The sequence below is a fragment of the Mesorhizobium sp. M0751 genome (genome assembly GCF_040320265.1).
Classification (GTDB): Bacteria; Pseudomonadota; Alphaproteobacteria; order Rhizobiales; family Rhizobiaceae; genus Mesorhizobium.
The window spans coordinates 115,344-172,532 of the sequence record NZ_JAMYPH010000009.1; the positions used below are offsets into that span (position 1 = coordinate 115,344).

Annotated in this window: 53 protein-coding genes and 1 pseudogene (2 of these 54 running past the window's edge); 37 read left to right on the forward strand and 17 right to left on the reverse strand. The window is 62.9% G+C overall.

The window, feature by feature from the left end; all coding sequences use genetic code 11:
• The 3 genes from NKI19_RS16095 to NKI19_RS16105 form a co-directional block, all read left to right on the forward strand.
• Positions 1 to 135, forward strand: partial view of a heparinase II/III family protein gene (locus NKI19_RS16095; RefSeq protein ID WP_352489848.1) — the 3' end only. The gene continues 1,794 nt to the left of window position 1, outside the view; only the last 135 of its 1,929 coding nucleotides appear in the window; its start codon lies beyond the left edge, outside the window; the stop codon is at positions 133 to 135.
• Between the two features lie 237 nt (positions 136 to 372).
• Entirely contained in the window at positions 373 to 1,368 is a 996-nt protein-coding gene (locus NKI19_RS16100) for a sterol desaturase family protein (protein WP_352489849.1), read from the forward strand.
• Positions 1,365 to 2,531 carry a GNAT family N-acetyltransferase gene (locus NKI19_RS16105; RefSeq protein ID WP_352489850.1) on the forward strand — a complete coding sequence of 389 codons (1,167 nt, stop codon included), beginning with the start codon at positions 1,365 to 1,367 and terminating at the stop codon, positions 2,529 to 2,531. Before NKI19_RS16100 ends, NKI19_RS16105 begins: the two co-directional genes overlap by 4 nt.
• A gap of 62 nt (positions 2,532 to 2,593) precedes the next feature.
• On the opposite strand, the gene NKI19_RS16110 is transcribed toward NKI19_RS16105, so the two are convergent.
• From NKI19_RS16110 to NKI19_RS16135, 6 genes are all read right to left on the reverse strand, one after another.
• Positions 2,594 to 2,905 (reverse strand): UBP-type zinc finger domain-containing protein, encoded by a 312-nt coding sequence (locus NKI19_RS16110; protein ID WP_352489851.1) that lies wholly within the window; start codon positions 2,903 to 2,905, stop codon positions 2,594 to 2,596.
• Entirely contained in the window at positions 2,902 to 4,521 is a 1,620-nt protein-coding gene (locus NKI19_RS16115; RefSeq protein ID WP_352489852.1) for an FAD-dependent oxidoreductase, read from the reverse strand. The genes NKI19_RS16110 and NKI19_RS16115 overlap by 4 nt, the downstream gene beginning before the upstream one ends.
• A 318-nt stretch (positions 4,522 to 4,839) precedes the next feature.
• Positions 4,840 to 5,766: an NADP-dependent oxidoreductase gene (locus NKI19_RS16120; protein ID WP_352565388.1), complete on the reverse strand. Its 927-nt coding sequence runs from the start codon at positions 5,764 to 5,766 to the stop codon at positions 4,840 to 4,842.
• A 115-nt stretch (positions 5,767 to 5,881) separates the two neighbouring features.
• Positions 5,882 to 6,319 carry a CBS domain-containing protein gene (locus tag NKI19_RS16125; RefSeq protein WP_352565386.1) on the reverse strand — a complete coding sequence of 146 codons (438 nt, stop codon included), beginning with the start codon at positions 6,317 to 6,319 and terminating at the stop codon, positions 5,882 to 5,884.
• Positions 6,316 to 6,447, reverse strand: coding sequence for a hypothetical protein (locus NKI19_RS16130; protein WP_352489853.1), 132 nt, complete (start codon positions 6,445 to 6,447; stop codon positions 6,316 to 6,318). The genes NKI19_RS16125 and NKI19_RS16130 overlap by 4 nt, the downstream gene beginning before the upstream one ends.
• A gap of 377 nt (positions 6,448 to 6,824) precedes the next feature.
• Positions 6,825 to 7,622: an AraC family transcriptional regulator gene (locus NKI19_RS16135; protein WP_352490102.1), complete on the reverse strand. Its 798-nt coding sequence runs from the start codon at positions 7,620 to 7,622 to the stop codon at positions 6,825 to 6,827.
• A 278-nt stretch (positions 7,623 to 7,900) separates the two neighbouring features.
• Between NKI19_RS16135 and NKI19_RS16140 the strand changes: the two genes are divergently transcribed.
• The 6 genes from NKI19_RS16140 to NKI19_RS16165 all read left to right on the forward strand — a co-directional run bounded on the left by NKI19_RS16140 (position 7,901) and on the right by NKI19_RS16165 (position 16,886).
• Entirely contained in the window at positions 7,901 to 9,367 is a 1,467-nt protein-coding gene (locus tag NKI19_RS16140; RefSeq protein ID WP_352489854.1) for an alpha-glucosidase/alpha-galactosidase, read from the forward strand.
• 118 nt (positions 9,368 to 9,485) lie between these two features.
• Positions 9,486 to 11,570, forward strand: coding sequence for an ABC transporter substrate-binding protein (locus tag NKI19_RS16145; protein WP_352489855.1), 2,085 nt, complete (start codon positions 9,486 to 9,488; stop codon positions 11,568 to 11,570).
• Positions 11,571 to 11,674: 104 nt separating this feature from the next.
• Positions 11,675 to 12,682, forward strand: a complete 1,008-nt coding sequence (locus tag NKI19_RS16150) for an ABC transporter permease (RefSeq protein ID WP_292653800.1) — start codon at positions 11,675 to 11,677, stop codon at positions 12,680 to 12,682.
• Between the two features lies 1 nt (position 12,683).
• On the forward strand, positions 12,684 to 13,817 hold the full coding sequence (locus NKI19_RS16155; protein WP_352489856.1) for an ABC transporter permease: 1,134 nt from the start codon (positions 12,684 to 12,686) through the stop codon (positions 13,815 to 13,817).
• Positions 13,818 to 13,826: 9 nt separating this feature from the next.
• Positions 13,827 to 15,494, forward strand: coding sequence for an ABC transporter ATP-binding protein (locus NKI19_RS16160; RefSeq protein WP_352490103.1), 1,668 nt, complete (start codon positions 13,827 to 13,829; stop codon positions 15,492 to 15,494).
• A gap of 21 nt (positions 15,495 to 15,515) precedes the next feature.
• On the forward strand, positions 15,516 to 16,886 hold the full coding sequence (locus NKI19_RS16165; protein WP_352489857.1) for an alpha-glucosidase/alpha-galactosidase: 1,371 nt from the start codon (positions 15,516 to 15,518) through the stop codon (positions 16,884 to 16,886).
• Between the two features lie 26 nt (positions 16,887 to 16,912).
• Here NKI19_RS16165 and NKI19_RS16170 read toward each other — a convergent pair whose 3' ends face one another.
• On the reverse strand, positions 16,913 to 18,115 hold the full coding sequence (locus NKI19_RS16170) for an ROK family transcriptional regulator (RefSeq protein WP_352489858.1): 1,203 nt from the start codon (positions 18,113 to 18,115) through the stop codon (positions 16,913 to 16,915).
• Between the two features lie 243 nt (positions 18,116 to 18,358).
• Between NKI19_RS16170 and NKI19_RS16175 the strand changes: the two genes are divergently transcribed.
• From NKI19_RS16175 to NKI19_RS16205, 7 genes are all read left to right on the forward strand, one after another.
• Complete coding sequence (locus NKI19_RS16175) at positions 18,359 to 19,630, forward strand: ABC transporter substrate-binding protein (protein WP_352489860.1); 1,272 nt, start codon at positions 18,359 to 18,361, stop codon at positions 19,628 to 19,630.
• Positions 19,631 to 19,701: 71 nt separating this feature from the next.
• Positions 19,702 to 20,586: a carbohydrate ABC transporter permease gene (locus tag NKI19_RS16180; RefSeq protein WP_352489862.1), complete on the forward strand. Its 885-nt coding sequence runs from the start codon at positions 19,702 to 19,704 to the stop codon at positions 20,584 to 20,586.
• Entirely contained in the window at positions 20,586 to 21,437 is an 852-nt protein-coding gene (locus NKI19_RS16185) for a carbohydrate ABC transporter permease (protein WP_352489863.1), read from the forward strand. The genes NKI19_RS16180 and NKI19_RS16185 overlap by 1 nt, the downstream gene beginning before the upstream one ends.
• Before the next feature lie 61 nt (positions 21,438 to 21,498).
• Positions 21,499 to 22,638, forward strand: coding sequence for an ABC transporter ATP-binding protein (locus NKI19_RS16190; protein WP_352489865.1), 1,140 nt, complete (start codon positions 21,499 to 21,501; stop codon positions 22,636 to 22,638).
• Between the two features lie 18 nt (positions 22,639 to 22,656).
• The gene (locus tag NKI19_RS16195) at positions 22,657 to 24,798 is read left to right on the forward strand and encodes a beta-galactosidase (RefSeq protein ID WP_352489866.1); all 2,142 of its coding nucleotides are present in this window, start codon (positions 22,657 to 22,659) and stop codon (positions 24,796 to 24,798) included.
• 223 nt (positions 24,799 to 25,021) lie between these two features.
• Positions 25,022 to 26,263: an acyl-CoA dehydrogenase family protein gene (locus NKI19_RS16200; protein ID WP_352490104.1), complete on the forward strand. Its 1,242-nt coding sequence runs from the start codon at positions 25,022 to 25,024 to the stop codon at positions 26,261 to 26,263.
• Between the two features lie 7 nt (positions 26,264 to 26,270).
• A complete protein-coding gene (locus NKI19_RS16205) occupies positions 26,271 to 27,287 on the forward strand; it encodes a phosphotransferase family protein (protein WP_352490105.1) in 1,017 nt (338 codons plus the stop codon).
• 44 nt (positions 27,288 to 27,331) lie between these two features.
• Here the strand turns inward: NKI19_RS16205 and ftsZ are convergent, their stop codons facing one another.
• Both ftsZ and NKI19_RS16215 read right to left on the reverse strand, forming a co-directional pair.
• A complete protein-coding gene (gene ftsZ / locus NKI19_RS16210; RefSeq protein ID WP_352489868.1) occupies positions 27,332 to 28,339 on the reverse strand; it encodes a cell division protein FtsZ in 1,008 nt (335 codons plus the stop codon).
• Positions 28,340 to 28,560: 221 nt separating this feature from the next.
• Positions 28,561 to 29,671 (reverse strand): annotated as a pseudogene (locus NKI19_RS16215) (NAD(P)/FAD-dependent oxidoreductase).
• A 168-nt stretch (positions 29,672 to 29,839) separates the two neighbouring features.
• Here NKI19_RS16215 and NKI19_RS16220 point away from each other — a divergent pair.
• Positions 29,840 to 31,216 (forward strand): aspartate aminotransferase family protein, encoded by a 1,377-nt coding sequence (locus tag NKI19_RS16220; RefSeq protein WP_352489870.1) that lies wholly within the window; start codon positions 29,840 to 29,842, stop codon positions 31,214 to 31,216.
• Positions 31,217 to 31,221: 5 nt separating this feature from the next.
• Here NKI19_RS16220 and NKI19_RS16225 read toward each other — a convergent pair whose 3' ends face one another.
• From NKI19_RS16225 to NKI19_RS16240, 4 genes are all read right to left on the reverse strand, one after another.
• A complete protein-coding gene (locus NKI19_RS16225; protein ID WP_352489871.1) occupies positions 31,222 to 32,322 on the reverse strand; it encodes an alcohol dehydrogenase family protein in 1,101 nt (366 codons plus the stop codon).
• Positions 32,323 to 32,331: 9 nt separating this feature from the next.
• Entirely contained in the window at positions 32,332 to 33,711 is a 1,380-nt protein-coding gene (locus NKI19_RS16230; protein WP_352489872.1) for an aspartate aminotransferase family protein, read from the reverse strand.
• 35 nt (positions 33,712 to 33,746) lie between these two features.
• Complete coding sequence (locus tag NKI19_RS16235; RefSeq protein WP_352565384.1) at positions 33,747 to 35,240, reverse strand: NAD-dependent succinate-semialdehyde dehydrogenase; 1,494 nt, start codon at positions 35,238 to 35,240, stop codon at positions 33,747 to 33,749.
• Between the two features lie 404 nt (positions 35,241 to 35,644).
• On the reverse strand, positions 35,645 to 36,136 hold the full coding sequence (locus tag NKI19_RS16240) for an Lrp/AsnC family transcriptional regulator (protein ID WP_352489874.1): 492 nt from the start codon (positions 36,134 to 36,136) through the stop codon (positions 35,645 to 35,647).
• An 82-nt stretch (positions 36,137 to 36,218) separates the two neighbouring features.
• On the opposite strand from NKI19_RS16240, the gene ehuR reads away from it, so the two are divergent.
• From ehuR to doeB, 10 genes are all read left to right on the forward strand, one after another.
• The gene (gene ehuR / locus NKI19_RS16245; protein WP_352489875.1) at positions 36,219 to 37,604 is read left to right on the forward strand and encodes a MocR-like ectoine utilization transcription factor EhuR; all 1,386 of its coding nucleotides are present in this window, start codon (positions 36,219 to 36,221) and stop codon (positions 37,602 to 37,604) included.
• Positions 37,605 to 37,726: 122 nt separating this feature from the next.
• Positions 37,727 to 38,512 (forward strand): ectoine/hydroxyectoine ABC transporter ATP-binding protein EhuA, encoded by a 786-nt coding sequence (gene ehuA, locus NKI19_RS16250; protein ID WP_023677199.1) that lies wholly within the window; start codon positions 37,727 to 37,729, stop codon positions 38,510 to 38,512.
• Positions 38,513 to 38,577: 65 nt separating this feature from the next.
• Complete coding sequence (gene ehuB / locus NKI19_RS16255; protein ID WP_352467666.1) at positions 38,578 to 39,429, forward strand: ectoine/hydroxyectoine ABC transporter substrate-binding protein EhuB; 852 nt, start codon at positions 38,578 to 38,580, stop codon at positions 39,427 to 39,429.
• A 172-nt stretch (positions 39,430 to 39,601) separates the two neighbouring features.
• The gene (gene ehuC / locus NKI19_RS16260) at positions 39,602 to 40,261 is read left to right on the forward strand and encodes an ectoine/hydroxyectoine ABC transporter permease subunit EhuC (protein ID WP_352489876.1); all 660 of its coding nucleotides are present in this window, start codon (positions 39,602 to 39,604) and stop codon (positions 40,259 to 40,261) included.
• Between the two features lie 16 nt (positions 40,262 to 40,277).
• A complete protein-coding gene (gene ehuD / locus NKI19_RS16265) occupies positions 40,278 to 40,937 on the forward strand; it encodes an ectoine/hydroxyectoine ABC transporter permease subunit EhuD (RefSeq protein ID WP_352467665.1) in 660 nt (219 codons plus the stop codon).
• Complete coding sequence (eutA, locus tag NKI19_RS16270) at positions 40,934 to 41,707, forward strand: ectoine utilization protein EutA (RefSeq protein WP_352489877.1); 774 nt, start codon at positions 40,934 to 40,936, stop codon at positions 41,705 to 41,707. The genes ehuD and eutA overlap by 4 nt, the downstream gene beginning before the upstream one ends.
• Positions 41,708 to 41,717: 10 nt before the next feature.
• Positions 41,718 to 42,710, forward strand: a complete 993-nt coding sequence (eutB, locus tag NKI19_RS16275) for a hydroxyectoine utilization dehydratase EutB (RefSeq protein ID WP_352565382.1) — start codon at positions 41,718 to 41,720, stop codon at positions 42,708 to 42,710.
• A complete protein-coding gene (locus NKI19_RS16280; RefSeq protein ID WP_352489880.1) occupies positions 42,707 to 43,699 on the forward strand; it encodes a cyclodeaminase in 993 nt (330 codons plus the stop codon). Before eutB ends, NKI19_RS16280 begins: the two co-directional genes overlap by 4 nt.
• Positions 43,700 to 43,737: 38 nt before the next feature.
• Positions 43,738 to 44,916, forward strand: coding sequence for an ectoine hydrolase DoeA (gene doeA, locus NKI19_RS16285; protein ID WP_352489881.1), 1,179 nt, complete (start codon positions 43,738 to 43,740; stop codon positions 44,914 to 44,916).
• Between the two features lie 5 nt (positions 44,917 to 44,921).
• On the forward strand, positions 44,922 to 45,923 hold the full coding sequence (gene doeB / locus NKI19_RS16290) for a N(2)-acetyl-L-2,4-diaminobutanoate deacetylase DoeB (protein WP_352489882.1): 1,002 nt from the start codon (positions 44,922 to 44,924) through the stop codon (positions 45,921 to 45,923).
• Positions 45,924 to 45,926: 3 nt separating this feature from the next.
• Here the strand turns inward: doeB and NKI19_RS16295 are convergent, their stop codons facing one another.
• Positions 45,927 to 46,586: a GntR family transcriptional regulator gene (locus tag NKI19_RS16295; RefSeq protein ID WP_352490107.1), complete on the reverse strand. Its 660-nt coding sequence runs from the start codon at positions 46,584 to 46,586 to the stop codon at positions 45,927 to 45,929.
• Positions 46,587 to 46,908: 322 nt separating this feature from the next.
• Between NKI19_RS16295 and NKI19_RS16300 the strand changes: the two genes are divergently transcribed.
• The 10 genes from NKI19_RS16300 to NKI19_RS16345 all read left to right on the forward strand — a co-directional run bounded on the left by NKI19_RS16300 (position 46,909) and on the right by NKI19_RS16345 (position 55,996).
• Positions 46,909 to 48,036, forward strand: a complete 1,128-nt coding sequence (locus NKI19_RS16300) for a BMP family ABC transporter substrate-binding protein (RefSeq protein ID WP_352489883.1) — start codon at positions 46,909 to 46,911, stop codon at positions 48,034 to 48,036.
• A gap of 20 nt (positions 48,037 to 48,056) precedes the next feature.
• Positions 48,057 to 49,181, forward strand: coding sequence for an ABC transporter permease (locus tag NKI19_RS16305; RefSeq protein WP_352489884.1), 1,125 nt, complete (start codon positions 48,057 to 48,059; stop codon positions 49,179 to 49,181).
• On the forward strand, positions 49,181 to 50,107 hold the full coding sequence (locus NKI19_RS16310) for an ABC transporter permease (protein WP_352489886.1): 927 nt from the start codon (positions 49,181 to 49,183) through the stop codon (positions 50,105 to 50,107). Before NKI19_RS16305 ends, NKI19_RS16310 begins: the two co-directional genes overlap by 1 nt.
• A gap of 14 nt (positions 50,108 to 50,121) precedes the next feature.
• Positions 50,122 to 50,823 (forward strand): biuret amidohydrolase, encoded by a 702-nt coding sequence (gene biuH, locus NKI19_RS16315; RefSeq protein WP_292658819.1) that lies wholly within the window; start codon positions 50,122 to 50,124, stop codon positions 50,821 to 50,823.
• 10 nt (positions 50,824 to 50,833) lie between these two features.
• Positions 50,834 to 52,366: an ABC transporter ATP-binding protein gene (locus tag NKI19_RS16320; protein WP_352489887.1), complete on the forward strand. Its 1,533-nt coding sequence runs from the start codon at positions 50,834 to 50,836 to the stop codon at positions 52,364 to 52,366.
• Positions 52,366 to 53,034 carry a cysteine hydrolase family protein gene (locus tag NKI19_RS16325; RefSeq protein ID WP_352489888.1) on the forward strand — a complete coding sequence of 223 codons (669 nt, stop codon included), beginning with the start codon at positions 52,366 to 52,368 and terminating at the stop codon, positions 53,032 to 53,034. The genes NKI19_RS16320 and NKI19_RS16325 overlap by 1 nt, the downstream gene beginning before the upstream one ends.
• Complete coding sequence (locus tag NKI19_RS16330; protein WP_352489889.1) at positions 53,027 to 53,377, forward strand: cupin domain-containing protein; 351 nt, start codon at positions 53,027 to 53,029, stop codon at positions 53,375 to 53,377. Before NKI19_RS16325 ends, NKI19_RS16330 begins: the two co-directional genes overlap by 8 nt.
• The gene (atzF, locus tag NKI19_RS16335; RefSeq protein ID WP_352489891.1) at positions 53,374 to 55,179 is read left to right on the forward strand and encodes an allophanate hydrolase; all 1,806 of its coding nucleotides are present in this window, start codon (positions 53,374 to 53,376) and stop codon (positions 55,177 to 55,179) included. Before NKI19_RS16330 ends, atzF begins: the two co-directional genes overlap by 4 nt.
• Before the next feature lie 154 nt (positions 55,180 to 55,333).
• Entirely contained in the window at positions 55,334 to 55,495 is a 162-nt protein-coding gene (locus NKI19_RS16340; RefSeq protein ID WP_352489893.1) for a helix-turn-helix domain-containing protein, read from the forward strand.
• 99 nt (positions 55,496 to 55,594) lie between these two features.
• On the forward strand, positions 55,595 to 55,996 hold the full coding sequence (locus NKI19_RS16345; protein ID WP_352489894.1) for a hypothetical protein: 402 nt from the start codon (positions 55,595 to 55,597) through the stop codon (positions 55,994 to 55,996).
• A 22-nt stretch (positions 55,997 to 56,018) separates the two neighbouring features.
• On the opposite strand, the gene NKI19_RS32845 is transcribed toward NKI19_RS16345, so the two are convergent.
• The 3 genes in view from NKI19_RS32845 to cueR are tightly spaced (at most 24 nt apart) and all read right to left on the reverse strand, a layout consistent with a single transcriptional unit that may run on beyond the window.
• Positions 56,019 to 56,261, reverse strand: coding sequence for a hypothetical protein (locus NKI19_RS32845; protein WP_502899295.1), 243 nt, complete (start codon positions 56,259 to 56,261; stop codon positions 56,019 to 56,021).
• Positions 56,262 to 56,285: 24 nt separating this feature from the next.
• Positions 56,286 to 56,843 (reverse strand): cytochrome c, encoded by a 558-nt coding sequence (locus tag NKI19_RS16355; protein WP_352489895.1) that lies wholly within the window; start codon positions 56,841 to 56,843, stop codon positions 56,286 to 56,288.
• A protein-coding gene (gene cueR, locus NKI19_RS16360) for a Cu(I)-responsive transcriptional regulator (protein ID WP_254819466.1) crosses the window boundary here: on the reverse strand, positions 56,840 to 57,189 show its 3' portion. The gene runs 49 nt beyond the window's last position; 350 of the gene's 399 nt are visible here — the last part of the coding sequence; the start codon falls outside the window, past its right edge; it ends in the stop codon at positions 56,840 to 56,842. The genes NKI19_RS16355 and cueR overlap by 4 nt, the downstream gene beginning before the upstream one ends.

Genomic DNA, 57,189 nt, shown 5'->3' on the forward strand with positions numbered 1-57,189 from the left:
TGGGTTTCGCTGCGTTTTGGCACCAGGCAGCAAGCCGAACGCCTCGCCTGGCACGGTGAAGTGGGCGAAGCCGGGATCGATATCCATCTTGCCCCAATTCAACCGCCGCAACGGCAAAAACCGTCGCCAACGTAGAGTTGCCGGGCGAGTTCCAGCCGTATTCGACATTAATTACGTTTGGACATTTAGCGGTTTCGTTACCGTTGATCTGCTAGTCTCGCACCATCCAGCCTGCTTTGCCCGCTGCGTTCGCAACAGCCACTGGTTGCAGGCGGCGTTGCGAGTTTGGCGGGAATTTTGTGCTTTGCTATTCGCCAGATCGCCTTCTTACGACCACAGACTGCCTTCTTACGACCAGGAGCCGCTGCAACGATGTTTTCCGAATTTGTCCGAGCGATTGTGGAAAAGCTTTCGAACGTCAATCTGACCACGCTCGGCCTGCTTCTCCTCACCGCTCTGGGCAGCGCGGTGATCGCCTACTGGCGAACTGCCGAACATAAGTCCCTCAGGGACTTTTTCGACTTCGCCTTCCCACAGGAAGTCATCCTGCACCCGTCGGCGCGAGCCGACGCCCTGTTCTGGATCACGAAACGAGCGATGATGCCTTTCCTGCTCATTCCTGCCGGCGTCACCTTCGTCGTCGCGGTGGGCTATGGCACACGCGAGGCAATTGGCTGGCTCCTTAACATCCACGCGCCGCTTCTCGGCGGCCCGGCGGGACCGGTGACGATCGTCATCTTCACCGCAACCATGCTGGTCGCCTATGATATTTCATACTACCTCTACCACGTCGCCCAGCACCGCTTCCCGTTCCTGTGGGAATTGCACAAGGTACATCATTCGGCCGAAGTGATGGTGGGGATCACCAAGGACCGGGTTCATCCGCTAGACGATCTGATGAACCGTATGTGGGATGGCGTCATCCCGGGCATCTGCTTCGGCATCTGGAGCCTGATTGCACTCGATCCGGTAGAGGTCGCTATCTTCGGCATCAACGTCTATGTCATCCGCAACATCCTGATGATGGATTTTGTTCGCCATACGCATCTCAAGATCTCGTTCGGCCCGTTGAACAACATCATCCTGTGTCCGCACTGGCACCAGGTGCATCACAGCATCGACCCACGTCACTACGATAAGAATTTCGGCCTGCTTTTTTCGTTCTGGGATCGCCTGTTCGGAACGCAGTTTGTCCCGGAGCCGGATGAAGACCTGAAATTTGGCCTGGTCGATCGCGACGTGCGCGATTACCAGTCGCTCTTTGGGCTCTACATCCTGCCCCTCAAGAAGATGGCAAGGCATGTCATGCGACTGTTTCACAGACGGCCCAATGTGGTCGCGCAGCCACAGGACAGTTCTCCTTTATGAACACCGCTGTTTCCATCGACGTCCTAGGCGCGGAGCGCCTGGAAATCGTCCGTTCGGCGGATCGCCTGGCTGCGGTCGAAACCGCTTGGATGGAGCTTTGGCATCGTACCGACGGGCTGATCTTTCAAAGCCATGCCTGGATTTCGGCATGGTGGAGTACCGTACAACGCCGTGACCAGCGCGCGTTGCGGATCGGCCTGGTCTGGAAGGGCGAGAGACTCGTTGCTGTCGTTCCGCTGGCGATCGGCAGGCGCAGGGGGCTGCGGTTTCTCGAATGGGCGGCCGGCAGCTATACCGACTATGGGGATATTCTCGTTGCTCCGGAATGCTCGTTGTCGGCGCTACAGGAGCTATGGACCCAACTCTGCGATGCAGGTGGCTTCGACCTTGCCTTGATCAGCCGTCTCTCGCCGGATGCGGCGGCCCGCAAAATTTTCACGCCGGGAGCTTCCGGCGGCATCAGGCTTCGTCACTTTCACCGAACGGAAGTCAGCTATCGCGTTGCCGGACAATGGGAAAGCGGAGCGGCATGGTTGGCGGACCAGTCGAAAAAGACGCGCCAGAACTATCGGCGCGGCATCAAAGCGCTGGAAGAAGCCGGAGAGGTGAGATTTCGCCTGCTTGCGCCCGACGAGCCGCTGCAACCGGTACTGGAGCGCCTCGCGGCCTTGAAGCGGAAATGGCTGACCGAGCGCATGCGTGAGTCTGACCTCTTCGAAGAGGGCGTGCCAGTACTCGCCGCGCTCGTCGATGCGCTGGCGCGCGCCGGCGTGCTGCATATCTTCGTTCTCGAATGCAATGGCGTGATGGTCGCGGTGTCGATCAACTTCGTTCAGCACGACGTCATGATGGCTTTCGTGACGACGTTCGATCCGGATTTCGGCCGGGCGTCGCCGGGCGTGATCCTGTTGATGGACTATGTAAAGTGGTCGATCGATCACGGCTTGAGCATGGTCGATTTCCTCTGTGGCGCAGAGTCGTTCAAACACAAATTCTCAACGCAGGCGGTTACGCTGGAATCCGTCATCGGGACGCGCACGGCGCAGGGTGCGCTTGCATCTCTTGCCGATCGTGTCCTTCAGACCGTCAGGCATATGCGCGAGCGTTCGTTGGCACCTCAGGGGCGCGATACGCCCGCTCAAGCGGAAGCAGCCCTGGACTAGCCGGACGGAAAACCGTTCAACTTTTCCTGGAATTGCTCTAGCGGCTCGCTGGCAAAAAAAGCTCAAATGAAGCGCGGGATCGGACCGTTTTGCGGCGTAGTGCGGTCGCCGAGGTCGAGGAAGATCTCGTCGATGTAGCACCACCCCCAGCCTTCCGGCGGATCGTAGCCTTCGATGATAGGATGGCCGGTTGCCCGAAAATGCTTGGTGGCATGGCGGTTGGGCGAGTCGTCGCAGCAGCCGACATGGCCGCATGTGCGGCAGAGCCGCAGATGCACCCACTGCGAACCGCTCTTCAGGCATTCCTCGCAACCGAGCGCGCTCGGCGTCACGTCGCGAATATCCCCGACGTGCCTGCATTCGTCTGCCATCATACGCTCCTGACCAGTTGTGGCGCCACGGCGAGGCTGCCGTTGCGCGCGAGATATTGATGCAGCGCCGCAACCACCTGAGCGCCTTCGCCGACAGCAGCGGCGACGCGCTTGATCGAGCCGGAGCGCACGTCGCCGATGGCGAACACCCCGCCGCGGTTCGTCTCCAGCGCACCACGTTCCTGGCCAATATCCGGCCCGGTGCGAACGAAGCCCTTCCCGTCCAACGCCACGCCGCATTGCGCCAGCCAATCGGTGTTGGGGTCGGCGCCGATGAACAGGAAGAGGTGGCGGATCGGACGCGAAGTCTCGATGTCGCGGTTGCGCCAGCGCACTTTGCCAAGATTGCCGCCGTCGCCTTGCAGCGCCGTGATCTGCGTCTCAGCCAGCACTTCGATGTTCGGCTGTGCCATGACGCGCTCCACCAGATAACGCGACATGCTCGCATCGAGGCTGCTGCCGCGCGCCAGCAGCCATACCTTCTTCACATGCGCCGCCAGGTAGACGGCAGCCTGGCCAGCCGAATTGCCGGCGCCGACCAGGGCCACATCTTGTCCGGCGCAAAGCCGCGCTTCGATCGGCGAAGCCCAGTAATGCACGGAAGTTCCCTCGAATTGCGCCAGGTTTGCCATGTCAAGCCGGCGATAGCGCGCTCCGCTGGCTATCACCACCGACCGTGCCCGCACGGTCTCCCCGCTGCCGACAGCGAGCGTGTAATGGGCACCGGACGTGTCGCTTGCACTGCCCAGCAGCTTCGCCTCGTCCGGTATCACCATCTCGACGCCGAATTTCTGCGCCTGATTGTAAGCGCGCGCCATCAGCGCCATCCCCGAAATGCCGGTCGGGAAACCGAGATAGTTCTCGATGCGCGAGGAGGCGCCCGCCTGTCCGCCAAAGGCACGGCAATCGAGCACGATCGTCGACAACCCTTCGGAAGCCGCATAGACGGCCGCCGCAAGGCCGGCCGGTCCGGCGCCGACAATGGCTACGTCGTACAGCTTGCTGGAGTCGATCGGCCTCACCAGGCCGATGCAGCCGGCTAGCTCGTTCTCTTCGATCAGCGTCCTGGCGCAGGGATCGGCAGCCGAATCGAGAACCCGGTGCGGCTGACCGCTGCGGGCCAGAAAACCTTGCAGCCGCAACACGTCGCCGCTGTCGACCGGTCCGACAATGATCGGTCCGGCTGTGCCGCTCACGAGCAGGCCGACACGGCGCAGGATCAGCGCCCGCATGATGCGCTCGCCGAGGTTTGCTTCCTGTACCATCAGGTCCCGCAGCCTTTGTGAGGGGATGACGAGCGCCCCGACCGGCTCGATCGCCTCCACATCCACCAGTGAGGGCCGGGCTGAAAGCTGCGCCAACTCGCCGACGAAATTGCCCGCACCATGCGTGACGATTGTTTCGCGCCGGCCGAAGCTGCCGCCTTGGATGATATCCACCTTGCCGGACAGGACCACGATCAGACCGGGTGCCAGCTCGCCGGCTTTGACGATCCGTTCGCCTGTGGCATAGGACACGGCTTCGCCGAAACGGCCCATGCGGTCCAGGTCCGCCTCAGCCAGCGCTGGAAACATCTGATCGTGACGGGCAATGGAGGTCGGATTGGCGGACTGAGGCATGGTTCGAACCTATCGCCGGTGTCCGACGGTTTGAAGCGGTTTTTTTGCGGCTTGCGGCCGGTACAAACCTAGCCCCCCTGTCGGTAAACGCTGTGCCCTTCGCTTCGCCGTAACTGACAGCGGCCCGCGCGACGATGTCGTCGCGACGTGCCTCACACTCCGTTGCATCTCCTTGATTTGTTTGATTTGCGCATCCCGGCAAACCCGGCGCATGCTGCTTCAGTCGGCACCAGTCTAAGCCGGCCAGGCCCGGCGCGCCGTCCTGTGTCAAACTCTCGGCCGCCGGGCTTCTGGACAGCAGAAAACGGCCTGCGTCCGCTAGGCGGCTACCTGAAGCACGATCTTGCCGCGCGTGTGCTGCTTTTCGAGCCGTTCCTCGGCCTTGGCGACGTCCTCGAGAGGATAGATTGCCTGCACGAACGGCCTGACCTTCCCGGCGTCGATGAGGCGGCTGATCTCGGCAAGCTGCGCCGCGTTCGGCTTGGTCAAATAGGAAACGCCGCGAGCCCGATGCAGGCGGGCCTTCTCCGCCGATGGTTCGGAAAGCGTTGAGACGAGCGTCCCGCCAGGCTTGAGCACGTCCCACGAGCGGTCCTGTGTTTCACCCCCTACCAGGTCGAAGACGAGGTCGACGTCCTCGACAACTTCCTCGAAGCGCTGGTTCTTGTAATCGACCGCCTGGTCGGCGCCAAGCGCGCGGACGAAATTGAAATCCTGCGCGGAAACGGTCGTCGCGACGAAGGCGCCCGCGGCCTTTGCAAACTGCACCGCCAGATGACCGACGCCGCCGGCGCCACCATGGATGAGGACCCGCTGCCCGGATTTGAGGCCGCCGTGATCGAACAGGCCTTGCCACGCGGTAAGGCCCGCAAGCGGCACGGCGGCCGCTTCGGCGTGGCTTAAGCGTTGCGGCTTCGCCGCCGCCTCCGTTGCCTTGACGACGACATATTCGGCGTTGCCGCCGCGATCGTTGCCGAGCATGGCATATAGCGGATCGCCCTTCTTCAGCGTATGGGCCCGCGTGCCGCACAGTTCCACCACGCCGGATACGTCGCGGCCGAGCGTGACGGGCAGATCCGCGCCCGAAGAGCCCTCGCGAACCTTGTAGTCGACGGGATTGACGCTTGCCGCGTAGACCTTGAGAGTGACCTCGTCGTCATGCGGCTGGGGCAACGGAACCGCGTCCAGCGAAAGAACCTCCGGTCCACCAAAATCGTGGATACGGACGGCCTTCATAGTAATCATGGCTTGCTCCTCATCGGGTTGCAGTCCAGTTCGCCTCTGAACAGTTTCGCCAGCAGGCCGGCACCTATGCAGCCGGCGGTTCGGTCGTGGGCAAAGGCCGGCCGGTGGTGCGCGGTCAGTGTATCGTTTGCGAATGCTCGCCGCCGGGTTGCGAGATGCCGCTTAGCGCTTCACCGGCTGTCGCCGTCTCGCTGTTGGTGGCGAGGTCGCCCAGCGAAACGATGCCGACCAGGCGCTTGTCGCGGTTTAGCACCGGCAACCGGCGCACTTTCAGGTCAGCCATGTTGCGCAGAACGTCCTCTGCGTCTTCGTCTTCGAAGCAATACCTGACCTCGGTGCTCATCACTTCCCGTACCTTGGCGTCAGGTGTCTTGCCTTGGGCGACGCCGCGGATTGCGATGTCGCGATCGGTTACCATGCCGACAAGCCGATCGTTCTCGCCCACCGGCATTGCGCCGGCGTCGCGGCGACCCATCATTTCTGCCGCATCGCGCAGGGTTTGCTGCGGACTGGCGATCTCGACGTCCTTTGTCATGCAGTTGCCGACTTTCATTTTAACCTCCTTTGGTTGCAGGGCCCGCCGGTTTCCATGATGGAAGAGTGAATGAGCGCCAGCGCAAAACGTTCCATGGCAAGACCCGTTTCGAGCGCTTCGCCGAAATCACCCTTGCCATCCTCCACTCCGACCGCCCTTCAGGCGGTCGGCCCAGGAAAAGTTGGTTCCGAAGGAATTTCGGAAGGCGTGCCAGGAGGAACTCCGATCGGCTCCTGGTCCGGCGTCGGAATTGGATCCGGCGAGGGCGGGGGTATGCCTGGTGGTTCTCCCGGCGGAGTCTCCGGCGGGGCAGGCGGCCGGGCCGGCTCCGGATTGGGATTGTCCGGCAGTGGATTCGGGTTGTTCGGATCGGGATTGTTCATCGATCACTCCCCTGACATCTGTGGCCCGATCTCCGCGAAGAGCGGGTTGCGGTAGCGGCGAGCAGGCTCTCTTGTCCTAAACCGAGGGGAAGCAAAAGCGTTCCCCCGCCCGATGCCAGGCGCGGTACCAATCTATCGGGCTATCGGGCGGTTCCCAGGCTGGCATACATTCCGTTGGTGCGGAATTGCGTCGGGTTGATGCCGTAGAGGCGGCGGAAGACCTTCGAAAAATAATTGGCATCCTCGAAGCCGCACATGATGGCGACTTCCTTGACCGGCAGGAAATCGGCCTTCGTCAGCAACTTCGCCGCGCGCTGCAGTCGCTGCTGCAGCACGAATTCGGCGGGCGGAAGTCCCTCGCTCTCGGCGAAGCAGCGCGAGAAATGCGCGCGGCTCAGGCCGCTGATCTCGGCGAGATCTGCAACGCGGAGCGGCCTGTCGAGATTGGCCTTGATGTGATCGATGACCGGCTGCATGGCGCTCTTGTCGTCGGTCACGGCATGCGAGCCGAAGACATCATCGTAGAGCGCCATGGCTGCTTCATAGGCGACGGCCGAGGCGGCTCCCGGCGAGACCGCGCCCGTGATCAGGCGCACACTGCAATCAGCCAGATGATCGATCGTCGAGGGCTGCAGCCGCAGCACCGGACCGACGGCGGCAAGGATCGACTTGTGGATGCGCAGTGCCTCCTCGCCGTTCATCGATATCCAGAAGAACTCCCAGCGCTCGCCCTTGGCCAGCCAGTAACGGTGGTTGTGCGGCACGAGAACCAGCAAGGTGTCGCCCTTTTGCAGGCGGTAGTTCCGGTTCTCGTAGCGCAATCGGCCGGCGCCGCTGATCGTATGCTGGAGCACGGTAAACGGCGTCTGGCCGCGCTTGCGCCCATCCCAGTCGTAGACCTCGTTCTCGCGCACTTCATAGCCGGTGCTTGTCGGCATGGTGTGTAAGCGCTGGCGCCCGCGCGGCAGCGATACCGTCCTGCCCGCCGGCCCGATGTCGATCAAGTTCCGCAGCACAAAATTACCCCTAAAAGCATAATCCTTCTCTGGTCGCGTGCCGAATAAGGCGCATAATCCCTAGAGAAAAGCAAAAGAAACCGCGGTCAAAGAGCGGATGGGAGGAAGTGCCGGATTCCAGCCTGCATAGCGTGGCAGGCGGGCCAGGCTTCTTTTCGCCGCCTTTGCCCTAGCGTTCGATCAGGTCGAGGTGAGGACTGATGAGTTTCAAGATCGCTATCGTCGGTGCGGGAAGCGTCGGGTTCACCAAGAAGCTCTTCACCGACATTTTGTGCGTTCCTGAATTCAGGGATGTCGAATTCGCATTGACCGATCTCAGCAAGCGCAACCTCCAGATGATCAAGTCGATCCTCGACAGGGTCGTCGAATTCAATAGGCTGCCGACCAAGGTTACGGCAACGACCGACCGCCGTGCTGCCCTCGAGGGTGCCCGCTACATCATCAGCTGCGTTCGCGTCGGCGGTCTCGAAGCCTATGCGGACGACATCCGCATTCCGTTGAAGTATGGCATCGACCAGTGCGTCGGCGACACGATCTGCGCCGGCGGCATCCTCTATGGCCAGCGCAACATTCCGGTGATCCTCGATTTCTGCAAGGATATCCTCGAAGTCGCCGAGCCTGGGGCGAAATTCCTGAACTACGCCAATCCGATGGCCATGAACACCTGGGCGGCGATCGAATATGGCAGGGTCGATACCGTCGGCCTCTGCCACGGCGTCCAGCATGGCGCCGACCAGATCGCCGAAGTGCTCGGCGCCAAGTCGCGCACCGAGCTCGACTACGTCTGCTCCGGCATCAATCACCAGACCTGGTTCATCGACCTGCGTCTCAACGGCCGCAAGATCGGCAAGGACGAGCTGGTTGCCGCCTTCGAGGCGCATCCGGTCTATTCGCAGCAGGAAAAGCTGCGCATCGACGTCCTGAAGCGCTTCGGCGTCTATTCGACTGAAAGCAACGGCCACCTTTCCGAATACCTGCCCTGGTATCGCAAGCGGCCGGACGAAATCACCCGCTGGATCGACATGTCCGACTGGATCCACGGCGAGACCGGCGGCTACCTTCGTTATTCGACCGAAACACGCAACTGGTTCGAAACCGAGTTCCCGCAATTTCTGGAGTCCGCCGCCAGGCCGATAGACCCCGCCAAGCGCTCCAACGAGCATGCCAGCCACATTCTCGAAGCGCTTGAGACGAACCGCGTTTATCGCGGCCATTTCAACGTCAAGAACAACGGCATCATCACCAACCTGCCGCAGGACGCGATCATCGAGTCGCCCGGCTTCGTCGATCGCTTCGGTATCAACATGGCGGCCGGCATTACGCTGCCGGAGGCCTGCGCTGCCACTTGCATTTCCTCGATCAACGTCCAGCGCATGTCGGTTCATGCGGCAATCTCCGGCGATATCGACCTGCTTAAGCTCGCGGTCCTGCACGATCCGCTGGTCGGCGCGGTTTCGACGCCGGAAGAGGTTTGGCAAATGGTGGACGAGATGGTCGTCGCCCAGGCTCGCTGGCTGCCGCAATATGCCGATGCGGTGCCGGCCGCGAAGGAACGGCTTTCGAAATCCAGGGTCAAGACCCGCGAATGGGCCGGCGCGGCGCGGCGCGACGTCCGTTCGATCGAGGAACTACGTGCGGAAAAAACGGCTCTCAAGCAGGCCGTCTGAATTTCGCCAGGACGGATCGCGGCGAGCTTTCGGGAAGATTTTCCGCACCCGTCTGTACATTGTTCGAGGAGAGATGGAGCAGCGTCAACGCGCTCCTGAACAACAGGGAGGAGAGACAATGAGGAATTTTCGAAACATTGGCATTCTCGCCGGGCTGGCGCTTAGCGTCTCGGCCTCGGCGCTGAACGCGTATGCAACCGAGCCGACCGTGCCGCCGGTGCCCGCGCAATTTCCCGCCGAGGGAAAGATCAAATACGTCGCGCGCGACTCGATCCTGGAGTTCAAGGCACTTCCGGAATACCACGAACCCGATTGGGTCACCGACAAATACGTCAAGGCAGACAAGCTGCCGCCGGTCAAGGACCGGCTGCCGAAGGAGCCGCTGGTCTTCAAGACCGGCAACATGCCGGACGGCGTCGGCGTCTACGGCGATACGATGCGCCATGTCATCGGCGGCCGGCCGGAGGGCTGGAACTACGGCGCGGGCCAGACGCAAGGCTGGGGCGGCATCGACATCGGCCTTTCCGAATGCCTGACGCGCACCGCACCGCTTTTCCAGGTCGAGGCCAAGGACACGGAGCCGCTGCCTAACCTCGCCAAGAGCTGGGACTGGTCGAAGGACGGCCACACGCTGACGATGCATCTGGTCGAGGGTGCGAAATGGTCGGACGGCGTTCCGTTCAACGCCGACGATGTGATGTTCTATTGGGACGACGAGGTGATCGACCCTAATGTGTCGCCGCTGAACGGCGCGACGCAGGAGACCTTCGGCGTCGGCACGACGCTGAAGAAGATCGACGACTACACCGTCGAGTGGACCTTCAAGGACGCCTTTCCGAAGCAACACCTCTACGCCATGGCTTACGGCAAGTTCTGCCCCGGCCCGTCGCATATCCTTAAGCCGCAGCATCCGAAATATTCGAAGAACACCTACGAGCAGTTCAAGAACGCCTTCCCGCCGGAATATATGAACATGCCCGTGATGGGTGCCTGGGTGCCGGTGGCATACCGCCCCGATGACATCATCGTTATGCGCCGTAATCCTTACTATTGGAAGGTCGACGAGAAGGGCAACCAGCTGCCGTATCTCAATGAACTGCACTACAAATTGTCGACCTGGGCCGACCGCGACGTTCAGGCGGTGTCGGGGGCGGCCGACATCTCCAATCTGGAGCAGCCGGAGAACTTCGTCGCCTCGCTGAAGCGGGCGGCGCAAAAGGACGCGCCGGCACGACTTGCCTTCGGTCCACGGCTGATCGGCTATAATCTGCGGATGAATTTCTCCGCCAATGGCTGGGGCAACCCCGACGAGCGCGGGCAGGCTGTTCGCGAACTGAACCGCAACGAGGATTTCCGCAAAGGCGTTACCATGGCGCTCGACCGCAAGGCGCTCGGCGACTCGCTGGTCAAGGGTCCGTTCACCGCCATCTATCCGGGCGGCTTCTCCTCGGGTACGAGCTTCTACGACCGGAAGTCGACTGTCTACTATCCTTTCGATCTCGAAGGCGCCAAGGCGGAACTCGCCAAGGCAGGCCTGAAGGACACGGACGGCGACGGCTTCGTCAATTTTCCTGCCGGCACCGCCGGCGGCAAGAATGTCGAGATCGTGATGCTCGTCAACAACGACTACACCACCGACAAGAGCCTCGCGGAGGGCGTCGTCGGCCAGATGGAGAGGCTAGGTCTTCGCGTTGTCCTGAACGGGTTGAACGGCGTCCAGCGCGACGCGTCCATGTATTCCGGCCGTTTCGATTGGATGGTCAGGCGCAATGATGAGGAGCTCACCTCGGTCGTACAGAACACCGAGCAACTGGCGCCGGTCGGTCCGCGCACAAGCTGGAACCATCGCGCTCCGGAAAACGGCCAGGTCGATCTGATGCCGTTCGAGAAGGACCTCGTCGACATCGTCAACAAGTTCGTCTCGGCGCAGGACAACGACGAGCGCGCCAGCCTGATGAAGCAGTTCCAGAAGATCTCGACGCAACACGTCTATACCGTCGGGCTGACCGAATATCCCGGCGCGCTGATCATCAACAACCGCTTCTCCAATATCCCGCAGGGAACGCCGATCTTCATGTTCAACTGGGCCGAAGATTCGATCATTCGCGAAAGGGTCTGGGTCGCTGTCGACAAGCAGCAGAAATATGAACTGTTCCCCGAACAGCTTCCCGGAAAGCCCGGCGACAAGGGTCCGACGAACTGAGTTTTCCTCCCCTGACTTGAAAATTCCCGGCCGCGCTGCTGGCGCGGCCGGGACAAAGCCAGCGGCGAGGGATAACTGAAACCGAGCGAGGAGAGAAACGGCCGATGCTGCGATTTCTGCTTATGCGCATAGCATCCGCATTACCGGTTCTCGCCATTTTGAGCGTGGTTACCTTCGCGATCATCCAGGCACCGCCGGGCAACTATGCCGACTACATCCGCTTGCAGCTCATCAACCAGGGTGGAGCCTCCTTTGCCGAGGCCGATGCCCAGGCGAAGGCTTATAGCGTGGAGCATGGCCTCGATAAGCCGGTTCCGCTCCAATACCTGAACTGGATCGCCGGCATCATCACCCGCGGCGACTTCGGCTACAGCCTGTATTACAACAAGCCCGTCGCCGACGTGGTGGGCGAGCGGCTGCCGCGCACGCTGCTGCTTGCGCTTGTCTGCCATCTCTTGGCTTCGGTGCTGGGCATCGGCTTTGGCATCTGGGCGGCGACCAGACAGTACAGCTGGATCGACAGTACGCTGTCGGCGATATCGTTCCTCGGCATGACGGTGCCGCGCTTCCTGATGGCGCTGATCATCGTCTATCTGCTGGTCTTCCAGTTCAATGTTTCCGAGATCGGCAGCTTCTTTTCGCCGCAATTTGGCGGCGCGCCGTGGTCGTGGGCGAAGTTCGTCGATCTCGTCCGGCATGTCTGGCCGGTCGTCGCTATCGCCACGTTTGGCGGGCTCGCCTACAACATGCGGGTGATGCGCGGCAATCTGCTCGACACGCTGAACGCGCAATATGTCGAAACCGCTCGCGCCAAGGGTCTCAGCGGCGGTGCGGTCGTGATGCGCCATGCGGTGCCCAATGCGCTGCATCCGCTAGTCATGTATCAAGGCGTGGTGCTGCCCTATATGCTGACCGGCGAGATCGAGACTGCGATCATTTTTGCACTGCCGACCGTTGGCCCGGCGATCGTTGGCTCGATGGCGGTCGGCGACGTCTATGTCACGGCGACCTTCATGATGGTGCTGTCGGCGACGCTGATCGTCGGCAATATCATCGCCGACATGCTGCTCGTCATGCTCGACCCGCGTGTGCGCCAATATGCAGGGTCCTGAGATGCTTGCTTTCGAGCCATCGCTGCCGCCACTTGCCGAGCAACCGGCCAAGATCAAGCCGCCCGGCAATGAGAGCTACATCGCACTCGTCTGGCGCCGCCTGAAACGGTCCTGGACCGGCATGGCCGGGCTCATCCTGGTCGCGTTTCTGGTGCTGCTGGCGGTGTTTGCCGACTTCTTCGCACCGATGGATCCCAAGGTGACCGATGTCGGCTTTGCCCCGCCGCAGATGATGAGCTTCCATGACAGAGACGGCAACTTCGTCTTCCAGCCACGCGTCTATGCCCTGGCGGATTCGGAAGACCTCGACCCGGTTACCTTCCAACCCGTCGTCGGGCCGGACTACGACCATCCGCGGCTGCTCGGCTTCTTCGTCAAGGGCGCGGCGTACAGGCTGCTCGGCCTGCTTCCCGCGAACCGGCACTTCTTCGGCTCTACCGACGGCCAGCCGGTGCATTTCCTCGGCACCGACAAATTCGGCCGCGATGTGCTGGCTCGTGCGATCTATGGTTCGCGCATCTCGCTGATGATCGCGTTGACCGTGGTCTTCATCGTCACGGTGATCGGCACGACGGTCGGCATGGTGTCGGGCTATTTCGGCGGAACATTCGATGTCTGGGTCCAGCGCTTCGTCGAACTGGTGCTGGCATTTCCGCAATTGCCGCTTTATCTGGCGCTGACGTCGCTCGTTCCGGTGACGGCCCCGACGAATGTCTTCCTGGCATTCGTGATTGTCGTCATGTCGGCGCTCGGCTGGGCGCAGATGTCGCGCGAGGTGCGCGGCAAGACCCTGGCACTGGCGCGGATCGACTATGTCCGTGCCGCGATGGCGGTCGGCGCCACCGACGGCCGCATCATCATGCAGCATATTTTTCCGAACGTGATGAGCCACGTCATCGTTGCCGTCACATTGGCGATCCCCAGTGTCGTCCTGCTGGAATCCTTTCTCGGGTTTCTCGGTTTCGCGGTGAAGCCGCCGCTGATCTCCTGGGGCCTGATGCTGCAGGACACGGCGACCTATTCGGTCATCGGCACCTATCCCTGGATCCTCTCGCCGGTCGGCTTCGTGCTTGTCACCGTCTTCGCGTTCAACGCGCTTGGCGATGGACTGCGCGATGCGGTCGATCCGTATTGACGTGACATGATGCAACACGCGCTCGTCAAATCCTTCGCACCGCCTGTCCGGCTCGACCATGACGGCCGTTCGGAAGACCCGGTCATCGATGCCCGCAACATCGCCGTCGATTTCAAGGTCGAGCACGGCATGGTGGAAGCGGTCAAGGACATCTCCTTCCAGCTCTATCGCGGCGAGACGATCGCCATTGTCGGCGAGTCGGGATCTGGCAAGTCGGTGACGGCGCGCACCGTCATGGGATTGTTGTCGAAGCGCGCAGTCGTGTCGCCGAAATCGACGGTCGAATACAACGGCGCGAACATCCTGAAATTTTCCGAGCGTGCGCGGCGCAAACTGCGCGGCGACCGCATCTCGATGATCTTCCAGGAGCCGATGAGTTCGCTCAACCCGATCTACACGATCGGCAGCCAGATCGTCGAGGCGATACGGGTGCATCGCAAGATGAGCCGCAGGCAGGCCGAAGCAAGGGCGCTCGAGCTGCTGCAGCAGGTGCAGATTCCTGAACCCCAGGCGCGTCTGAAACAGTATCCGCACCAGCTTTCCGGCGGCCAACGCCAGCGTGTGATGATCGCCATGGCGCTGGCCAACGATCCCGATGTGCTGATCGCCGACGAGCCGACGACGGCGCTCGACGTCACGGTTCAGGCGCAGATCCTCAATCTCATCCGCAACCTGCAGAAGAAACTGCGCATGGCGGTGATCCTGATCACGCACGACCTGACCGTGGTGCGGCAGTTCTCCGACTATGTCTACGTCATGCAGCATGGGGAGATGCGCGAGCACAATGTGACGGAGAGGCTGTTCGCCAATCCGCAGCATCCCTACACCTGCCACCTGCTTGCCTCCGAGCCGCGCGGCCAGGCAAATCCGTTGCCGGAAGGCGCCGACGTCATTCTTGAAGCCAAGGATGTGCGCGTCTCCTTCATGCTGCGGCATGGCACGTTCATGAGGCCGGACCTGCGCGAACTCGTCGCCGTCGACAGTCTCAGCCTGACCCTTCGGCGGCACGAGACGCTCGGTCTCGTCGGCGAATCCGGATCGGGCAAGACCACCTTCGGCGAGGCGTTGCTCAGGCTCAACACCACGGACAGCGGCGAGATCTATTTCGATGGCCAGCCGATCCATGGCTGTTCGCGGGCCCAGATGCGGCCGTTGCGGTCGCGCATGCAGGTCGTCTTCCAGGATCCGTTCTCGTCGCTCAACCCGCGCATGACGATCGGCCAGATCATCGAGGAAGGGCTGGTCGTCAACCGCATCGGCGCCACCAGGAACGATCGGATCGAGCGCGTGCGCGAGGCACTGATCAGCGCCGGCATGCCCGGCGATATCCTGTCGCGCTTCCCGCACGAGTTTTCCGGCGGCCAGCGCCAGCGTATTGCGATTGCCCGCGCCGTCGCGCTCGAACCGGAATTCATCGTGCTCGACGAGCCGACATCGGCGCTGGATCTCTCGGTCCAGGCGCAGATCATCGAATTGCTGCGCAAGCTGCAGCGCGAACGGGGCCTGAGCTACATCTTCATCTCGCACGACCTCAAGGTCGTGCGGGCGCTGTGCCACCGCGTCATCGTCATGCAGCACGGCAAGATCGTCGAAGAGGGGCCGGTCGACGAAGTCCTGTCCCATCCCAAAACCGCTTACACCGAACGGCTGGTCAAAGCCGCTTTCGAGGTAGCCTGATTGCTTATGCCGGAGGTTGTTGTGGCAAGAAATCCCAAGGTCGCTTTCATCGGAGCTGGCTCGACGGTGTTCATGAGGAACATCGTCGGCGACATATTGCAGCGTCCGGCTTTATCCGGCGCGATGATCGCGCTGATGGACATCAATCCGCAACGGCTCGAGGAAAGCGCAATCGTCGTCGGCAAGCTGATCTCGACGCTTGGCGTCAAGGCCAAAGCCGAAACCTATTCGGACCAGCGCAAGGCGCTGGCGGGCGCCGATTTCGTCGTCGTCGCCTTCCAGATCGGCGGCTACGAGCCCTGCACGGTGACCGATTTCGAAGTTCCGAAGAAATACGGGCTGCGCCAGACCATCGCCGATACGCTCGGTGTCGGCGGCATCATGCGAGGCTTGAGAACCGTGCCGCATCTCTGGAAGATCTGCGAGGACATGCTCGCCGTCTGCCCGCAGGCGATCATGCTGCAATATGTCAACCCGATGGCGATCAACACCTGGGCCATCGCGGAGAAATATCCCGATATCAAGCAGGTCGGCCTCTGCCATTCGGTGCAAGGCACGGCGATGGAACTGGCGCATGATCTCGACATTCCCTACGAGGAGATTCGCTACCGCTCGGCCGGCATCAACCACATGGCCTTCTACCTGAAGTTCGAGCATCGCCAGCCGGACCGCTCCTACCGCAACCTCTATCCGGATCTGCTGCGCGCCTACAGCGAAGGGCGGGCGCCGAAGCCGGGGTGGAATCCGCGCTGCCCGAACAGAGTGCGCTACGAGATGCTGAAGCGCCTCGGTTACTTCGTCACCGAGAGCTCCGAACATTTCGCGGAATACACACCCTATTTCATCAAGGACGGGCGCGAAGATCTGATCGAGAAATTTGGTATCCCGCTCGACGAATACCCGAAGCGCTGCATCGAGCAGATCGAACGCTGGAAGGGGCAAGCGGAAGCCTATCGCTCGGCTGACAAGATCGAAGTGGAGCAGTCGAAGGAATATGCGTCCTCGATCATGAACTCGGTCTGGACCGGCGAGCCGTCGGTGATCTACGGCAACGTCCGCAACAATGGCTGCATCACGTCATTGCCATATAATTGCGCGGCCGAAGTGCCATGCCTCGTCGACGCCTCCGGCATTCAACCCACCTTCATCGGCGACCTGCCGGTGCAGCTCACCGCGCTGATCCGCACCAATATCAACGTCCAGGAGCTGACGGTCCAGGCGCTGATGACCGAGAACCGCGAGCACATCTATCACGCGGCGATGATGGACCCGCACACGGCGGCCGAGCTCGACCTCGACCAGATATGGTCTCTGGTCGATGATTTGCTGGTTGCGCATGGCGATTGGCTGCCGGCCTGGGCGCGTGGAGCGCGCAGCGTTCGGGCGGCCTGAGGCGCAGGGCTGTCTATTTCACTCGCCTATGCCGACCATAGGGCCGGCTTTGAAAGCGGAGCGGCGTTGCCGGCAGATGTTTCGAAATCAAAGAGCTTCTGCGTTACGAGAGCAGCCGCTCCCCTTGCCCAGGAATTGTCCTCCCAGTCCAGCAGCATTGGTGGTCCCGCGCGAAAGGTATTTTTTCCAAGCGTCAGCCGCATTGGGCCAAACAGCGCATCGCCAAACGACACGGCTTCACCGCCGACGACAATGACCTCCGGGTCGGTGATGTTGACAAGATTGGCGAGATGCCGGCCGATGCCATGTCCGGCTTCTTCGAGAATGGCGACGGCTCGCGGTTCGCGGTCTGCCAAGGCTGCCATAAGGCTCACTTTGCTGTCCGCTTCGTCGTGCCCGGTGGCTTCGCGCCAGGTGCGCAGGATCGCCGGCTCGGCGTAATAGGCCATCAGGCAGCCGCGTTTTCCGCACTCGCAAAGGCGGCCGTTCTCCTCATAAGAGCTGTGGCCGAACTTGCCGGCGGCACCGTTCGCGCCGCGATAGAGTTTGCCTTCGAAGACGAGCGCACAGCCGATTCCGACGCCGATCGCCAGCACAGCCATATTGCGGTGCTGGCGTCCCAGGCCGAAGAGTTGCTGGGCAATGGCATAGGCATTGGTGTCGTCCTCAAGCCACACGGGGACGTCTACCAGTTCGGCCAGCATCGGGCCAAGGGGAACGTTGTCCCAGTTGTAGCGATTGCTGCGGATACACACGGCCTTCTGGTTGTCGATGACGCCAGGCATTGAAACGCCGATCCCGGCAAGCTTGGCAGCGGGCCGATCGACAATGGAAATCAGCTCCGGTACCGCCTTGGCCAAGGTCGCTATGATATGGTCGGGATCGCTGTCCGAGAGCTTGACGCGCAAAGAGCCCAACGGATTGGTCGCAAGGTCGGTGACCACGCACTCGACCGATCCGACCATCAGCTTGAAACCTATGGCAAGGCCGTTGGCATAGTTGATATCCACCGGGATAGGGCGGCGCCCAGCCGAGCCCACGACTGTCTTGCCTTCGATCAGCAGGCCCTCCTCGATGAGGTCGGCCACAACGAAGGTGACCGCTGCCGGACTAAGGCCGGTAACGGACGCTATGTCGGCCCGGCTGCGCGGACCCTCCTGCCGCAAGAGATTGAGGATCAGTCTGCGGTTCATCGCCCGAGTCGTGCTCGGGTCACCCTTGAGCTTCACGGATCCGCTTTCTTAATTTTGTAAATTAATTATTGCCTCTCGAGAAAACATATGCATAAGTTTGCCCGACTGTTCAACACCCGAACCGGGGGTCAGCGAAATTAATCCGGTTAGCAATGTCACCGCGCTCTGAAGGGGCGGGCAAGCATATTCTCTTGCCCGAGAGGTGAGCCGCGCCGTTGAAGAAGAACAACCGCGCCGGCTGGAGTGCCAGTAGAGAATTGACAACAGGGAGGAGTAACAATGACGTTCAAGTGGATTGAAAAGCCGTCGACGCGGCGCAATTTCCTGAAGGGAGCGGGCGGCATTTCCGCCGCAGCGCTCGCGGGCTTCCCGATGCCGGCACTCAGCCAGTCGAGCGAAGTCACCATCATTTCAGACGAAAACAATGCCGATGCCCTGCGGATTTTGCGGCGCATCGCCGCCGACTTCGAGAAGCAGTCCGGCACCAAGGTTGTGATCAACAATATGGATCACGAGGCCCACAAGACCGCGATCCGCAACTACCTTGTCGCCGGCGCGCCGGATGTCTGCTTCTGGTTCTCCGGAAACCGCATGCGCGCCTTCGTCACCCGCGGCCTGTTCGACGACATCTCGGATCTGTTCGAGAAGGAAAAGTACAAGGACGTGCTGGGTGCCACGACCGGTGCCGTCACTGTCGACGGAAAGCAGTATGGCCTGCCGACCGGCGGCACGATGTGGGGCATGTTCTATCGCAAGGACGTCTTTGCCGAGCACGGACTGACGGTGCCGGCGACCTGGGACGAATTCCTTGCTTACGGCCAGAAATCCAAGGCTGCCGGCCTTATTCCCGTCAGCATCGGCACCAAGGAACTCTGGCCGGCGGCCGGATGGTTCGACCAGATGAACCTGCGGATCAACGGTCTCGACAAGCACTTTGCCTTGATGAACGGCAAGATGGCTTACACCGACCCGGCGCTGAAGGCTGTTTTCGACCACTGGGAAGAACTGATCAAGCAGGGTTTCTTCACGCCGGATCAGACGTCGTTCGGCTGGCAGGAGGCCGGCGCCTTCCTCGCCCAGAAGAAGGCCGGCATGATGAACCTCGGCGCCTTCGTGAAGGCTACTTTCCCTGAGCAGGATCTCGCGCAGCTGACATTCGCCCCTTTCCCGAAGATTGACGGCGCCCTCGACCGCTACGAAGAATTCTCGGTCAATTCGGTCCACATCCCGGCCAATGCCAAGAACAAGACGGGTGCCCGCGAGTTCCTCGCCTTCTTCTACCAGCCGGAAAATTTCGGCCCTTATCTGGAGCCTGGCGGCAACGTTCCGCCGCGCAACGACCTTCCGGCCAGCAAGGACCCGCTGGTCAACGCAGCTGTGGAAAGCCTGAAGACGGTGGCCGGCACGTCGCAATATTACGACCGCGATACCGATCCCGACATGGCCCAGGCCGGCCTGGTCGGCTTCCAGGAATTCATGGCCAAGCCGGAGCGCCGGGATGCCATTCTTCAGCGTCTCGAGGGAACTCGTCGCCGGATCTTCAAGATCTAGCGCCTCCCAGCGGAGGGGAGCGGGGTTCGTGCTCTGCTCCCCGATGCTTTACGTGAATGAGGTCTCCCAAAATGACGAAGCTTTGGCGCCGCCATTGCTGGTGGCTGACACCGACACTTCTGATTCTGCCCGCCGCTGTGCTGTTTTCCGTCGTCATTCTGGCATCTGCGGTCGAGAGCCTATGGATTAGCCTGCACGAATGGGACGGCTTCAGCCCGATGGTCTGGATCGGCCTCGGCAACTACCGCGAACTGTTCGCCGACCCGCAGTTCTATGTTTCGATGAAGAACAATCTGATCTGGCTGGTGATGTTCATGCTGGCGCCGCCGCTCGGCCTCGCCATCGCGCTGCTCGTCAACCAGAAAATCCGAGGTATGCGCCTCCTCAAATCGCTGTTCTTCATTCCGCTGGTGCTGGCTTCTGTTGCCGTCGGCGTTGTCTTCACCTGGGTCTATACGCCGGAATTCGGGCTTCTCGCGCTGATCTTCCGCACCTTCGGCGCGACCGCCCCGGCAGTGCTGTCGGATGAAAACTTCGTCACCTTCGCCGTCGTGATCGCAGCACTGTGGCCGCAGATCGCTTTCTGCATGGTGCTCTATCTCGCCGGCCTCAACAATCTCAGCGAGGACCTGATCGGCGCCGGGCGGGTCGACGGCGCCAGGGGCTGGAACATGCTGCGCCACATCGTGTTGCCGCAGCTGACGCAGGTCACCTTTATCGCCATCGCCGTCACCGTCGTCGGCGCACTGCGTTCCTTCGACATGGTCTCGGTGATGACCAGCGGCGGCCCCTTCGGTTCGTCAGAGGTGCTTGCCTATCAGATGTTCGAGCAGTCCATCTTTTCCTACCGCTTCGGCTATGGCGCGGCCATTGCCTCGGTGCTGTTCGTGATCATGGCGGTCTTCATCGCCTGGTACCTGACGCGGATGATCCGCGCCGATGAAAGGGGCGGCTGATGTTTCCTCGCCCGTTTCCCGAAACTGCTATTTGGCAGCGTCGCCTCTATGTCGTGCTGGTGGTCGGCATCCTGATTGTCTGGCTGGCGCCGCTCTTTGCCATCATTCTCACCTCGTTCCGCTCTACGCAGGATGTCATGGGCGGCAATCTGTGGGGCTGGCCGACGCAATTCGGCCTGGTCGACAACTACACGGCGGTCTTCACCCAGACGCCGATGGCACGTTACTTCCTCAACAGCCTGACCATCACCATCCCCTCGGTGATCGGCGTTCTCATCTTGAGCACGCTCGCCGGGTTCGTGCTCGCCCGTTACCGGTTTCGCGGCAACATGCTCGTCTTCGCCCTGTTCGTCGGCGGAAACTTCCTGCCGCACCAGATCATGATGATCCCGGTGCGCGATCTCATGGTGCGGCTCAACCTCTACGACACGATGGCGGCCCTGATCATCTTCCACATCGCCTTCCAGACCGGGTTTGCGACACTGTTCATGCGCAACTTCATCGCCGCCTTGCCGGCAGAACTGTTTCAGGCCGCCAGGGCCGAGGGCGCGACGCCGTTTCAGACATTGGTACATGTCGTGGTCCCATTGGTGCGGCCGGCTCTCGCGGCGCTGGCCATCCTGCTCTTCACCTTTATCTGGAACGATTATTTCTGGGCGGTCGTGCTCACCATCAGCGATACCGTCAAACCGGTCACCGCCGGCCTCGCCAATCTGCGCGGCGAATGGGTCTCGGCCTGGAACCTGATCTCGGCTGGCACCATCGTCGTGGCTTTGCCGCCGGTTGCCATGTTCTTCCTAATGCAGAAGCACTTCATCACCGGCCTCACCATGGGAGCGGTCAAGGGATGAGCGACCATGGCTTCAAGGCGTCGCCCACCCGATCCGAAACTGATTTCGCAAGCAGGGCTCCATGACCAGTCTTGAACTCCGGCAGATACAAAAGAATTATGGCAGCTACCACGCGCTGCGCGGCATCGATCTCAGCGTCGAACAGGGCGAGTTCATTGTCACCGTCGGGCCGTCAGGCTGTGGCAAGTCAACGCTGTTGAAGATCATCGCCGGGCTTGAAACCGTCTCGACCGGCAAGATTCTCATCAACGGCCGTGATGTCACCACCACCGAGCCGGGTGAGCGCGGCATTGCCATGGTCTTCCAGTCCTATGCGCTTTACCCGCATATGACGGTCGCCGAGAACATGGGTTTCGGCCTGCGCATGGCGCATCGCCCCAAGGCCGAGATCGACGCTGCCGTGCTGCGAGCCGCCAAGATCCTTCGCATTGCCGACCAGCTCGAAAAGCGGCCGAAACAGCTTTCCGGCGGCCAGCGTCAGCGTGTGGCCATCGGCCGTGCGATAACCCGCTCGCCCGACGTGTTCCTGTTCGACGAACCATTGTCCAACCTTGACGCAGCGCTGCGCACGCAGATGCGCGTCGAGCTTTCCGATCTGCACGCCAGGCTCGGCGCCACCATGGTCTATGTTACGCACGACCAGACCGAGGCGATGACAATGGCAAGCCGTATCGTCGTGCTCAATCGCGGCTCGGTCGAGCAGGTGGGCGCTCCGCTCGAACTCTACCGCAATCCGGCCAATCTCTTCGTCGCCGGCTTCCTCGGCGCACCCCGGATGAATTTTTTCGAAGTGACGGTCGCCGCTGTCTCCGGCGGCGCCGCCACGCTGTCGACCGCCGGTCTTTCTCCCTTGACTGTCGAATTGACGGACGCTGCATCCGTACAGGTCGGGGATAGGGTGACGATGGGAATCCGGCCGGAGAGCATCAGCTTGGCCGCGGAAGAGACGGCGAGTTTTGCCGGACGGGTAAGGCTGGTCGAGCATCTCGGCCGCGAGACCATCCTCTATGCCGACGCCGGCCCGCTGCAATGCGTCAGTTCCGAAAGCGGCAGCGGCAACGTCACCGTCCAGATCGGCCATGCGAGTGCCGTCGCTGCCGATGCGACCATCGGCTTCAAGGTCGAGCCGCGTGACGTCTATCTCTTTTCCTCTGTCGATGAGCGGACGATCAATGCCCACAAGTCCACCATCACCGACTGATCTGCAGGAGTATCCTTCGTGAACAAGACTTCAAAAGGCCGCGCCCTGTCGGTCTGGCGCACGATCCAAACCGACCGCTTTCTGGTCGGCGCGCCGCACTACCCCGAACATGTGGACGAGAGTTACTGGGACAACGACGCCCGGCGCATGGCCGAGGCCGGCTTCAACGTCGCCCGCCTCGGCGAATTCGCCTGGCACATTTTCGAACCGCGTGAAGGCATCTTCGATTTCAGCCTGTTCGACCGCGCAATCGAGGGGCTGGCGCGTCACGGCGTCAGCACGATCTTGTGCACGCCGACCGCCACTCCGCCGCGCTGGCTGACGGCAAAACATCCGGAAATCCTGCGGCGTGATGGAAATGGCCGGTCGATGAGCCACGGCTCACGCCAGTATGCCGACACCAGCAGCCCGGTGTTTCGCGACTATAGCCGCAAGATCACCAAGGCGATGGCCGACCACTACCGCGACAACGCAAATGTCATTGGCTGGCAGACCGACAACGAACTCAACACCAGCATGCCGGAATCCTATTCGCCGTCGGCATTGAAGGAATTCCAGGCTTATCTCCAGGAAACCTACCAGACGATAGATAGGCTGAATTTCGCCTGGGGCGGCGACTTCTGGGCGACGGCTTACGGCGATTTCAGCGAAATTGTCTTCCCGCTGGAATTCTCACCGTCCTTTCCCGGTCCCGGTCACCTCCAGGACTACCACCGTTTTCTCGCCTTTTCGACAGCACGGTTCCAGCACGACCAGGTCGAGATCCTGAGAGAAGCGAATGCCAGTTGGTTCATCTTCCACAATCTCGGCGGATTGCGTGACATCGACTTTCGCGGCCAATTCTCCACCGATCTCGACTTCGTCGGCTACGACATCTATCCGTTCCTCTATGACGAGTTCTTTCGCCTCGGCAACCACGCCAAGATCCAGGCACTGCATCTCGACATCTGCAGGGGATTTTCCGGCAACTACATAGTGCCGGAACAACAGTCGGGTTTTGGCGCCCAGCCGGGCTTCTGCACGCTGACGCCGGAGCCGGGCGAAATGCGGCGCATGGCGATGTCGTCGGTTGCGCGTGGCGCCGATGGTATCATGTTCTTCCGCTGGCGCCCCGCGCATTTCGGTGCGGAGATATACTGGATGGGCATCATCGACCACGATGATGTCGCTCGCCGCCGCTATGACGAAGCCAGGCAGTTCGCCACCGAGTTGACGGCGCTGAAAAACAAGATCCTGGGCACCTATGTGCGGATGGATGTCGGCATCGCCGGCTCGGACTTCGACAATCAGGAAGCCCACAAGACCTTCCCCATCGGCCTGCCAAGTCCGCAGGATGATGCAACCTTGCTGCATCAGTATTGCTATGACCGCGGCATCGCCTGCGGCTTCATCCACCCGGAAGACGATCTGTCGAAGCTCAAGGTGTTCTACGTGCCGCATTGGGTGATCTGGAAGGACAGCTGGACCGAGCGGCTGCAACTCTTTGCCGAAAATGGCGGTACCGTCATCATCGGCGCGCGCACGGGAACCCGCGACGAAAACAACCACGTCATCTGCGAGACGCCGCCAGGCCGGTCGCTGTCGAAGCTGACCGGCGTTCGCGTCGAGGATTTCGGGCGGCTGGCGGCACCTGGGGCCAATGGCCTGTTCAATACCATGTCGCGCTCCGGCGGGCTCGTCATTCCTCCCGACAGACCGGCCGAATCCAGCCGCCGTATCCGTCGTTTCACCGTCGGAAATCACGAGTTCGATGCCGGTTATTTCTATGAGAACCTCGCAGTCGAACCGGAAGTCGAAATTGTAGGGGTTTGGTCGAACCGCTACGCGGCAGGAACGCCTGCAATTACCTCCCGCGCCGTCGGCAAGGGCCGTGTGCTCTATGTCGGCACTTATCTAACCCCGGAGCTGACAGCTCAGCTCGCTACGCGCACTTTCGTGGACGCGAATGTGGAGCCTCTGGTTCCGGATCTGCCGGAAGGCGTCGAGGTCACGATGCGCGAGAATGACGAACGCCGGCTGCTGTTCGTGCAAAACATCAAAGACACGCCCGTTGCGGTAACCGGCGTTCCCTCCGGCAGCAACCTGCTCGATAGCGAAGAGCCTGTCTCCGGAGTGTTGACGCTGGACGGCTATGGCTGTGCTGTCATCGAATTGGCCTGAGCATTGTCGCGGACGTTAGCCATACGAAACCTGAGTACTCTTTGATCCTGGAATTCGACCGGCATCGGCAGCGCGCCGGCATCGATCCATATCGAACCGGCGCTTTGACGTGCGCAAGGAACGGCCGGTGCACTGCTGTTGCTCCCATCCAACGACGGCAGTTACACTACCGGCGCGACCATCGGAGTCGATGGCGGCAACTCGTTTCATCCTTGTGAGCGCCATGAATTTCGACATTTCCGTCCGCACCGAGGCCTTCCGCAGCCGGATCGCCGACTTCGTCGAGCGCGAGATCCTGCCGCTCGAGGCAGACAAGGCTTCCTATGACGGCCATGGCAATATTGCGCTGCCGCTGCTCGAAACGTTGCGGGGCAAGGCGAAAGCAGCCGGCCTGTGGTGCCTGCAGCTCAAGCCCGAGACCGGCGGGGCCGGCCTCTCGAAGGTGGATATGGCGGTCTGCTATGAAGAGATGAACCGCTCGATCTTCGGTCCGGTCGTATTCAATTCCGCGGCCCCCGATGACGGCAACATGATGGTGCTGGAACGGCTGGGGACGCCGGAGCAGAAGCAAAGATGGCTGAAGCCGATCGTCGAGGGCAAGGTGCGCTCGGCTTTCGCAATGACGGAACCGCATCCGGGGGGCGGCTCCGACCCGTCGATGATCCTGACCAGAGCCGAACGGCGCGGCGACAGGTATGTCGTCAAAGGCCGCAAATGGTTCATCACCGGCGCGCAAGAGGCGAGCCATTTCATTCTCATAGCGCGCACTTCGGACGATCCGCGTCACGGCCTTTCGGCCTTGCTGTTCCATAAGGACCAGCCGGGCTGGCGGATCGTGCGGCGCATCGAGATCATGGGACCGGAAGAGCATGGCGGCCATTGCGAGCTGGAATTCGACGGGCTTGAAATCCCGGTCGAGGACGTGCTTGCCGGCGAAGGCAGCGGCCTCAGGGTTACCCAGGTCCGGCTCGGTCCGGCGCGGCTCACCCATTGCATGCGCTGGCTCGGTCTTGCCAAGCGCTGCATCGAGATCGCGCGCGCCTATGCCGCCGAGCGTAGCGGTTTCGGACAGCTTTTGGCCGACCGCGAGAGTATCCAACTGATGCTCGGCGACCTTGCCATACGCATCGAGATCGGACGGCTGCTGGTGATGAAGGCGGCCTGGGAGCTCGATCGCGGCGGGTTTGCCCGCAAGGAGGTCTCCATGGCCAAGATCCAGGTCGCCAACGTGCTGCATGACGCCGCCGACGTGGCGATCCAGATCAACGGCGCCCGCGGCTATTCGAAAGACACTGTGCTCGAATGGATCTACCGCTATGCCCGCCAGGCTCGCCTGGTCGACGGCGCCGACGAAGTTCACAAGATGGTGCTCAACCGTTTTCTCAACGAGGAGGGGGCAGGCTTCTGGCGCTGGCATGTCGAAGCCGGCAGACAAGACGAAACAGGTCGCGGCGGGAACCGCTGAGCCGGCAATGAGGATGGATTTCGATCCAGCACGCCTGGAGGATTTTCTGAGAGCGCATTTTGGCGATGGCCAGATGTCGCTTGAGCGGATCGTCGGCGGCCAATCCAACCCGACCTATTTCGTCGACTATGGCGGCCGCCGCATGGTGCTGCGCAAGAAACCGCCGGGACCGATCCTGCGCGGCGCTCATGCCGTCGATCGCGAATACAGGGTGATCGAGGCGCTAGCGGCAACAGACGTGCCGGTGCCGCGGCCGGTGCTCTTTCACGACGGCGACGAGCCGCTCGGCACACCGTTCTATCTGATGCAGCGGCTCTACGGCCGGGTGTTCCACGATGGCGCGTTGCCGGGACTGGCGCCGGACGAGCGGCGCGGCATCTATTTCGGCATGGCCGAGGCGCTGGCAAAGCTGCACGCAGTCCGGCCGGAAGAGGTCGGGCTCGGCGACTACGGCCGTCCCGGGAACTATTTTGAACGACAGATCGCGCGCTGGACCAGACAGTTGCGGGAATCGCCGAGCGAACGCATTGCCGCGCTCGAAGCCGTCGCCGAATGGCTGCCGCGACATCTTCCGCCAGATGACGGCCGAGTCTCGATCGCGCATGGCGATTTCCGTCTCGGCAATCTTATCTTCCATCCTGCGCGGCCCGAGGTGATCGGCATACTCGACTGGGAGTTATCGACGCTCGGCCATCCGCTTGCCGATCTCGGCTTTTGCTCGATGCCCTGGCATTCCTCATCAGACGAATATGGCGGCATCCTCGGCCTCGATCAGGCAGCACTCGGCATTCCGACACAGCGCGAATTCCTCGATCATTACTTCGCTCACGCCGTGCCGACGGCGCCGCTGCAGCAGTTCCATCTGGTGTTTGCCATGTTCCGCTTTGCGGTGATCTTCGTCGGCATCGCCGACCGCGTGCTGGCCGGCAGCGCGGTTGCGGCCGATGCGGCGGATGTGGCACCACTGGCCGGCCGTTTTGCTGTACGCGCCATGGAGGTCATCGACCGCGCGCGGCCCTGGTGAGGAAAGGCTGGCAATCAGCTGAGCGAGCCGCACGCGATACGCGTTCAGTTCATGCGAACTTCCGGTTCCGCCAGCAGCGGAATCTCCAGGCCACGCCGCAGGCCGGTCGCCACGACCGACACCCTGAATTTTCCGGCGAGTGCCTTGTCGAAGATGGCGCCGACGATGATGTCGGCATCGTTGTCGACCTCCTCGCGGATGCGGGTAGCAGCTTCGTCGACCTCGAACAGCGTCATGTCCATGCCGCCCGATATCGAGACAAGGACGCCCTTGGCGCCCATCATCGAAGCTTCGTCGAGCAGCGGGTTGGCGATTGCCGCTTCCGCCGCCTTCTTGGCGCGGCCTTCTCCGGCGGCCTCGCCGGTTCCCATCATGGCGCGGCCCATGTCGCGCATCACCGACTTTACATCGGCGAAGTCGAGATTGATCAAGCCTTCCTTGACGATCAGATCGGTAATGCAGCCGACGCCCGCATAGAGAACCCGATCGGCCATGGCGAAGGCGTCGGCGAACGTGGTTCTGGCGTCGGCGATCCTGAACAGGTTCTGGTTGGGGATGACGATGACGGTATCAGCGCTTTCGCGCAGGCGCTCGATGCCCTCATCGGCAGCGTACATGCGGCGCCTGCCTTCGAAGACGAATGGCTTGGTAACGACGGCGACGGTCAGTATTCCGGCTGCCCGCGCTGCCTGCGCTATAACAGGCGCGGCACCGGTGCCGGTGCCGCCTCCCATGCCGGCGGTCACGAAGCACATATGCGTTCCGGCAAGGTGGTCCATGATCTCGTCGATGGATTCCACGGCCGCGGCGCGGCCGACCTCGGGCAGGGACCCGGCGCCCAGACCTTCGGTGATATGAGCGCCCAACTGGATCAGCCTCGTTGCCTTCGACATGGCAAGGGCCTGGGCGTCGGTGTTGGCGACGATGAATTCCGCGCCCTGCAGGCCTTCGGCGATCATGTTGTTGACGGCGTTGCCGCCGCCGCCGCCGACCCCGACAACCGTGATCTTGGGCCTCATCTCCGAGATTACCGGCCTCGCCGCGGTGTTCATTGCCGTTCTCCCTGGATACGCCGAGTGGTCGCTGGAAGCTTGTCCCGGGCGCACTGCGAAAACTTTGAACCGGGCAGTGCGAATCAGGACAGCCCAGAGTGCAGGGAATCAGAGCGCGAAGCGGGCTGCAAGTGCGCGATGTGCCTCATAGGCGACTTGCCACTGAAAGTTCACGCAATGCGCTTTGATACAGTGCAGATCGTTGCGCGGGGCACCGCACGCTACAAGTTCGGCGCGAGGCGCTGCGCGACATGGTCGGCAATGGCCAGGCAGGAGGTCAGGCCGGGGCTTTCGATGCCGAACAGGTTGACCAGGCTATCCACGCCATGCACCGCCACGTCCTGGATGACGAAGTCGGCATTGGCCTCACCGGGACCGGAGAGTTTCGGCCGGATGCCGCTGTAGGCGGGCTGCAGGCTGCCATCGGCCAGGTCCGGCCAGTATTTGCGGATCTCGCTGTAGAAACGCTCGCCGCGAGCTGGATCGACGCGATAATCGAGTTGATCAATCCATTCGACGTCCGGCCCGAAGCGGGTGACGCCGTCGAGATCGAGCGTCAGATGAACACCGAGGCCGCCGGGTTCGGGCACCGGATAGACCAATCGCGAGAAGGGCGCCCGGACGGCCACCGAAAAATAATTGCCCTTGGCATAATGGAGCTTTGGCACGAATTGCTGATCGAGCCCTTCAAGCGAACCGGCAAGTGCTGCGGCGCCCAGCCCGGCGGCATTGATGAAGCGCGGAGTGGCGATCTCGAAGCGCTCGCCGCCGGCAGCGCACCGTCTGGAGCACGACGCGGCCCGCTTCGATGCGGCCGGAGGCGACGCGGGTGTTGATGCTGAGTGCCGCCCCGTGCTCCTCTGCGTCGCTCAACAGCGCAAGCATAAGGGCGTGGCTGTCGATGATCCCGGTGGCCGGCGACAGCAGCGCCGCCGTGCACTTGAGGCTGGGCTCCAGCGCACGCGCCTCGGCTTCGCGCAACGGCACCAGCTCGCCGGCGCCGCAAGCGCGTGCATTGGCCCGGATGGAGGCGAGCACCGGCTCCTGTTCGGCATTTGTGGCAACGATGAGCTTGCCGCAGCGCGCGTGTGGGATCGCCCGCTCCTCGCAATAGCGATAGAGTCTTTCCCGGCCCGCCACGCAGAGCTGGGCTTTCAGCGATCCAACCGGATAGTGGAGGCCGGCATGGATGACCTCGGAGTTGCGCGAACTTATTCCGGTGCCGATAGCGCTCTCGGCTTCCAGGACCAGCGTATCGATGCCGCGCTGTGCCAGCGCGATCGCCAGGCCAACAACGCCGGCGCCGGCGACAATGCAGTCGACATGGTCCACGGTCAGGTCAAGCCGAAGTTCTGCATGCGTCCATTCATCCGCTGGCCCTGTCGAAAGCGCTTGACACTATACCGTTCGGGAAAGATGCATCAAACGGCATAATGCACGGGGGACCTGCCGAGCCGGACCGGCGGCAGGACTGTTTCCGCGTGCAGCACAGGAGCCATCATGGACGCACGACCGAATTCTCCCGAAGCCCGCGACATAAGCTTTCACATGCATGGCTATACGAATGCGCGCAAGCATCAGGAGTCGGGGCCGCTCGTTATCGAGAAGGGCGACGGCATCTATGTCGAGGACCTTGCCGGCAACCGCTATATCGAGGCGATGGCCGGGCTTTGGAGCGTCGCGGTCGGTTTTTCGGAGAAGCGGCTGGTCGATGCGGCAATACGGCAAATGTCGAAGCTGCCTTACTATCACGATTTCGGCTCCAAATCGCATTCGCCGCTGATCGATCTCGCCGAGAGACTGGTGCAGATGGCGCCGGTGCCGATGAGCAAGGCGTATTTCACCAATTCCGGCTCCGAGGCCAACGATACGGCCATGAAGATGATCTGGTACCGGTCAAATGCGCTCGGCCAGCCTGCGCGCAAGAAGATCATCAGCCGCAAGAAGGGCTATCACGGCGTCACCATCGCCTCGGCGAGCCTGACTGGCCTGCCCAACAACCACATCTCGTTCGATCTGCCGATCGCCAATGTGCTGCACACCGCGACGCCGCACCATTGGCGCGAGGCGCTGCCGGGTGAAAGCGAAGAGCAGTTTTCGAGCCGGCTCGCCGACGAGCTGGAAAAGCTGATCCTGGCCGAAGGACCGGAAACCATCGCCGCCTTCTTCGGCGAACCGATCATGGGCGCCGGCGGCGTCATCGTTCCACCGGCCGGCTATTGGGAGAAGATACAGGCGGTGCTGTCGAGACACGACATCCTGCTCGTCGCCGACGAGGTGATCTGCGGCTTCGGCAGAACAGGTGAGATGTTCGGCTCGCAGGCCTTCGGCATCAGGCCCGACATCATGGTGCTGTCGAAGCAGATTTCTTCCTCCTATTTGCCGATCTCAGCCCTGCTGATCAACGACAAGGTATTCGAGCCGATCGCCGACGAAAGCAATCGTATAGGCACGTTCGGCCACGGTTTCACCGGCGGCGGCCATCCCGTTGCGGCTGCGGTCGCGCTCGAGAACCTGAAGCTGATCGAGGAGCGCGACCTTGTCGGCAATGCGCGCACTGTCGGTGCGCACATGCAGAAGCGGCTGCGCACGCTCGCTTCGCACCCGCTTGTCGGCGAGGTGCGCGGCATCGGCCTGATTGCGGCGGTCGAACTGGTCGGCGACAAGGCGAACAAGGCGCCGTGGGGCACGGTCGGTGCCTTGGGCGGGCTCGTCAACGGCTTCATGCAGCAGAACGGCGTCATCTCGCGCAATATGGGCGATGCGCTGGCTTTCTGCCCGCCGCTGATCATCACCGAGCCGCAGGTCGACCAAGTGATCGACGCGTTTGAACGGTCGCTCGAGGCTGCCGCCAAGCAGGTCCGATCGTCGAGCTGATCGCGCTATTCAGGAACGCCGACCGCGTCCGGCACAACGACCAGCTTGCCGACGAAGTCCTTGGCGATGAAATCGGCCTGGGCGCGATGGAAATCGGACAGCCTGTAGACGCCGCCGACCAGCGGCCGGATCTTCTTCTCCTCGATGTAGCGCACGATGCGGCGGAAATCCGCCCGCGTGCCTTGGCTCGAGCCATGCAGTTGCAGCTGTTTCAGATACATGGTGCGCAGATCCAGCTGCACGACCGGGCCGGCAATTGCACCAGCCGTGGCGTAGCGGCCTTCCGGCCTCAAGATGCGCAGGAGGTCGTTGAAGATCGCGCCGCCGACCAGATCGGCCACCACGTCGATCGGCTGGCCCTCGGTCGCAGCGCTGACGGCGGCCGGCAGATCGGCAACGCCACGGGTGATCACCGCCTCGGCGCCGATATCCCGCACCGCCTGTTCCTTGCCCTTGCCGGCAATGGCATAGGGAATGGCGCCGCGTGCCCGCGCCAGCTGCACGATGCCTGAGCCGACGCCGCCCGAGGCGCCGGTGACCAGCACACGCTCGCCGGCTTTCAATGCGGCGCGTTCCAGCATCTGCTCGCCGGTGAGATAGGCGCAGCAGAATGTGGCAAGTTCGACGTCGGTCAGGTCGGTGCTGACGACATGGGCATTCTCGGCCGGCACGGCCTGGTATTCGGCATAGCCGCCGTCGCGGCCGTGGCCCATATAGTCGATGTCGGCCAATGAATCGTCGTCACGATTGTAGATGGAGAAATCGACCATCACCCGTTCGCCGATGCGGGCCGGCGACACGCCGTCGCCAACGGCGACGATGTTGCCGACCGTGTCGGTGCCCTGGATACGCGGGAAGGTCAGTGTGTTGCCTTGCCGCCGCCATGTCGACACGGCGGCTGCATCCTCCTCAGTGCCGTAGGCGCCCTGGCGCACCCAGACATCGGTGTTGTTCATACCGCAAGCGGTGACCTTGACCAGCACTTCACCAGGGGCGGGCGAGGGTACTTTGACGTCGGTGCGGTAGACGAGCTTTTCCGGCCCACCGTGCCCGATCAATTGCACGGCGGCCATGGTGGCGGGGATGGTCTTCGTCATGGCATTCATGTCGGTTCTTCAGATATTGGCAAACACGCTCTTCACCGCATCGGCCGTCTTGGAGACGACGATGTCGGCCTCTTCCCGCGTCAGGCAGAGCGGCGGCGCAAAACCGAGAATGTCGCCCTGCGGCATGGCGCGGCCGATGACGCCGCTTGCCGCAAGTGCGGTCGCGATCTGCGGTCCGATCTTCTGCGAGCCATCGAAGAATACGCGATCGTCCCGGTCCGCGACGAACTCGATTGCCGCCAGCATGCCGTCGCCGCGTACCTCGCCGACGTTTTTGTGGCCGCCGACGGCTTTCGTCAGCTCGGCGCGGAAATAGGCGCCGGTCTCGCCGGCGTTCCTGACCAGGTCCATCTCGTCGATCAGTTCCAAATTGGCGACGCCGGCGGCAACACAGATAGGATGCGCCGAATAGGTCCAGCCATGGCCGAGCGAGCCAAGCTTGTCGGAGCCTTGGACGAGCACCTGCCAGACCCTGTCGGAGACGATGACGCCGGAGAGCGGCGCATAGGCCGAGGTCAGGCCCTTGGCGATGGTGATCAGATCGGGCTTGATGCCGTAGTGGTCGGAGCCGAACATGGTACCCAATCGGCCGAAGCCGGTGACCACTTCATCAGCGATCAAAAGCACGTCGTACTTCTTCAGCACCGCCTGGATCTTTTCCCAATAGTCGGCTGGCGGCGGCACGATGCCGCCGGTGCCGAGGATCGGCTCGCCGATGAAGGCGGCAACGGTTTCCGGCCCTTCGGCGAGGATCATCTCCTCGAGCTTGTCCGCGCAGTATTGCGAAAACTGCTCCTCGCTCAGAGAGCGGTCGGCGCGGCGGAAATAGTAGGGTGCCTCGGTGTGCAGGACCGGCGCACGCGGCAGGTCGAAGGCGTTGTGGAACAGGTCGAGGCCGGTCAGTGACCCGGTCATGATGCCGGAGCCGTGATAGCCGCGCCAGCGCGAGATGATCTTCTTCTTCTCGGGCCGGCCGAGCACGTTGTTGCAGTACCAGATCAGCTTGATGTTGGTTTCGTTGGCATCGGAACCGGAGAGCCCGAAATAGACCCTCGACATGCCTTGCGGCGCGCGGTCGATGATCATCTTGGAAAGCGTGATCGACGCCTCGGTGCCGTGGCCGACATAGGCGTGGTAGTAAGCGAGGTTCTTGGCCTGTGCGGCGATGGCGTCGGCGATCTTCTGGCGGCCATAGCCGACATTGACGCAATAGAGCCCGGCGAAGGCATCGATGCTCTTCTTGCCGTTATTGTCCCAGATGGTGACGCCTTCGCCACCGGCGATCACACGCGTCGGGCTCTCGCCACGCGCATGCGTTCCCATATGGGTCGAGGGATGGAAGAAGTGATCGCGATCCCAGGCGGCGAGTTCGTTTGACTGGTCGAGCATTTTTCTACTCCTGAGGAAAATGTGTCGGGCGCGGCTTACGCAACGTCGAGGCAGAGATATTTGAGATCGGTAAAGGCTTCGAGCCCGTGACGCGAGCCCTCGCGGCCGATGCCGGACTGCTTGACTCCGCCGAAGGGGACTGGCGCGCCGGTAATCTTGACGCGGTTGATGGCGACCATGCCATAGTCGAGCGCGCGGCCCATGCGCAATTGGCGGCCGCCGTTTTCAGTGACGACATAGGCGACGAGGCCGTATTCCGTGGCGTTGGCGCGGGCGATCACTTCGTCTTCGCCGTCGAAGGGCGTCACCGCTGCGACCGGACCGAAGGTCTCATCGCGCATGATCAGGGCGTCGTCGCCAACGTCGGCGAGCAGGGTCGGCTGGTAGAACAGCGGCCCGGCCGGATGGCGCTTGCCGCCGGTCAGGCAACGCGCGCCTTTGGCGAGCGCATCGGCGACCTGCTCCTCGACCTTCTTGACGGCGCGTTCGTGCATCAAGGGTCCGATTTCGGTGTCGTCAGCGAGGCCATTGCCGGTCCGCAATGCCTCGACGCGTCTGGCGAAAGCAGCGCAGAACCGATCGTATAGCGGACGCTGGACATAGATGCGGTTGGCGGCGAGGCAGTCCTGGCCGGAGGTGGCGAATTTGGCGTCGACGGCGATGGTCACAGCCTTGTCGAGATCGGCGTCGGCGAAGACGATCAGCGGCGCATGACCGCCGAGTTCCATCACCAGACGCTTCATCGTCGGCGCACTCTGCGCGGCGACCAACCTGCCGATCTCGGTCGAGCCGGTGAAGCTCATGGCGCGGACGCGCGGGTCTTCGCACATCCGCCCAACGATGGTCGAAGCCTTGCCGGTGAGGACGTTGAAGACGCCAGCCGGCAGGCCGGCACGTTCGCCGAGTTCGGCCAGCGCCAATGCGGACAGCGGCGTTTCCGAGGAAGGATGCGCGACGATGGTACAGCCGGCGGCGAGCGCGGCGGAAGCCTTGCGGGTCAGCATGGCCGCGGGAAAATTCCACGGCGTGACCACGCCGACGACGCCGAGCGGCTCGCGCCGCACCATCATCTCGGTATCAGGCAGATGGCTGGTGACGCTTTCGGCGTTGAGGCGTTTTGCCTCCTCGGCATACCACTCGACGAAGGAGGCTGCGTAATCGATCTCGCCGAGCGATTCCTTCAGCGGCTTGCCTTGTTCTAGCGTCATCAGCAGGGCCAGGTCATTTTTGGCGGCGCCGATCAGATCGAACCATTTTCGCAAGATTTTCGAACGTTCCTGCGGCAGCAATGCGCGCCAGGCAGGAAAGGCGCGCGATGCCGCATCGATCGCCAATGTCGTCTGCCGGGCATCGAGCGCGGCAACGAAAGCGACGGTGGATCCGGTGGCCGGATCGGTCATCTCGAAACTCTCCGCGGTCTCGCTTGCCGTCCAGTGGCCATCGACATAGGCGAGTTCGCGCAGCAGCCGTCGGTCGGCAAGGCGATCAAGCGCTTCATGGCGCTGCGAGCGGGCAAAATGTGCGGACATGTTCGAGACCTCCCGGTTCTGGGTGATACGGAAAGACTATCCGCGCTGCACGGACAGAGAGGCTGTTTGCGTGCCCGCGCGTAGAGAGATTGTCTCTTTAGGTCTGCCGGAACGGACGATCTCTCTGGTCTCAGGGCAGAACGCAAACCTTCGAGATTGGCTGAACCTCCTCAGCCTCGTCATCCTTGGGCGGAGCGACGCGAAGCGGAGCGCAGACCCAAGGATCCCGTAACCTCTGCCGAGGATACAGCGGAGCAGAATTTTGCACCAAAGCGGCGCTCGCAAGTCACGGAATGGATCCTGGGGTCTGCGCCGCGTCGCTTCGCTCCTTGCTCCGCCCCAGGATGACGACGCCGCGTGGGTCAGCGACCAATCTCCTAGACCTGTGGTCCGAGAGATCGACCTCACGACGACGCCGGCAACAGGTCGGCCACCGGCAGCACACTCTCCTCCTTCACCGTCTTGGTGACGATGTAGGTGAAATAGCGGTCGATGCCGATCTCGCGACCGAGCAGGGTGTCGACCAGCCGCTGATAGGCGTCGATGTCGCGCGCCATGACTTTCAGCAGGTAATCGACGCCGCCGCCGACAGACCAGCATGCGACGATCTCGCGGATGTCGCGGATGACGCGCTCGAAACGGTCGAAATCGGCCTGGCGGTGGCTGGCAAGCGTCACCTCCATCAGCACGGTGGCGACCGGCGCGATGGCGCGCATGGCGATCCTGGCGTGATAGCCCGAAACGATGCCGGCCTTTTCCAGCTTGCGCAGCCGCATCCAGCACGGCGTCGGCGACAGGCCGACTTTCTCGGCCAGCGCCAGCTTGGTGATGCGCCCGTCGCGCTGGATGGCGTCGAGGATTTTGAGATCGATCGGATCGAGTTTCGCTGCAGCCATGACCGTCCACTTCCACTGCCCGACACCATGACGGCGCATTATTTCGATTGTCAATTGCACTGATTTCGATCTCTAATAAGTCATGACATTTTGGCGACCAGATCCCGCTCTTATCCGGCGGCCGGCCTATCAATCGCTCGCCGACCAGTTCGCGCGCGCCATCCATGACGGGCGCCTGGCCAATGGCGCTCGGTTGCCGACGCACCGGCAGCTCGCCGACGATCTCAAACTTTCCGTGCAGACGGTCAGCCGCGCCTATGAGGAGCTGATCCGCCGCGGGCTGGTGTCCGGTGAGGTCGGCCGCGGCAGCTTCGTGCAGACGCAGCGCCGCGAGCCGGAGCCGCCCTATCTGCCGGAGCGGCTGGGCGAGGTCATCGATCTCTCCATCCTGAAGCCGGTCTGCGAACCGATGCATCTGGAGCGGCTGAGGCAGGCGCTGGGCTGGCTCGCCGAAAACCTGCCGTCGAGCTCGGCACTGTCGTTCAGGCCGAACATGGTGTTCCCGCGCCACCGCGCGGTGGGTGTCGAGTGGCTACGCCTCTGCGGCCTCGACGTGTCGCCGCAGAACATCAGTCTGACCAACGGCGCCACCGCAGGGATGACAGTGGCGCTGATGAGCGTGGCGCCGCCCGGCTCGACCGTCGCCACCGAGGCGATCGGCCACCATACGCTGATCCCCCTGGCGCGCTATCTCGGCTTCAATCTCGAGGGTTTGCCGATCGACGACAATGGGCTGATCCCGGAAGCCCTCGACGAGGCCTGCCGGCTGTCCGACATCCGCGCCGTGTTCGTGCAGCCCTCGGTGATCAACCCTACGGCCACTCTGATGGACGCCGCCCGGCGCGAACAGATTGCTGCCGTTGCGCGCAGGCATGATATCGCCATTATCGAAAACGACGTCCTCGGCCCACTGGTCGAGGACCGGCCGCCGCCGGTCGCGGCGTTTGCACCCGAGCGCACGCTCTACGTCACCTCCTTCACCAAGATCGTGGTGCCGGGCCTGCGCATCGGCTATCTCGCGGCGCCCGATCGTTATGTCGCCGCGGTGGCCAACCGCCACCTCGTCTCGAACTGGATGGCGACGCCGCTGGTGGCCGAGATCGCCACCAAATGGGTGACCGACGGCACCGCGATGGAACTCGTGCGATGGCAGCGCGTGGCTTTGCGGCGGCGTCTGGACATCGCCGCCGAGGTGCTTGCCGGAGTGGACTATCGCGCTCATCGCGACGGGCTGCATGTCTGGCTGCAACTGCCGGATGACCGCGGCGAGGAAAGCTTTGTTTCCCAGGCCCGCCTGCAGGGCGTGGCGATCGCGCCCGGCACGTCGTTTCGCATTTCGCAGACGCCTTGGCATCCGGCCGTGCGGATCTCGCTTGGCTCGACCACGGAGGGGGAACTGCGTGCCGGTCTCGGCGTTGTCACCAAGCTGCTGCTCGGCGATCCCGAGCATCTCCTGCTTGCGATCTAGGCAACAAATGGCGGGCAATTGTGCGGAGTCCGAAATATTGTCATGATATTATTTTCTTGATTGACATGATTTGCCGCGATCCGCATCGTTAAAGGCATCGCTTCTCCAGCACGGGAAATTCATTGTCGGCGCCCATCATCAAGATCGACGGCATTTCGAAAAGCTTCGGCACCTTCAAGGTGCTGGACGGCCTCTCGATGCAGGTCATGCCCGGCGAGAAGCTGGCACTGATCGGCCCGTCGGGTTCCGGCAAGACGACGATCCTGCGCATCCTGATGACGCTAGAGCGTATCGACAGCGGCCACATCCAGGTCGACGGCGAACAGCTGTACCACATGGAGCGCAACGGCCGGCTGCTGACGGCCGATGAACGGCATTTGGCAAAGATGCGCCAGAAGATCGGCATGGTCTTCCAACTGTTCAATCTGTTTCCGCACAAATGCGTCATCGACAATGTGACGCTGGCACCGATGCTGACCAAAGGCGTGCCGCGGGCCGCCGCCGAGAAGCGGGCGATGGAGCTGCTCGACATGGTCGGCATGGTCGACAAGGCCAAAGCGATGCCGGCGCAGCTTTCCGGCGGCCAGAAGCAGCGCGTCGCGATTGCCCGGGCGCTGGCGCTGTCGCCGAAGATCATGCTGTTCGACGAGGTCACCTCGGCGCTCGACCCGGAACTCGTCGACGAGGTGCTCAACGTCATGCGCAAGCTCGCCGCCGAGACCGACATGACCATGCTGCTGGTCACCCACGAGATGGGTTTCGCCCATGACTTCGCCGACCGGGTGCTGTTCTTCGACCGTGGCAGAATAGTCGAGGAGGGCAAGCCCGACGAGATTTTCCGCCATCCCAAACAGGAGCGCACGCAAGGTTTCCTGAAGAAGATCATTGCGGCCGGACATCGGGTCTGACTGCCATGCGAGGCGGCGACGCCTCAAGCAAGCCAAGAAGACAGACAAACAAGGAGTTGGGAACAATGAAGAAATTTGCCATTTTGGCCGGCGTCGCCGGTGTCGCGCTGACGGCGGTGCTGGCCGCCTCGACGCCCGGCTCTGCCGATGACAGCAAGCTCGAAGAGCTCAAGGCGCAAGGCTTTGCCCGCGTCGCCATCGCCAACGAGCCGCCCTATACGGCGGTCGCTGCCGACGGCAAGGTTTCGGGTGCGGCGCCTGACGTTGCCCGTGAAATCTTCAAACGCCTTGGCGTCAACGACATCGTCGCCTCGATCTCGGAATATGGCGCCATGATCCCCGGCTTGCAGGCCGGCCGTTTCGACGTCGTCACCGCCGGCCTGTTCATGAAGCCGGAACGTTGTGCTGCGGTCGCCTATTCGGAACCGGTGCTGTGCGACGCCGAGGCGATGCTGGTGAAGAAGGGCAATCCGAAGGGCTTCAAGAGCTACGAGGATGTCGCCAAGGACACCAGCGCGACCATCGGCGCGCCGGGTGGCGGCACCGAGGAAAAGCTGGCGCTCACCGCAGGTGTGCCGCGCGAGCGCGTCATCGTCGTGCCGGACGGCCAGAGCGGCCTGAAGATGCTGCAGGACGGCCGCATCGATGCTTATTCACTGCCCGTGCTGTCGATCAACGACCTGGTCAAGAAAGCCAATGATCCGAACCTCGAAGTCATCGCGCCGGTGGTCGGTGCGCCGGTCTATTGCGACGGCGCGGCCTTCAAGAAGGGCGACGAAGCGCTACGTGATGCCTATGATGTCGAGCTGGCGAAACTGAAGAAGTCCGGCGAGTTCGCCAAGATCATCGAGCCCTACGGCTTCTCGGCGGCGGCGGCGATGTCGACAAGCCGCGACAAGCTCTGCTCGGCGAAGTAAAAAGTGCCCCTCACCCTCACTTCTCCCCGTCAAAAACGGGGAGAGGGGGTGCCAACGCTGGAGCTTCACCCTTCTCCCCGTCCCTATGACGGGGAGAAGGGTGCCGGCAGGCGGATGAGGGGCGGCGCCGGCGTTCTGTAATGATCACCAAGCGAGGAAACGCTTAGCCCCAATGACCCAATGGTCCGGCTATTTCGGCCTGATTTTGCAAGGAGCGCTTGTCACCATCGAATTGACGTTGATGGGGTCGGTGCTTGCCTTGGTCATGGCCTTTCTTGCCGGGCTGGGGCGGCTGTCGCGGTTTTTCGTGCTACGCGCGCTGGCCACGGCCTATATCGAGTTCTTCCGCGGCACCTCGATCTTCGTGCAGCTGTTCTGGGCTTATTTCGTGCTGCCTTTTGCCGGCATTTCGCTGACGCCGCTGCAGGCCGGGGTGCTGGCGCTGGGCCTCAATGTCGGGGCCTATGCAGCGGAAGTGGTGCGTGGCGCCATCAAGTCTATCGGCCGCGAACAATATGAGGCCTGCACCGCGCTCAATCTCGGCCGCTGGCAAGCCATGCGCCATATCATCCTGCCGCAGGCGCTTCTGGTGATGCTGCCTACCTTCGGCAACAACGCGGTCGAGCTGCTCAAGGCCACCGCCGTCGTTTCGCTGATCTCGCTCGCCGACCTGACCTTCCAGGCGCAGGTGGTGCGCTCGCAGACCGGCAATACACTGGTGCCGTTCAGCACCATCCTCGTCATCTATTTCGTGCTGGCGCTGCTCATCTCATGGGGCGTGCGGTCGCTGGAACGCCGGATGGCGCGCGGCCTCGACGGGGTGCGCGTCTGATGGATCGGGCCTGCTAATGGAATGGGATTGGGATTTTGTCCGGCAGATCCTGCCGACGCTGATCGAGGGGGTGAAGATCACCATCCTGGCGACGCTGCTCGGCTCGGTGCTGGCGGCCATCGTTGGGCTGGGCATCGCGTTGGCGCGCCGGTCACCGAACAGGGCTCTGTCACGCACTGTCGGGTTCCTTGCCGAGTTCATCCGTGGCACGCCGCTGTTGGTGCAGCTCTATTTCATCTTCTACGTGCTGCCGGATTTCGGCGTCCTGTTGCCGCCGCTGGTGGCGGGCGTCATCGGTCTCGGGCTGCATTACGGCACTTACACGGCCGAGGTCTACCGCGCCGGCATCGATAATGTTCCGCGCGGTCAGTGGGAAGCGGCCAAGGCCTGCAACCTGAACGCCACGCAGACCTGGACACACATCATCATTCCGCAGGCGATCCCGCCGATGATCCCGGCGCTTGCCAATTATTTCATCGCCATGTTCAAAGAGACGCCGCTGCTGTCGGCGATCACCGTGCTGGAACTGATGAACCAGGCCAAGAGCGTCGCCAATACCTATTATCGGTATATCGAACCGATCACCTTGGTCGGCGCCTTCTTCCTCGCCATCAGCCTGTTCTCGGTGGTGCTGCTGCGCTGGCTGGAACACCGTTATGGGCGGATCGAACGATGAGCGCTGCACTCGATATTCGCCTCCACTCGGCCCGGCCGGCGCTCGATGCGCGTCCGCTGGAAAAGCGGGTCGGCCTGATCATCCTCGCAACCGACCATACGAGCGAACCGGATTTTCACCGCATGGTGGCAAGCGATCATATCGGCGTCTATGTCGCGCGTATTCCCTACGCTAACCCGACGACGCCGGACAATTTGCGCAAGATGCAGCCGTCACTGACGGCCGCTGCGGCCCTGATCCTGCCCGACGAGCCGCTCGATGCGATCTGCTATTCCTGCACCTCGGCTTCTGTCGTGATCGGCGATCCCGAAATCGAGGCGGCGGTGCAGGCCGCCAAGCCCGGCGTGCCGGTGGTCACGCCGCCGATGGCCGCGGTGCGCGGCCTGAAGGCGCTGGGCGCCAGGACGATCAGCATCCTCACTCCCTATACGGTCGAGACCAGCCGGCCGATGGCGGCCTATTTCACCGAGCATGGATTCGAAATCGTCAGCTTCACTTGCCTCGGCTTCAAGGACGACCGCGAGATGGCGCGGATTGCACCGAAATCCTTGGTCGATCTGGCCCGCGAGATGACGGCCCCGCAGGCCGACTCGCTGTTCGTGTCCTGCACGGCGCTGCGGTCGGCGGCGGCAGTTGTCGGCACGGAAGAGGCTATCGGCCGCCCCGTCGTCACCAGCAACCAGGCGACGGCCTGGAATTGCCTGCGGCTCTGCGGAGATGAGATGTCGCGCCCTGAATTCGGCCGTCTGATGACGCTGCCGTTGAACTGATTGCAGAGCCATGACCACGTCCAGGATAGGCCTCTCCGATATCCGCGCCGCGCGCGAGCGCATCGCGGGCAAGGTCGAGCGTACGCCGACCGTCACTTCCCGGAGTCTTTCCCAGCACTTGGGCGAGCCTGTTTATCTCAAGCTCGAACATCGGCAGACCACCGGCGCCTTCAAGCTGCGTGGTGCCTCGAACGCTATCGCCTCGCTGACAGAAGAGGAGAGGGCGCGTGGCGTCGTCGCTGCCTCGACCGGCAACCACGGCCGGGCGCTTGCCTATGCCGCTCAACTGCAAAGTATCCACGCGACGATCTGCATGTCGCGGCTGGTGCCGCAGAATAAGCTTGACGAAATCGGCCGGCTCGGCGCCGAGATCCGCATCGTCGGCAACAGCCAGGACGATGCGCAGCAGGAGGTCGAGCGGCTGGTCGCCGAAAACGGGCTGATCATGCTGCCGCCTTTCGACCATCCCGCCATTGTCGCCGGGCAAGGCACGCTCGGGCTGGAGATCATCGAACAGGTTCCTGATGCCGCCCTTGTGCTGGTGCCGCTTTCCGGCGGCGGGCTGGCGGCTGGCGTTGCCGCTGCCGTCAAGGGCGTCAGCCCGGCGACGAAGGTGGTGGGCGTTTCAATGGCGCGTGGTGCGGCGATGAAGGCAAGCCTCGATGCCGGGCACCCGGTGCTGGTCGAGGAACTGCCGACGCTGGCCGACTCGCTTGGCGGCGGCATCGGCCTCGACAACCGGCTGACCTTTTCCATGTGCCGCGACCTGCTCGACGATGTGATCCTGCTCGGCGAGGACGAGATCGCCACCGGCATCCGCCATGCCTATGAGCAGGAGCGCGAGATCGTCGAAGGCGCCGGCGCGGTCGGCATCGCGGCCGTGCTTGCCGGCAAGGTCAAGGCGAATGGCCCGACGGTGCTCGTTCTGTCCGGCCGCAACATCGACATGACACTGCACCGCAAGATCATCTGCGGCGAAGCAATTGCGGAGAGCGCAGCATGAGCCGTATGACGATCCTCACCGAAGCCGAATTGCGCAAGATCGTGAAGCTCGATCTCGATGCCGTCGCCTGCGTCGAGAACGCGTTCCGGGCGCTCGCTACCTTGCCGGTGGCGATGCCGCCGATCCTGCGGCTCGACATTCCCGAGCATCGCGGCGAGGTCGACGTCAAGACCGCCTATGTGCCGGGCATCGATGGTTTTGCGATCAAGATCAGCCCCGGCTTTTTCGATAATCCCAAGCTCGGCCTGCCCAGCGTCAATGGCATGATGGTGTTGCTGTCGGCGAAAACCGGTCTGGTCGAGGCGCTGCTGCTCGACAATGGCTATCTCACCGACATCCGCACGGCCGCCGCCGGCGCGGTCGCCGCCAAACATCTGTCGCGGGCGGACTCTTCCATTGCCGCGATCTTCGGCGCCGGTGTTCAGGCTGGACTGCAGCTCGAGGCGCTGATGCTGGTGCGGCCGATCACCGAGGCTCGCATCTGGGCAAGGGATGCCACCAAGGCCGAAGCCGCGGCGGACGCATTGTCCGAAAGACTGGGCATCGCCGTTCACGCCGAACCGGACGCGGCAAAGGCTGCGGCCGATGCCGACATCATCGTCACCACGACGCCGTCGACCGAGCCACTGATCAAGGCCGGCTTCGTCTCCGCCGGCCAGCACATCACCGCGATGGGCTCGGATGCCGAGCACAAGAACGAGATCGCGCCGGCGATCCTGCGCATGGCCGATCTCTACGTCGCCGATAGCGCCAAGCAGACGCGGCGGCTGGGCGAACTGCACCATGCTATCGCGGCGGGCGTGATGGCGGCCGATGCCGAGATCACCGAGCTTGGCCACGTCATCGCCGGCGAAAGGCATGGCCGGCGTTCGGACAGCGACATTACCATCGCCGACCTGACCGGCACCGGCGTGCAGGACACGGCAATCGCCACGCTCGCCCGCGACCGTGCGCGTGCGGCCAAGACCGGTACGATTTTCGAAAGCTGATGCTGGCCGCAAGGCCCAACAAACGAGGACCAAGAACAATGCAGCCCAGTTTGAAATTCTCGCGCGGCGAATATGCGGAGCGCCTCGCCAAGACGCGGAAGTCGATGGAGGCCAAGGGCGTCGATCTGTTGATCGTCAGCGATCCGTCCAATATGGCCTGGCTGACCGGCTATGACGGCTGGTCGTTCTATGTGCACCAGGCCGTCATCGTGCCGCCGTCGGGCGAGCCGGTGTGGTACGGCCGCGGCCAGGACGCCAACGGCGCAAAGCGCACCGCCTATCTCGCGCACGACAACATCGTCGGCTATGCCGACAACTACGTGCAGTCGACCGAGCGCCATCCGATGGATTTTCTGTCCAGCGTGCTCTCCGATCGCGGCTGGGGGAAGCTCAGCATCGGTGTCGAGATGGACAATTACTGGTTCTCGGCCGCTGCGTTCGCATCGCTGCAGAAGCACTTGCCCAATGCTCGCTTCGTCGATGCCACTGCACTGGTCAACTGGCAGCGCGCGGTGAAGAGCCCGACCGAAATCGACTACATGCGCAAAGCCGCCCGCATCGTCGAAGCGATGCACCAGCGCATCGTCGACAAGATCGAGGTCGGTATGCGCAAATGCGACCTGGTCGCCGAGATCTACGATGCCGGCACGCGCGGCGTCGACGGCATCGGCGGCGACTATCCGGCGATCGTGCCGCTGCTGCCGTCGGGCGCCGACGCATCGGCGCCGCATCTGACCTGGGACGACCGGCCGATGAAATCGGGCGAGGGCACCTTCTTCGAGATTGCCGGCTGCTACAACCGCTATCACTGCCCGCTTTCCCGGACCGTGTTCCTCGGCAGACCGACGCAGGAGTTTCTCGACGCAGAAAAGGCGACGCTGGAAGGCATGGAGGCGGGGCTCGCCGCGGCCAAGCCCGGCAATACGTGCGAGGACATCGCCAACGCCTTCTTCGCGGTGCTGAAGAGGTACGGCATCGTCAAGGACAACCGCACCGGCTACCCGATCGGGCTTTCCTATCCGCCGGACTGGGGCGAACGCACCATGAGCCTGCGTCCCGGCGACCGCACCGAGCTGAAGCCCGGCATGACCTTCCATTTCATGACCGGCCTGTGGCTGGAGACGATGGGGCTGGAAATCACCGAATCCATCCTGATCACCGAGACAGGGGTCGAGTGCCTTGCCAATGTGCCGCGCAAGCTGGTGGTGAAGAATTGAGCCCGATGTCCCAGCTTCGCCCATCACCGATTACGCCGACGGTCGATTTCGAGCGCGACGGCGTGCAGCACGGTTTCCTGCGGCTGCCTTACAGCCGCGACGATTCTGCCTGGGGATCGGTGATGATCCCGATCTGCGTCATCCGCAACGGCAACGGGCCGAGCGCGTTGCTGACCGGCGGCAATCATGGCGACGAGTACGAGGGGCCGCTGGCGCTGTACGATCTCGCCCGTACGCTCGATCCGAAGCAAGTCAGCGGCACGGTCATCATCGTGCCGGCGATGAACTATCCGGCGTTCCGCGCCGGCACGCGCACCTCGCCGATCGACAAGGGCAATCTCAACCGCAGCTTTCCCGGCCGGCCCGACGGCACGGTGACCGAGAAGATCGCCGACTTTTTCCAGCGCGAACTTCTGCCACGCACCGACATCGCGCTCGATTTCCACTCCGGCGGCAAGACGCTCGACTTCGTGCCGTTCTGCGCCGCTCATATCCGGCCCGACAAGGTGTTGGAGGAGAAAGGGTTCGCTGCGGTCGAAGCGTTCTCGGCGCCCTGGTCGATGAAGATGCTGGAGATCGACGCGGTCGGCATGTTCGACACCGCCGCTGAGGAGATGGGCAAGCTGTTCATCACCACCGAGCTCGGCGGCGGTGGGACTTCGCGCGCGGAAACGGTGCGGATCGCGCGTCGCGGCGTGCTCAACGTGCTGCGCCATGCCGGCATCGTCGCCGGCGCGGTCGAGATGCAGCCGACCCGCTGGCTCGATATGCCGTCGGGCGATTGCTTCTCGTTCGCCGAGGACGACGGGATGATCGAAACCATGATCGATCTCGGCGAGCCGGTGGCGGAAAACCAGGTGGTGGCACGCATCCATTCCGTAGGCCGCACCGGCGGCGCTCCGCAGGAGATCCGGGCCAAAATGTCCGGTCTGTTGGCGGCGCGCCATTTTCCGGGGCTGGTCAAGGCCGGCGACTGTGCCGCCGTGGTCGCCGTGTTGGTCGATTGAAGGTCAGGAAGCCGATGTCGGGAACGGCTCGGCCTTGCCTTTGGGGCGCTCGCCGATGGCAAAGACGGCGCTCGCCTCGCTGACGATCGAGACATGATCCTTGGCGGCTGTTCCGGCCGCAGCACTGTCGCCGCGCATGATTGCGGTGACGATGGCGTCATGCTCCTGCCAGGACTGGGCCAGCCGCCCGGGCAGCATGAATTGCGCGCGCCGGAACGGCGCCAGGCGGCCGCGGGTCATGACAGTCAACTCATAAATGTGCTTGCTGTGCGCGCCGCGATAGAGCCGGGTGTGGAACTCGGTGTTGAAAAGCTCATACTCTTCTTCGGCCCCGAGTTGCACCAAGCGCGCCGAGGCCTGGTGCTCGGCCTCCAGCGTGCGGCGTTCGCCGGCCGTCATGCGCTCGGCCGAGAACCGCGCGCAGATCGCTTCAAGCTCGGCCATGCTTTCGAACATCGAGGCGAGGTGCTCCTGTGTCACCACGGCGACGGTGGCGCCACGGTTCGGCCGCCTTTCGACCAGTCCCATGGCGCTGAGCCGGCTGAGCGCTTCCCTGATTGGCGTACGTGAGACATCGAAGCGGGCGGCGAGCGAGGCCTCGTCGAGCTTTTCGCCTGGGCGCAGGAAGCCGGTGACGATCCGGTCGCTGATCGCCCTCACCATCTGATCGACGGTCGTGCCCGACCTGATCAAATTGCGCTTTCCCGACACGTCTCCTCCGTCCAGTCTTTTCGCTAGAGCCGTAAGCCACTCACCGGCCTCGATTCCTCCGCAGCTCTGTATGCCTATGTTTTAGCCTTCATGTCAAACTGGCGATTTTGGAGGCAAAAAGTGTATGCAATTGCTCCGGCTTTGTGCAGCCAACATCGACACACTCATTGATATTGCTGAATAAATCCTGCTTCTGAAACTGGCACGCTGATTGCATACACTTCTTTCATTGAGGTGTTAACCGGCCCCAAAGGCCCCACAGAGGGAGCATTCAATGTCCGAGAGATTCATGCTTAGCCGCCGCGACCTGCTCAAGACCTCCGCCGCCGGAGCGGCGCTCGGCCTTGCGTCCGCATCGTTTCCGATCAGCAGGGCCTTCGCCGCGACGGCCACCGTCGGCTTCATCTATGTCGGGCCAAAGGACGATTACGGCTACAACCAGGCGCATGCCGAAGGCGCCGCCACGCTGAAGGGGATCGAAGGCATTTCCGTCGTCGAGGAGGAGAACGTGCCGGAGACGGTCGACGTCCAGAAGACGATGGAATCGATGATCAATCTCGACGGTGCGTCGCTGATCTTCCCGACCTCGTTCGGCTATTTCGATCCGCACATGCTGGCCATGTGCGCGAAATTCCCCGACGTGCAGTTCCGCCATTGCGGCGGCATGTGGAACAAGGACAAGCATCCGATGAATGCCGGTTCCTATTTCGGCTATATCGGCATGGGCCAGTATCTGAACGGCGTCGTCGCCGGCCACGCCAGCAAGACCAAGAAGCTCGGCTTCGTCGCGGCAAAGCCGATCCCGCAGGTGTTGCTCAACATCAATTCCTTCCTGCTCGGCGCGCGCTCGGTCGACCCGACCATCACCTGCCAGGTGATCTTCACCGGCGAGTGGTCGCTGGCGGTCAAGGAGGCCGAGGCCACCAACGCGCTGGTCGACCAGGGTGCCGACGTCATCACCTGCCATGTCGACAGCCCCAAGGTGGTGGTCGAGACGGCGGCCGGACGTGGCGCCTTCGTCTGCGGCTATCATGCCAACCAGAGCTCGCTGGCGCCGGAAAAATACCTGACCGGCGCGGAATGGAACTGGGCCAAGGTCTACAAGATGTTCGTCGACGATCTGGTGGCCGGCACACCGCTGCCCAATTTCACGCGCGGCGGCCTGGCCGACGGCTTCGTCAAGATGAGCCCGCTCGGCCCCGCTGTTGGCGCCGCCGCCCGCAAGCAGTTCGACGGCACGCTGGCCGAAATGATGAAAGGCGGCTTTTCCGTCATCAAGGGTCCGCTGAAGAGCAACAAGGGCGTCGTCGTCGCGACCGAAGGCCAGGCCTTCGTCGAGACCGCGCTCGAACTCGAAAGCATGGACTACCTCGTCGAGGGCGTCGTCGGTTCGACCGCCTGAACCGGATCGGAGACGGGGCCATGGCAGACACGGTCAGCACTGCGGGCGCGCCGGCGCTGTTTGGCGCCAGGAATTATCCGGCGGCGCTCGAATGGGCGGCGCGGCGGGCGGAAGCCTTCGTCATACCGCTCGTGGCGCTGATCGTCGGCATGGCGCTGTTCAGCGTGTTCATTGCGCTGGTCGGCAAATCGCCGGTGCAACTCTACGAGACGATGTGGCGCGGCGGCTTCGGCTCGTGGTTCTCGATCCAGAACTCGCTGTCGCGGGCAGCACCGCTTTTGCTGGCAGCGCTCTGTGTAGCGCTGCCGGCACGGCTCGGCCTCGTCGTGATCGGCGGGGAGGGCGCGATCGTGCTGGGCGGCGTTGCCGCCGCCGCCATCGGCGTCGCGGCGAATGGCGCGCCGGCTTTTCTGGTCATCCTGCTGATGGGCGTGGCGGGCGTGGTCGCCGGTGGCATCTGGATCGGTGCCGTCGGCGCACTCCGCCACTACCGCGCCGTCAACGAAACCATCTCCAGCCTGCTGATGGCCTATATCGCCATCGCGTTGATGAACCATCTTGTCGAAGGGCCGCTGCGCGATCCGGCCTCGCTCAACAAACCCTCGACCGAGCCGCTGGTGGATGCCTACCGCATCGGCAACATTCCAGGCATGGACGTGCACTGGGGCCTGGTCGTCGGCATTCTCGCCTGCGTCCTGTCCTGGCTGCTGATCGAAAAGACGCGCTGGGGCTTTGCCGCCCGCATCGCCGGCGGCAATGTCAGGGCGGCCCAGGTGCAAGGGCTTGCCGTCGGGCCGCTGATCGTCGGCTTCACCGGGTTGGCCGGCGGCTTCGCCGGGCTGGCCGGCATGCTGGAGGTCGGCGCCGTACAAGGCAGCGCCAACGCCTCGCTCGCCGCCGGCTATGGCTATACCGGCATCCTCGTCGCCTTCCTCGCCCGCCACAATCCGCTCGCCATCATTCCGGTCGCTTTCCTGCTCGGCGGCATCGGCGCTTCCGGCGGGCTGATCCAACGCCGCATGGACCTACCCGACGCCACCGTGCTGGTGCTGCAAGGCATGCTGTTCGTGGTCATCCTGTTCAGCGAAACCTTTTACGGCCGCTTCAAGGTCTTCAATCCCGATCTGTGGAAGAGGGGTTCCTGATGGACGCGACCGAGATCGGCCTGTGGGGCGTGCCGCTCGCCATTCTCGGCGGCGCCATCCGCGTCTCGACGCCCTTCATCTTCGTCTCGCTCGGCGAAGCCATCACCGAGCGCTCCGGCCGCATCAATCTCGGCCTCGAAGGCACACTGGTCTTCGGTGCCATGACCGCCTACGCCGTCGCAGTGATGACCGGCTCGCCATGGCTCGGCCTGCTGGCCGCCGCAGGTGCCGGTCTTTGCTTCGGCCTGTTCCACGGCTGGATCTGCAAATTCCGCGGGGTGAACGACATCGCCATCGGTATCGCACTGATGCTGTTCGGCTCGGGTCTCGCCTTCTTCTTCGGCAAGCCGTTCATCCAGCCCTCGGCGCCAGACCTGCCGGCTATCGCCTTCGGTGGCTGGTCGGATATCCCGCAGGTGCAGGCGGCGCTCAACGTCAACGTGCTGTTCCTGATTGGTGCGGCACTTGCCGTGTTTCTATGGTGGGCCTTCCGCAACACGCGCGCCGGCCTGATCGTGCGGGTGGTCGGCGACAGCTCCGATGCGGCGCGCGCCATGGGCCTCAATCCCAACACCGTGCGCCTGCTTGCGACAGGCGTGGGCGGCGCGCTCGCCGGCATCGGCGGCGCCTATCTGTCGCTCTACTACCCCGGCAGCTGGACCGAACGCATTTCGTCGGGACAGGGGCTGATGGCGGTGGCGCTGGTCATCTTCGCGCGCTGGAATCCGCTTGGCTGCTTTGCGGCGGCACTGTTGTTCGGCGGCGCCGGCGCGTTAGGCCCGGCACTGCAATCGGTCGGGGTGACGCAGGGCTACTATCTCTTTTACGCCGCGCCTTACATCCTCACGCTCATCATCATGATCGCCACCTCGTCGCCGAGCCGCTCGCTTGCCGGCGCGCCGGGCGAATTGTCGATCACCAAATGACTGGAGTTTTTCCGATGAACGCCAGAGCCGAGATCACCCAGCGCTACATCGACGCCGACCCTTATCCATGGCCCTATAATGGCGAGCTTCGGCCGGACAATACGGCGCTGATCATCATCGACATGCAGACCGATTTCTGCGGGCCGGGCGGCTATGTCGATCATATGGGCTACGATCTTTCGCTGGTGCGGGCGCCGATCGAGCCGATCAAGTCGGTGCTCGCAGCCATGCGGGCCAAGGGCTACACCATCATCCACACGCGCGAGGGCCACCGGCCCGATCTCGCCGACCTGCCGGCCAACAAGCGCTGGCGCTCGCGCCGCATCAATGCCGGCATCGGCGACCCCGGACCTTGCGGTCGCATCCTGGTGCGCGGCGAAGCCGGCTGGGACATCATCCCCGACCTCTATCCGGCGGCGGGCGAACCGATCATCGACAAGCCGGGCAAGGGCTCGTTCTGCGCCACCGACCTGGAGCTGATCCTGCATCAGCGCGGCATCGAAAACATCGTGCTGACCGGTATCACCACCGATGTCTGTGTCCACACGACGATGCGCGAGGCCAACGATCGCGGCTTCGAATGCGTGATGCTGGAGGATTGCTGCGGCGCGACCGACTACGGCAACCATCTCGCTGCGATCAAGATGATCAAGATGCAGGGCGGCGTGTTCGGCGCGGTGTCGAATTCGGCATCCTTCGTAGCGCAGCTGCCGTGAGGACACGATCTTGAGTGGAAGCATCGGCAAGAAAGCCGTCGGCGTCGAGACCATCGGCATGACCATGCGCTTCGGCGCCTTCACCGCGCTGGACGACGTCTCGATCAAGGTGCCGGCGGGATCGTTTCATGCGCTGCTCGGCGAAAACGGCGCCGGCAAATCGACGCTTGTCAAATGCATGATGGGTTTTTACCACCCGACCTCGGGCGACATGCTGGTCGATGGCCGCGAGGTCGCGATCGCCAGCCCCAAGGATGCGTCGGCGCTCGGGCTCGGCATGGTCTACCAGCATTTCACGCTCGTCCCGTCGCTGACCGGCGCGGAGAACCTGGTCATTTCGCGCGAGAAGGTGCCGGGCGTCATCGACTGGCGCAAGGAGCGCGCCGCACTTGCGCAATTCATGCAGCGCATGCCGTTCAAGCTGACGCTCGACGTCAAGGTTGCCGAGCTTGCCGCGGGCGAGAGGCAGAAGCTCGAAATCATCAAGCAGCTCTATCTCGGCCGCAGTTTCCTGGTGCTCGACGAGCCGACTTCGGTGCTCACTCCCGGCGAGGCGCAGGAGGTGCTTGGCCTGGTGCGCGACATGACCAGGACAAGCGACCTCACCGTGCTGATGATCTCGCATAAATTCCACGAGGTGACGGCCTTTGCCGACGACATCACCGTGCTGCGCAAGGGCAGGCTGACCGGAACCGGCAAAGTCTCGGAGCTTTCGCACAAGCAGATGGCGGCGATGATGATCGGCGACCAGCCGATTGCAGCACTCGACAGCCGCGCGCCGGTGCCGGCCGGCGCCAGGCAGGTGCTGACGGTAAAGTCGCTGAAGGCGCCTGACCGCACCGGCTTGAAAACCATCGACATCGGCGAGCTCGATGTGAAGTCCGGTGAGATCGTCGGCGTCGCCGGCATCTCCGGCAACGGCCAGAAGGAGTTTCTCGAAGTCCTTGCCGGGCAGCGGACGCGCAATGGTGGCGACGTTCTGGTGAAAGGGTCGCCCTACGGCGCCAGCCGCAGCGAGGCGCGCACGCTCAACGTCCGCTTCATTCCGGAGGAGCCGCTGCGCAATGCCTGCGCGCCGAAGATGACGGTGGCGGAAAACATGGCCTTCCGGACCTTCGACCTCAACGAGGCCGGCAAGCCGATCAACTGGATCAGGATGAGCACGATCAGGGACTACGCGGCTCGTTTGGTCGAACAGTTCAAGGTCAAGACGGCGTCGCTCGCTTCGCCGATTTCGTCGCTGTCTGGCGGCAATGTGCAGCGCGCGGTGCTGGCGCGGGAACTGACCGGCGAGGTCGATTTGCTCATCGTGTCGAACCCCTGCTTCGGCCTCGACTTCTCCGCCGTCGCTGAAATCCGCGCCCGCATCATGAAGGCGCGCAATGCCGGCGCCGCGGTGCTTTTGATGTCGGAGGACCTCGACGAGCTGCTCGAGCTTTCGGACCGCATCTTCGTCATGTCGGACGGCGCGCTGGTCTACGAGACGCCGATCGCGCAGGCGAGCGTGCAGACGATCGGCGAGCACATGGCGGGACATCACTGATGGCGGAGATCGAGGCGCTGCCGTTTCCGTTCGCCTTCAAGCCTGAGGCGATAGCGCTGGTCGTCATCGACATGCAGCGCGATTTCGCTGAACCCGGCGGCTTCGGCGCCAGCCTCGGCAACGACGTCAGCCGGGTCACGGCGATCGTCCCGACGGTGAAGAGACTGATCGAGGGGTTTCGCGCCGCCTGCCTGCCGGTGATCCACACGATGGAGTGCCACAAGGCAGATTTTTCGGATCTGCCGCCGGCCAAACGCAATCGCGGCAATCCGTCGATCCGCATCGGCGATGTCGGGCCGATGGGCCGTGTGCTGATCGTCGGCGAACCGGGGACGGCGATCCTCGATGAACTTGCCCCCTTGCCTGGCGAGATCGTCATCGAAAAGCCGGGCAAGGGCGCGTTCTATGCCACCAGCTTCGGCGACGACCTGAAGCGGCTCGGCGCACAGCAACTGGTTTTTGCCGGAGTGACGACGGAGGTCTGCGTGCAAACGACGATGCGCGAGGCCAACGACCGCGGTTATGAATGCCTGCTGGCAGAGGACGCGACGGAGAGCTATTTTCCGGAGTTCAAGGCGGCCGCGCTGGCGATGATCAGGGCGCAGGGCGCCATCGTCGGCTGGACCGCGACGACGGACCAGGTGCTCGAGGGGATTGCCAATGCCTAACCTTGCCTTTGCCGGCCTTCTCAATGGTGGCTGGCGCGATCTGGCGTTCGAGCATTTCCGCGATGGCATTGCGGCGCACTGGCTGCTCAAGGGTGGACCGACGGAACCGTCGGTCGCGATCCTGAACTACCGGCCCGGCGCCGGCGTGCCGCGTCATCGCCATGCCGGGCTGGAAACGATCCTTGTGCTGGAAGGCACCCAGAGCGACGAGAACGGCGATCATGCCGCGGGCAGCCTGATCCTGAACCCGGTCGGAACCGAGCATTCGGTGTGGACAAAAGACGGCTGCGTCGTACTCATCCAGTGGAACCTGCCGGTAGTCATTCTGGGCGAGGCCAAATGAGCGACATCCGCTTCGATATAGCGAGCTTGCACGCTGCCTATCAGGCCGGCGTCAGCATCGGCGAAGTGATCGATACGGTCCATGCGCGGCTCGCGGCGGCCGATGACCCCGGCATCTTCATCCATCTGGCGAGCAGGGCGGAGATGCTGGCCGAAGCAGAAAAGCTCGGCCCGTTCGACCCCGTGGCAAAGCCGCTGTGGGGCGTGCCATTCGCGGTCAAGGACAACATCGATGTTGCCGGCATGCCGACCACGGCCGGCTGCGCCGAATATGCCTACCTGCCGGCGAAAGACGCCACCGTCGTCGCGCGGCTCAAGGCCGCCGGCGCACTGGTCGTCGGCAAGACCAATCTCGACCAGTTCGCCACCGGCCTGGTCGGTGTGCGCACGCCCTATCCGATCCCGAGGAATGCGATCGACCCGAAACTTGTGCCGGGCGGCTCTTCATGCGGCTCGGCCGTCGCGACGGCGCGTGGCATCGTCTCGTTCGCGCTCGGCACCGACACCGCCGGTTCGGGGCGCATCCCCGCCGGCCTCAACAACATCGTCGGGCTGAAGCCGAGCGTCGGCGCGCTGTCGGCCACCGGCGTCGTGCCGGCCTGCCGCACGCTCGACTGCGTCTCGGTCTTTGCGCTCACCGTCGACGACGCCTACCACGTGTTCGAGGCGGCGGCGGCAAAGGACGACGCCGATCCCTATTCGCGTGACCTCGGCGTCCAGGGCCTTGCGCGCCCACCCGTGCTGACTGTCGGCGTGCCGGCCAGGGCCGACTGGACCTTTTTTGGCGACCAGGCGATGCAGGCGGGCTTCGAGGCCGCCCTTGCCTCGCTGGAGACGCTGGGCTGCAGGCTGGTCGAAATCCCGTTCGGCGATTTCTACGCCACGGCCAATCTGCTTTATGAAGGCGCCTGGGTGGCCGAGCGTTATGCTGCGATCAAGGACTTCATGGACGCCAACGAGGCCGCCATGCATCCGGTGACGCGACAGATCATCGGCGGCGCGCGAAAACTTTCCGCCGCGGACGCCTTCAACGGGCTCTACGCCTTGCAGGCCTACAAGGCGAGGCTGGCGCCGGTCGTCGCCTCGGTCGACCTATTCTGTGTGCCGACCGCGCCGACCCATTACACGGTTGAAGCGGTGTTGGCTGACCCCATCGTCACCAACAGCCGGCTCGGAACCTATACCAATTTCGTCAATCTGCTCGACATGTGCGGCATTGCCGTGCCGGCCGGAATTCGTAGCGACGGTTTGCCGATGAGCGTCACCTTGCTTGCCGCGGCCGGCAAGGACCATCTGACGGCGTCGCTTGCGCGCGATGTCCATGCGGCAAGCCGCCTTGCGCTGGGCGCCACCATCTGGCCGCAGCCGCCGAGTGGCGATGTTTGCGTGGACGTCGATGAAGGCACGATCGAGCTGGCCGTGGTCGGTGCGCATCTATCGGGAATGGCGCTGAACGGCCAGCTGCAGCAGCTCGGCGCAAGTTTCGCCCGGGCTGCAAGAACGGCGCCGCTCTATCGGCTTTACGCGCTTGCCGGCCAGTCGGTGCCGCGGCCGGGGCTAGAGCGCAGCTGCAACGGCAAGGGCATAGCGATCGAGGTCGAAGTCTGGCGGCTGTCGCCGCAAGCGTTCGGCCGCTTTGTTGCCGCGATCCCGCCGCCGCTCGGCATCGGCACGCTTCTGCTCGATGACGGAACTTCGCCGAAAGGCTTCCTCGTTGAAAGTGCCGGCCTTACCGATGCAGAGGAGATTTCGCATTTCGGCGGCTGGCGCAATTTCATGGCGGCTCAGCTGCAGCGGAGCTGACGACAAAGAATGCCGGTCGCATGCGCGGCGAACCCGGAAGCGCCTGGACGGCGGCGGACCAGCTTCGTGTTGCCGGCCCTCGGCCCCTCGCAGATCCGGCGGTTATTCCAGGTTATTCCAAAAGAATCTGCGGACACGCCCGCACCAGTGGCTGATGCGTGAGCGGCTGATGCAGGTGCAATCGCTGCTGGTGCGGAGCAACCGTAAGCTGACCGAGGTCGCCGAGGCCTGCGGTTTCTGCGACGTCTGTCATTTCGGGCGCGAGTTCAAGCGCTCAGTGGGATATCGCCGGCCGCATGGCGCCGCATCGAGTTAAGCGCCGGGCCGGGACATTAGGTCGACGGCCTAGGTCATATAATGATAAATGGACTGACTGCTTGCGACCACTCGTTGACCGTCATCCGCCGGAGGCCTCTTGGTTCTGTATATACCGTTGCCCTTAGACACGCCAATCAGAAGCAGCGTCAGCGACCTCATCAGCCTTCGCTCTGACGGCAACGCGATTTTGGCGACGTTCATCGTGCCACACGATAAAACCAAGGCGCTTCGTGTCCACTTTCATGCCAGCTATGTTATGAGAATGTGCGACGAGCACGTCTTGAACCTCGAGGATCTGCCAATAACCCGACAAGGGCTGATTGGGGAGCATTTTCTCTATCAGGTCGAAGGTGCTGACTTTCTACTCCATCAACCCGCGATTAAAGACAGCTATCGGGGAGCGAAACACTTTCGCTGCGTGACTGGATCGACCTGTCTGGACGTCGTCGCAGATGACCCGCCGACTGTGATGTTGGTCTCGCGTGACAGCGCGAACTGATCGCGTCCGTTCAGCTTCGCTCTTAAAGCCGCATTGAGAACGTCCGGTCCCACCACTTTGCCGACATTGGACTTTTATTGTCGCCCTGGAACGACGCGCGTCCTGTCGCTGTCCCGAACAGTGTTACGAAAAGCAGCAAGCCGCGCGTTGTGCCGCCATCGCCATCGATCGTGTCAACGGCTGAGAACAGGTGGTCACGCTCGATCAGCCAAGGCTTGTAGTCCAGCGCCGCACCCGACCAAGCAGCCATCCGGTCCTGCAGCAATATATCTCGCGGATCGGTGGGCTTTCACATGGTCCTTTGCCGGAACTTGGAATGGCAGCTCGAGCAATCCTGCAAGATGAGATGCAGGAGGTGCTCCGCCGGCAATTTAGTGGGATCGGCTTCCGCGAGTGATGGTCGCTTGCCAAGCAGGCTGCCACCGCCCATTGCCAGGCCGGAACCCATTCTCATATCGTCGGTGATGCGAGGCTGCGCCCGCTCGGCGTCGGAGGCCAGGGCGCTGGCCAGCGTCCCGATATGACGAGCCAGTGCTTCGAACTCCGCGCGGGCGGGGTCGATATCCGGCTTGGCGCCTGAAGGCGCACCCAATGTCGCGCTGGGGAATTCGGCAATCAAGGCAGGGCCGGTGCGGGCGCGGATGGTCTCGGCCGCCGCCTTGTAAGCCGCGGCGTCGTACGCCCGCTTGCCGTCGAACATCCCGGCGATCGTCTTCGCGGCGGCGGCCATCTCCTTCATCGACGCCTGGCGAGCCTCGATGACCGCATCACGGCTCGAATGGGCGGCAGCGAGCACGACAGAGACGCAGGCAAGCGACAGCACCGTGACAGCGGCTGCGAGCCTCACTGGGCCACGCCTTGTCCCGCCAGCTCGTCGATGATCGGGCAATCCGGCCGCTCGTCGCCGTGGCAGTGACTGACCAGATGGTGGAGCAAGCCGCGCAATCCGACCAGTTCGGCGATCTTCCTGTCGATCTCCACCAGCTTGGCTTTCGCGATCGCCTTCACGTCGGCGCTGTCACGTTCCCTGTCCTGGTACAGCGAGAGCAGCTGGCGGCATTCGTCGACCGAAAACCCCAGGCTTCGCGAGCGCTGCAGGAAACGCAGCCGGTGAATATCGGCCGTCGAGTAATCGCGATAGCCATTGTCGGTCCGGGCCGGGTGCAAGAGCCCGATATCCTCGTAGTAACGGA

Excerpts from the sequence above, each read along its gene's own strand:
- NKI19_RS16100 (WP_352489849.1), top strand. The coding sequence starts at position 373 with ATGTTTTCCGAATTTGTCCGAGCGATTGTGGAAAAGCTTTCGAACGTC.
- NKI19_RS16105 (WP_352489850.1), top strand. The coding sequence starts at position 1,365 with ATGAACACCGCTGTTTCCATCGACGTCCTAGGCGCGGAGCGCCTGGAA.
- NKI19_RS16110 (WP_352489851.1), bottom strand. The coding sequence starts at position 2,905 with ATGATGGCAGACGAATGCAGGCACGTCGGGGATATTCGCGACGTGACG.
- NKI19_RS16115 (WP_352489852.1), bottom strand. The coding sequence starts at position 4,521 with ATGCCTCAGTCCGCCAATCCGACCTCCATTGCCCGTCACGATCAGATG.
- NKI19_RS16120 (WP_352565388.1), bottom strand. The coding sequence starts at position 5,766 with ATGATTACTATGAAGGCCGTCCGTATCCACGATTTTGGTGGACCGGAG.
- NKI19_RS16125 (WP_352565386.1), bottom strand. The coding sequence starts at position 6,319 with ATGAAAGTCGGCAACTGCATGACAAAGGACGTCGAGATCGCCAGTCCG.
- NKI19_RS16135 (WP_352490102.1), bottom strand. The coding sequence starts at position 7,622 with ATGCCGACAAGCACCGGCTATGAAGTGCGCGAGAACGAGGTCTACGAC.
- NKI19_RS16140 (WP_352489854.1), top strand. The coding sequence starts at position 7,901 with ATGAGTTTCAAGATCGCTATCGTCGGTGCGGGAAGCGTCGGGTTCACC.
- NKI19_RS16145 (WP_352489855.1), top strand. The coding sequence starts at position 9,486 with ATGAGGAATTTTCGAAACATTGGCATTCTCGCCGGGCTGGCGCTTAGC.
- NKI19_RS16150 (WP_292653800.1), top strand. The coding sequence starts at position 11,675 with ATGCTGCGATTTCTGCTTATGCGCATAGCATCCGCATTACCGGTTCTC.
- NKI19_RS16155 (WP_352489856.1), top strand. The coding sequence starts at position 12,684 with ATGCTTGCTTTCGAGCCATCGCTGCCGCCACTTGCCGAGCAACCGGCC.
- NKI19_RS16160 (WP_352490103.1), top strand. The coding sequence starts at position 13,827 with ATGCAACACGCGCTCGTCAAATCCTTCGCACCGCCTGTCCGGCTCGAC.
- NKI19_RS16175 (WP_352489860.1), top strand. The coding sequence starts at position 18,359 with ATGACGTTCAAGTGGATTGAAAAGCCGTCGACGCGGCGCAATTTCCTG.
- NKI19_RS16180 (WP_352489862.1), top strand. The coding sequence starts at position 19,702 with ATGACGAAGCTTTGGCGCCGCCATTGCTGGTGGCTGACACCGACACTT.
- NKI19_RS16185 (WP_352489863.1), top strand. The coding sequence starts at position 20,586 with ATGTTTCCTCGCCCGTTTCCCGAAACTGCTATTTGGCAGCGTCGCCTC.
- NKI19_RS16190 (WP_352489865.1), top strand. The coding sequence starts at position 21,499 with ATGACCAGTCTTGAACTCCGGCAGATACAAAAGAATTATGGCAGCTAC.
- NKI19_RS16200 (WP_352490104.1), top strand. The coding sequence starts at position 25,022 with ATGAATTTCGACATTTCCGTCCGCACCGAGGCCTTCCGCAGCCGGATC.
- NKI19_RS16205 (WP_352490105.1), top strand. The coding sequence starts at position 26,271 with ATGAGGATGGATTTCGATCCAGCACGCCTGGAGGATTTTCTGAGAGCG.
- ftsZ (WP_352489868.1), bottom strand. The coding sequence starts at position 28,339 with ATGAACACCGCGGCGAGGCCGGTAATCTCGGAGATGAGGCCCAAGATC.
- NKI19_RS16220 (WP_352489870.1), top strand. The coding sequence starts at position 29,840 with ATGGACGCACGACCGAATTCTCCCGAAGCCCGCGACATAAGCTTTCAC.
- NKI19_RS16225 (WP_352489871.1), bottom strand. The coding sequence starts at position 32,322 with ATGAATGCCATGACGAAGACCATCCCCGCCACCATGGCCGCCGTGCAA.
- NKI19_RS16230 (WP_352489872.1), bottom strand. The coding sequence starts at position 33,711 with ATGCTCGACCAGTCAAACGAACTCGCCGCCTGGGATCGCGATCACTTC.
- NKI19_RS16235 (WP_352565384.1), bottom strand. The coding sequence starts at position 35,240 with ATGTCCGCACATTTTGCCCGCTCGCAGCGCCATGAAGCGCTTGATCGC.
- NKI19_RS16240 (WP_352489874.1), bottom strand. The coding sequence starts at position 36,136 with ATGGCTGCAGCGAAACTCGATCCGATCGATCTCAAAATCCTCGACGCC.
- ehuR (WP_352489875.1), top strand. The coding sequence starts at position 36,219 with ATGACATTTTGGCGACCAGATCCCGCTCTTATCCGGCGGCCGGCCTAT.
- ehuB (WP_352467666.1), top strand. The coding sequence starts at position 38,578 with ATGAAGAAATTTGCCATTTTGGCCGGCGTCGCCGGTGTCGCGCTGACG.
- ehuC (WP_352489876.1), top strand. The coding sequence starts at position 39,602 with ATGACCCAATGGTCCGGCTATTTCGGCCTGATTTTGCAAGGAGCGCTT.
- ehuD (WP_352467665.1), top strand. The coding sequence starts at position 40,278 with ATGGAATGGGATTGGGATTTTGTCCGGCAGATCCTGCCGACGCTGATC.
- eutA (WP_352489877.1), top strand. The coding sequence starts at position 40,934 with ATGAGCGCTGCACTCGATATTCGCCTCCACTCGGCCCGGCCGGCGCTC.
- eutB (WP_352565382.1), top strand. The coding sequence starts at position 41,718 with ATGACCACGTCCAGGATAGGCCTCTCCGATATCCGCGCCGCGCGCGAG.
- NKI19_RS16280 (WP_352489880.1), top strand. The coding sequence starts at position 42,707 with ATGAGCCGTATGACGATCCTCACCGAAGCCGAATTGCGCAAGATCGTG.
- doeA (WP_352489881.1), top strand. The coding sequence starts at position 43,738 with ATGCAGCCCAGTTTGAAATTCTCGCGCGGCGAATATGCGGAGCGCCTC.
- doeB (WP_352489882.1), top strand. The coding sequence starts at position 44,922 with ATGTCCCAGCTTCGCCCATCACCGATTACGCCGACGGTCGATTTCGAG.
- NKI19_RS16295 (WP_352490107.1), bottom strand. The coding sequence starts at position 46,586 with ATGGTGAGGGCGATCAGCGACCGGATCGTCACCGGCTTCCTGCGCCCA.
- NKI19_RS16300 (WP_352489883.1), top strand. The coding sequence starts at position 46,909 with ATGTCCGAGAGATTCATGCTTAGCCGCCGCGACCTGCTCAAGACCTCC.
- NKI19_RS16305 (WP_352489884.1), top strand. The coding sequence starts at position 48,057 with ATGGCAGACACGGTCAGCACTGCGGGCGCGCCGGCGCTGTTTGGCGCC.
- NKI19_RS16310 (WP_352489886.1), top strand. The coding sequence starts at position 49,181 with ATGGACGCGACCGAGATCGGCCTGTGGGGCGTGCCGCTCGCCATTCTC.
- biuH (WP_292658819.1), top strand. The coding sequence starts at position 50,122 with ATGAACGCCAGAGCCGAGATCACCCAGCGCTACATCGACGCCGACCCT.
- NKI19_RS16325 (WP_352489888.1), top strand. The coding sequence starts at position 52,366 with ATGGCGGAGATCGAGGCGCTGCCGTTTCCGTTCGCCTTCAAGCCTGAG.
- NKI19_RS16330 (WP_352489889.1), top strand. The coding sequence starts at position 53,027 with ATGCCTAACCTTGCCTTTGCCGGCCTTCTCAATGGTGGCTGGCGCGAT.
- atzF (WP_352489891.1), top strand. The coding sequence starts at position 53,374 with ATGAGCGACATCCGCTTCGATATAGCGAGCTTGCACGCTGCCTATCAG.
- NKI19_RS16340 (WP_352489893.1), top strand. The coding sequence starts at position 55,334 with ATGCGTGAGCGGCTGATGCAGGTGCAATCGCTGCTGGTGCGGAGCAAC.